This window comes from sulfur-oxidizing endosymbiont of Gigantopelta aegis (genome assembly GCF_016097415.1).
GTDB lineage: Bacteria > Pseudomonadota > Gammaproteobacteria > GRL18 > GRL18 > GRL18.
On sequence record NZ_JAEHGE010000001.1, the window covers coordinates 1,378,612 to 1,422,935 of the forward strand.

Annotated in this window: 38 protein-coding genes and 2 pseudogenes (1 of these 40 running past the window's edge); 30 read left to right on the forward strand and 10 right to left on the reverse strand. The window is 40.1% G+C overall.

The window, feature by feature from the left end; all coding sequences use genetic code 11:
• The 5 genes from napA to JEU79_RS07135 form a co-directional block, all read left to right on the forward strand.
• Nucleotides 1-1,792, forward strand: partial view of a nitrate reductase catalytic subunit NapA gene (napA, locus tag JEU79_RS07115; RefSeq protein ID WP_198263539.1) — the 3' portion only. The gene continues 743 nt to the left of window position 1, outside the view; 1,792 of the gene's 2,535 nt are visible here — the last part of the coding sequence; its start codon lies off the left edge, out of view; it ends in the stop codon at nt 1,790-1,792.
• Between the two features lie 52 nt (nt 1,793-1,844).
• A complete protein-coding gene (napG, locus tag JEU79_RS07120) occupies nt 1,845-2,735 on the forward strand; it encodes a ferredoxin-type protein NapG (protein ID WP_198263540.1) in 891 nt (296 codons plus the stop codon).
• A complete protein-coding gene (napH, locus tag JEU79_RS07125; RefSeq protein ID WP_198263541.1) occupies nt 2,735-3,574 on the forward strand; it encodes a quinol dehydrogenase ferredoxin subunit NapH in 840 nt (279 codons plus the stop codon). The genes napG and napH overlap by 1 nt, the downstream gene beginning before the upstream one ends.
• Before the next feature lie 66 nt (nt 3,575-3,640).
• On the forward strand, nt 3,641-4,114 hold the full coding sequence (locus JEU79_RS07130) for a nitrate reductase cytochrome c-type subunit (protein WP_198263542.1): 474 nt from the start codon (nt 3,641-3,643) through the stop codon (nt 4,112-4,114).
• Between the two features lie 351 nt (nt 4,115-4,465).
• On the forward strand, nt 4,466-5,032 hold the full coding sequence (locus JEU79_RS07135; RefSeq protein WP_198263543.1) for a NapC/NirT family cytochrome c: 567 nt from the start codon (nt 4,466-4,468) through the stop codon (nt 5,030-5,032).
• A 202-nt stretch (nt 5,033-5,234) separates the two neighbouring features.
• Here the strand turns inward: JEU79_RS07135 and JEU79_RS07140 are convergent, their stop codons facing one another.
• The 3 genes from JEU79_RS07140 to JEU79_RS07150 are packed head-to-tail and all read right to left on the reverse strand — an operon-like array spanning nt 5,235 to nt 8,254.
• Complete coding sequence (locus tag JEU79_RS07140) at nt 5,235-5,474, reverse strand: hypothetical protein (RefSeq protein WP_198263544.1); 240 nt, start codon at nt 5,472-5,474, stop codon at nt 5,235-5,237.
• Nucleotides 5,474-7,324: a Na/Pi cotransporter family protein gene (locus JEU79_RS07145; RefSeq protein ID WP_198263545.1), complete on the reverse strand. Its 1,851-nt coding sequence runs from the start codon at nt 7,322-7,324 to the stop codon at nt 5,474-5,476. Before JEU79_RS07145 ends, JEU79_RS07140 begins: the two co-directional genes overlap by 1 nt.
• Before the next feature lie 45 nt (nt 7,325-7,369).
• Entirely contained in the window at nt 7,370-8,254 is an 885-nt protein-coding gene (locus JEU79_RS07150; protein WP_198263546.1) for an ABC transporter substrate-binding protein, read from the reverse strand.
• 325 nt (nt 8,255-8,579) lie between these two features.
• Between JEU79_RS07150 and JEU79_RS07155 the strand changes: the two genes are divergently transcribed.
• Nucleotides 8,580-9,452, forward strand: a complete 873-nt coding sequence (locus JEU79_RS07155; RefSeq protein WP_198263547.1) for a DMT family transporter — start codon at nt 8,580-8,582, stop codon at nt 9,450-9,452.
• Between the two features lie 60 nt (nt 9,453-9,512).
• Here JEU79_RS07155 and JEU79_RS07160 read toward each other — a convergent pair whose 3' ends face one another.
• Nucleotides 9,513-9,713 carry a hypothetical protein gene (locus JEU79_RS07160; RefSeq protein ID WP_198263548.1) on the reverse strand — a complete coding sequence of 67 codons (201 nt, stop codon included), beginning with the start codon at nt 9,711-9,713 and terminating at the stop codon, nt 9,513-9,515.
• A gap of 427 nt (nt 9,714-10,140) precedes the next feature.
• Here JEU79_RS07160 and JEU79_RS07165 point away from each other — a divergent pair, with 427 nt between their 5' ends.
• The 4 genes from JEU79_RS07165 (at nt 10,141) to JEU79_RS07180 (ending at nt 17,714) form a co-directional block, all read left to right on the forward strand.
• Nucleotides 10,141-11,571: an efflux RND transporter periplasmic adaptor subunit gene (locus JEU79_RS07165; protein WP_198263549.1), complete on the forward strand. Its 1,431-nt coding sequence runs from the start codon at nt 10,141-10,143 to the stop codon at nt 11,569-11,571.
• The gene (locus JEU79_RS07170; RefSeq protein ID WP_198263550.1) at nt 11,568-14,711 is read left to right on the forward strand and encodes an efflux RND transporter permease subunit; all 3,144 of its coding nucleotides are present in this window, start codon (nt 11,568-11,570) and stop codon (nt 14,709-14,711) included. The genes JEU79_RS07165 and JEU79_RS07170 overlap by 4 nt, the downstream gene beginning before the upstream one ends.
• A gap of 90 nt (nt 14,712-14,801) precedes the next feature.
• A complete protein-coding gene (locus JEU79_RS07175) occupies nt 14,802-15,233 on the forward strand; it encodes a cytochrome c (RefSeq protein ID WP_246540081.1) in 432 nt (143 codons plus the stop codon).
• A 108-nt stretch (nt 15,234-15,341) separates the two neighbouring features.
• On the forward strand, nt 15,342-17,714 hold the full coding sequence (locus tag JEU79_RS07180) for a c-type heme family protein (protein ID WP_198263551.1): 2,373 nt from the start codon (nt 15,342-15,344) through the stop codon (nt 17,712-17,714).
• Nucleotides 17,715-17,903: 189 nt separating this feature from the next.
• Here JEU79_RS07180 and JEU79_RS07185 read toward each other — a convergent pair whose 3' ends face one another.
• Nucleotides 17,904-19,082 (reverse strand): pyridoxal-phosphate-dependent aminotransferase family protein, encoded by a 1,179-nt coding sequence (locus JEU79_RS07185; RefSeq protein WP_246540083.1) that lies wholly within the window; start codon nt 19,080-19,082, stop codon nt 17,904-17,906.
• A 165-nt stretch (nt 19,083-19,247) separates the two neighbouring features.
• Here JEU79_RS07185 and JEU79_RS07190 point away from each other — a divergent pair, with 165 nt between their 5' ends.
• The 11 genes from JEU79_RS07190 (at nt 19,248) to JEU79_RS07235 (ending at nt 29,450) form a co-directional block, all read left to right on the forward strand.
• Nucleotides 19,248-20,741 carry an FAD-linked oxidase C-terminal domain-containing protein gene (locus tag JEU79_RS07190; RefSeq protein WP_198263552.1) on the forward strand — a complete coding sequence of 498 codons (1,494 nt, stop codon included), beginning with the start codon at nt 19,248-19,250 and terminating at the stop codon, nt 20,739-20,741.
• Between the two features lie 34 nt (nt 20,742-20,775).
• Complete coding sequence (gene glcE, locus JEU79_RS07195) at nt 20,776-21,951, forward strand: glycolate oxidase subunit GlcE (RefSeq protein WP_198263553.1); 1,176 nt, start codon at nt 20,776-20,778, stop codon at nt 21,949-21,951.
• A gap of 40 nt (nt 21,952-21,991) precedes the next feature.
• A complete protein-coding gene (gene glcF / locus JEU79_RS07200) occupies nt 21,992-23,245 on the forward strand; it encodes a glycolate oxidase subunit GlcF (RefSeq protein ID WP_198263554.1) in 1,254 nt (417 codons plus the stop codon).
• Nucleotides 23,246-23,266: 21 nt separating this feature from the next.
• Nucleotides 23,267-23,614 carry a hypothetical protein gene (locus tag JEU79_RS07205; RefSeq protein ID WP_214660518.1) on the forward strand — a complete coding sequence of 116 codons (348 nt, stop codon included), beginning with the start codon at nt 23,267-23,269 and terminating at the stop codon, nt 23,612-23,614.
• Nucleotides 23,615-23,756: 142 nt separating this feature from the next.
• Nucleotides 23,757-24,104 (forward strand): hypothetical protein, encoded by a 348-nt coding sequence (locus tag JEU79_RS07210; RefSeq protein WP_214660519.1) that lies wholly within the window; start codon nt 23,757-23,759, stop codon nt 24,102-24,104.
• Between the two features lie 214 nt (nt 24,105-24,318).
• Entirely contained in the window at nt 24,319-24,639 is a 321-nt protein-coding gene (locus tag JEU79_RS26225; RefSeq protein WP_198263033.1) for a transposase, read from the forward strand.
• Nucleotides 24,617-25,477, forward strand: a complete 861-nt coding sequence (locus JEU79_RS07215) for an IS3 family transposase (RefSeq protein ID WP_246540085.1) — start codon at nt 24,617-24,619, stop codon at nt 25,475-25,477. The genes JEU79_RS26225 and JEU79_RS07215 overlap by 23 nt, the downstream gene beginning before the upstream one ends.
• Before the next feature lie 379 nt (nt 25,478-25,856).
• Nucleotides 25,857-26,696: a metal ABC transporter solute-binding protein, Zn/Mn family gene (locus tag JEU79_RS07220; protein ID WP_198263557.1), complete on the forward strand. Its 840-nt coding sequence runs from the start codon at nt 25,857-25,859 to the stop codon at nt 26,694-26,696.
• Between the two features lie 236 nt (nt 26,697-26,932).
• On the forward strand, nt 26,933-27,655 hold the full coding sequence (locus JEU79_RS07225; protein ID WP_198263558.1) for a class I SAM-dependent methyltransferase: 723 nt from the start codon (nt 26,933-26,935) through the stop codon (nt 27,653-27,655).
• Between the two features lie 101 nt (nt 27,656-27,756).
• Complete coding sequence (locus JEU79_RS07230) at nt 27,757-28,134, forward strand: HesB/IscA family protein (protein ID WP_198263559.1); 378 nt, start codon at nt 27,757-27,759, stop codon at nt 28,132-28,134.
• 2 nt (nt 28,135-28,136) lie between these two features.
• Nucleotides 28,137-29,450, forward strand: a complete 1,314-nt coding sequence (locus JEU79_RS07235) for an ATP-grasp domain-containing protein (RefSeq protein ID WP_198263560.1) — start codon at nt 28,137-28,139, stop codon at nt 29,448-29,450.
• A gap of 15 nt (nt 29,451-29,465) precedes the next feature.
• Here the strand turns inward: JEU79_RS07235 and JEU79_RS07240 are convergent, their stop codons facing one another.
• The 3 genes from JEU79_RS07240 to JEU79_RS07250 all read right to left on the reverse strand — a co-directional run bounded on the left by JEU79_RS07240 (nt 29,466) and on the right by JEU79_RS07250 (nt 31,869).
• Nucleotides 29,466-29,765, reverse strand: a complete 300-nt coding sequence (locus JEU79_RS07240; protein WP_198263561.1) for an oxidative damage protection protein — start codon at nt 29,763-29,765, stop codon at nt 29,466-29,468.
• Nucleotides 29,765-30,853 (reverse strand): AmmeMemoRadiSam system radical SAM enzyme, encoded by a 1,089-nt coding sequence (gene amrS, locus JEU79_RS07245; protein WP_198263562.1) that lies wholly within the window; start codon nt 30,851-30,853, stop codon nt 29,765-29,767. Before amrS ends, JEU79_RS07240 begins: the two co-directional genes overlap by 1 nt.
• 173 nt (nt 30,854-31,026) lie before the next feature.
• Entirely contained in the window at nt 31,027-31,869 is an 843-nt protein-coding gene (locus JEU79_RS07250) for a formyltransferase family protein (protein WP_198263563.1), read from the reverse strand.
• A 229-nt stretch (nt 31,870-32,098) separates the two neighbouring features.
• Between JEU79_RS07250 and JEU79_RS07255 the strand changes: the two genes are divergently transcribed.
• Nucleotides 32,099-32,635: an invasion associated locus B family protein gene (locus JEU79_RS07255; protein WP_198263564.1), complete on the forward strand. Its 537-nt coding sequence runs from the start codon at nt 32,099-32,101 to the stop codon at nt 32,633-32,635.
• Nucleotides 32,636-32,820: 185 nt separating this feature from the next.
• Here JEU79_RS07255 and JEU79_RS07260 read toward each other — a convergent pair whose 3' ends face one another.
• Nucleotides 32,821-33,294 (reverse strand): Lrp/AsnC family transcriptional regulator, encoded by a 474-nt coding sequence (locus JEU79_RS07260; protein WP_198263565.1) that lies wholly within the window; start codon nt 33,292-33,294, stop codon nt 32,821-32,823.
• Nucleotides 33,295-33,449: 155 nt separating this feature from the next.
• On the opposite strand from JEU79_RS07260, the gene leuA reads away from it, so the two are divergent.
• The 3 genes and pseudogenes from leuA (at nt 33,450) to JEU79_RS07275 (ending at nt 36,915) form a co-directional block, all read left to right on the forward strand.
• Nucleotides 33,450-35,120, forward strand: a complete 1,671-nt coding sequence (gene leuA, locus JEU79_RS07265) for a 2-isopropylmalate synthase (RefSeq protein ID WP_198263566.1) — start codon at nt 33,450-33,452, stop codon at nt 35,118-35,120.
• Between the two features lie 257 nt (nt 35,121-35,377).
• Nucleotides 35,378-35,687: pseudogene (locus tag JEU79_RS28435) on the forward strand (transposase); the annotation flags it as partial.
• A gap of 69 nt (nt 35,688-35,756) precedes the next feature.
• Nucleotides 35,757-36,915 (forward strand): annotated as a pseudogene (locus tag JEU79_RS07275) (IS3 family transposase).
• A gap of 232 nt (nt 36,916-37,147) precedes the next feature.
• Here JEU79_RS07275 and JEU79_RS07280 read toward each other — a convergent pair.
• Entirely contained in the window at nt 37,148-37,372 is a 225-nt protein-coding gene (locus JEU79_RS07280) for a hypothetical protein (RefSeq protein WP_198263567.1), read from the reverse strand.
• A gap of 1,255 nt (nt 37,373-38,627) precedes the next feature.
• Here JEU79_RS07280 and JEU79_RS07285 point away from each other — a divergent pair.
• The 5 genes from JEU79_RS07285 to tssF all read left to right on the forward strand — a co-directional run.
• The gene (locus JEU79_RS07285; protein ID WP_198263568.1) at nt 38,628-39,023 is read left to right on the forward strand and encodes an SCP-2 sterol transfer family protein; all 396 of its coding nucleotides are present in this window, start codon (nt 38,628-38,630) and stop codon (nt 39,021-39,023) included.
• A 204-nt stretch (nt 39,024-39,227) separates the two neighbouring features.
• Entirely contained in the window at nt 39,228-41,054 is a 1,827-nt protein-coding gene (locus tag JEU79_RS07290; protein WP_198263569.1) for a DEAD/DEAH box helicase, read from the forward strand.
• A 169-nt stretch (nt 41,055-41,223) separates the two neighbouring features.
• On the forward strand, nt 41,224-42,780 hold the full coding sequence (gene tssC, locus JEU79_RS07295) for a type VI secretion system contractile sheath large subunit (RefSeq protein WP_198265902.1): 1,557 nt from the start codon (nt 41,224-41,226) through the stop codon (nt 42,778-42,780).
• A gap of 213 nt (nt 42,781-42,993) precedes the next feature.
• Nucleotides 42,994-43,404, forward strand: a complete 411-nt coding sequence (gene tssE / locus JEU79_RS07300) for a type VI secretion system baseplate subunit TssE (protein WP_198263570.1) — start codon at nt 42,994-42,996, stop codon at nt 43,402-43,404.
• Nucleotides 43,405-43,410: 6 nt separating this feature from the next.
• The coding region (gene tssF / locus JEU79_RS07305; protein WP_198263571.1) for a type VI secretion system baseplate subunit TssF at nt 43,411-44,324 on the forward strand (914 nt) is incomplete at its 3' end.

The following is a 44,324-nucleotide window of genomic DNA, read 5'->3' on the forward strand; positions in this document are numbered from 1 at the left end:
CCGCTCCTTTGAACTTGCTGACAATGGCATTATCTTTAAGCCGCAGACTGACTTGGCGATTTTGAACTATATTGCTAACTACATCATTGAAAATGGTGCGGTGAATAAAGAGTTTATGGATAAGCACGTTGCGTTGCATCAGGCAACTACCGATATTGGTTATGGCTTACGTCCAGAGCATCCTTTGGAAAAGAAAGCAAAGAACAATGGTAAAACCAAGGGCAAGCATCCTGCGATTGATATGGCGCAATATACGGCTTCAGTTAAGCCTTATACCTTGAAAAAAACCAGTGAAATATCTGGTGTACCAGAAGAAAAACTACTTAAACTGGCCAAGCTCTATGCTGACCCAGACAAAAAGATTGTTTCTTTATGGACTATGGGCTTCAACCAGCACACTCGTGGCGTTTGGGCAAATGGTTTGATGTATAATGTTCACTTACTTACGGGTAAAATTTCTATCCCAGGTAGCGGACCATTTTCATTAACCGGTCAGCCTTCTGCTTGTGGTACAGCACGTGAAGTAGGTACTTTCTCACATCGTCTACCCGCAGATTTAGTGGTGAAGAAAGAAGCACATCGTGATATCGCAGAGAAAATCTGGAAATTACCCAAGGGGACGATTAATCCCAAGCCGGGTTACCATGCTGTCTTGCAAAACCGCATGCTTAAAGATGGCAAATTGAATGCTTATTGGGTGCAGTGTACTAATAATGCTCAAGCGGCAGCGAACTTCAATGAAGAAACTTTTCCGGGGTATCGTAATCCTGCCAACTTTATTACTGTGTCGGATCCCTATCCCACGGTGACAGCTATGGCTGCTGATTTGATTTTACCGACTGCAATGTGGGTGGAAAAAGAAGGTGCTTATGGTAACGCAGAACGTCGTACTCAATTCTGGCGTCAACAGGTACAAGCACCAGGTGAATCTAAGTCTGATTTATGGCAGTTAATGGAATTTACCAAGCGTTTCAAAATGACTGATGTTTGGCCTGAAGATTTGTTGGCTAAAATGCCTGAATACAAAGATAAAACTATGTATCAGGTCTTGTATGAGAATGGTCAGGTTAATCAATTTGATGCACAGGAAATTAAAGATTCTGATGGTAATACCTATCAAAATGATGAAATGGATCACTTTGGTTTTTATGTACAAAAAGGTCTGTTTGAAGAATATGCTGAATTTGGCCGTGGTCATGGACATGATTTAGCTCCCTTTGATATGTATCATAAAGCACGTGGCTTACGCTGGCCTGTAGTGGACGGCAAAGAAACCCTATGGCGTTTCCGTGAAGGTTATGATCCTTATGTTGCCAAGCTTAATCCAGATGGTGCAAAGGGTGATGCTTACTTCTACGGCAATCATAAGAAGAATGGTGGTAAGGCGAAGATTATTTCTGCCCCTTATGAGCCGCCTGCTGAAAGCCCTAACGAAGAGCATGATCTGTGGTTATGTACCGGTCGTGTCTTGGAGCATTGGCATTCAGGTTCAATGACACGTCGTGTGCCTGAACTGTATCGTGCAGTACCCGATGCAGTCATCTATATGAATAAGAAAGATGCCAAGAAACGTAAATTACGTAATGGCTCTAAGGCTAAGTTGATGACGATTCGTGGTGAAATTGAAGCACGTATTGAAACCAAAGGACGTAACAAGCCACCAGAAGGTTTGGTATTTGTACCTTGGTTTGATGCCAGTCGTTTAATTAACAAGGCGACATTGGATGCAACTGATCCGCTTTCTAAAGAAACTGATTATAAGAAATGCGCATGTAAAGTTGTGAAAGCTTAGTCTTTTAATCAAGTTACAATTGTAAAAAGTATGAAAAAAAGTATTAACGATAATGGAGAAAAATAAAACCGATACAGTGACTGCAAAGGCAAGCATCAACCGCCGCCGGTTTTTGGGTAATACCCTAAAAACCGCTTGCGGTACGGCCTTGCTCGGTGTTGGCATGGGGACTTATTCCCGCCAAGCCGAGTCTATGCCGGCTTGGGCAATTCGACCACCGGGTGCGTTACCGGCAGACGAGTTTTCCGGCGCTTGTATACGCTGTGGTTTATGTGTCAGAGATTGTCCTTATGATATGTTAAGACTGGCTGAGTTAGGTGAGCATGTCGCATTGGGAACGCCTTATTTCATTGCTCGGGAAAAACCCTGTGAAATGTGTGAAGACATCCCCTGTGCAGCCGCTTGTCCGACTAATGCATTGAGTCATGAACTCAAGGTCATTGAAGAGGCTCGAATGGGTCTTGCTGTTTTGATCGATCAGGAAGAATGTATTGCTTTTCAGGGACTACGTTGTGAAGTTTGTTTTAATGTCTGCCCTGTTCAGGGTGATGCGATAAGCATTGAAATGAGACACAACCGACGTTCAGGAAAACACGCAATGTTTATTCCTGTGGTGCATTCAGATGCCTGTACTGGCTGTGGTAAATGTGAGAAGGCTTGTATTCTGGAAGAAGCGGCGATTAAAGTGTTACCTATCGATCTGGCTAAAGGTCTGCTAGGCAAGCATTATCGCTTTGGTTGGAAACAAAAGGAAGCGACAGGTGAAAGCTTAGTCGCGCCGGATGTTGAACATCGTTATAACTTACCTCAAGGGGTGCGTTATGACTACAATCAGGGTGGATTGTCGTTGCCATCGGAAGCACGGGCTGATGAATCGTCTTCGCCATTTTCTTCCAACCCTCTTGATAGTTTGAAAAAACTTCAGGAGCAACAGGAGAAATAATGCAGGACTTTTATCAACGCTCACTGGCAAAGAAAGGCTGGCTTAGAGCAAACAAATGGCTGCTGCTTCGTCGCATGAGTCAATTGGGGCTGTTAGCACTTTTTCTAGTCGGACCTTTATTTGGAGTTTGGTTAGTACAAGGCAACTTGGCATCGAGTTTGACTCTGGATACCTTACCGCTTTCTGATCCCTACGTGATGTTACAGGGGTTGATGGCAGGTCATATGCCAGTTACTGAAGGCCTAATTGGTGTTGCCATTGTGGTCAGTTTTTATTGGCTGGTCGGAGGGCGGGTTTATTGCTCTTGGATTTGTCCTGTCAATATTGTCACTGACATGGCCGCTTGGCTGAGGAGAAAACTGGGCTTGAAAGTATCCAGCCCTTTTTCCAAAAACACGCGTTATTGGTTGTTGGCATTGACCTTAATTTTGCCAATCATCACCGGTGCGATCGTTTGGGAATTGTTTAATCCGGTGTCTCTGATGTTTCGCGGCATAGTATTTGGCATGGGCTGGGCCTGGATGGTCATTATCGGTATCTTCGTTTTTGACGTGTTTATCAGTCAACGAGGATGGTGCGGGCATATCTGTCCTGTGGGTGCTTTTTATAGCCTTATCGGCACAAAAAGCATGCTCAGAATAAGTGCGGATAAACGTGAACAATGTGATGACTGTAATGATTGTTATGTTGTTTGCCCTGAACCCAAGGTGATACAGCCAGCACTTAAAGGTGCTGATAAAGGTGTTAGCGCTTTGATTGATGATAGTCTTTGTACTAATTGCGGTCGCTGTATTGATATCTGTCATGAGGATGTATTCAATTTTTCGAATCGTTTTTAATTATTGTGTTTGAATTCTTAATGGTTTGGGTTGTTATGATCCAAACGTTATATGGAGATGTAAAAAATGTGTAAAAATATAAAATCAATAAACCTGCTGTTAGATAATTGCTCTTACAAAAAAAATATCATGATTTTTCTCGTTGCAATGGCAGCGGTGATGTTTTCAACCGCAGCATTGTCAGTGCAATCACTGCGTGGCGGTTATCCTTTGGAGTCTGATACTGAAAGTGTACCCAAACATAAGGTGAACACAGAAGAAGGTGGTTATGATCGTAATTTTAAATTGCAACCCCCTATGATTCCACATAAAACAGCTAAATATCGTATTAATTTAAAAAATAATGGTTGTTTAAAATGTCATAGTGAAAAAAGTTATAAAAAAGAGAATGCACCAAAGGTGGGTGATAGTCATTATATTGACCGTGACGGTAAAACTCTGAAAACTATTTCTAAACGTCGTTATTTCTGTACTCAGTGTCATGCACCACAGGTTAAGAGTAAGCCTCTCGTTAAAAATACCTATGAAGGTATTGATTAGTCTTGCTAAAAAACACGCAGCACACTTAAACCTAAAAAAAATCAGTTGAACCTACTGCGACCGCCTTATGCACTGAATCTTAAGGGTTTTCCAGAACATTTTGACTTCACCCGTAGGGTGACTACGAATAAAGCCAAAATAACCTGTAAACCCCTTAATCTTCATCACCTAAGTCGCTCTCGCTACGATTCAACTGAGGTTTCTAGGTTAAAATATCCATATAATTACTATGTGTATATTCTAATGATCTAATGGGTGGTGTATACTGCACCCATTCGATGACTAGCCAGCGTGAATTGGCTAAAATTGATTGACTAGATTTTATTAAAAAAGAAAGTGGGATTAAGAATAATGGGATTATTTTCAAAAGAAGGTACGTTTAAAGTACTGTTTTTTGGCTTCGTCATGGGTATTATTTTCTGGGGCGGCTTTAATACCGCCATGGAAGCAACCAATCAGGAATCATTTTGTATTTCCTGTCACGAAATGGAAAACAATGTGTATCAGGAATACACAGAAACCATTCACTATTCAAACCGTACGGGTGTGAGAGCAACTTGTCCTGATTGTCACGTACCTAAAGAATGGATACATAAAATTATTCGTAAAATTCAGGCTTCTAATGAAATTTATCACAAGTTATTAGGCACGATTGATACCCGCGAAAAATTTGAAGCAGAACGTCTTAATTTAGCTACCCATGAATGGGCACGTATGTTAAGTACCGATTCGCGTGAGTGTCGTAACTGCCATGACTTTGACTCCATGGACTTTGATAAGCAAGAGTCTCGTAGTGCCAATCGCCATGAAGAAGCAATCGATAATGGCTGGACTTGTATCGAGTGTCACAAAGGTATTGCTCATGAGCTACCTGCTGGCTATGATCCTGCTGATGATACGCCAGGAGGCGATCAATAAGCTCTTAAAGAGACAGATTAAATTAAGCCAATTTATCTTTACATTGGTAGGATGTGGTGAGGAACGAACCGCATCAAAGACGTATATTTAAACAAGGTTTGATCTGTGCCCTTTTAAACTTATCGCTTAATGCGCCATAAAAAAAGCCTGACAGATTTTCTGCCAGGCTTTTTTTATGGGCGATAATGAATTCTAGTTCAGGTTAATTATTTTTTAGAGCCGCCAGACCTTTCTTGCGTTTTGCATGAATAATGGCAATTTTTCTATTGAACATTTTACGTTTATCTTTTGAGGAGGTTATAGCGCATTTTTCGATTAGGCTCTTTTCTTTGGCTTTTAATTCTTTGAGTAATTGTTTTAATTCCTCAGCATATTTATTGCGTTTATTCTTGCCCATGTCAAGAAAGTTTCTTAATTGTTGTAAAAGTTTTTTACTACTCATTATGATAGACTCCGCTTAGTATTTTCATTGTTTTCTGCCTGCTCTTTTATATCATCATTGATGGCATCAAGTTCTTCATCATCGAGTATCAGAGTACGTTCAGCATTGCTTAAATCGTGATTGCGTTTGATAAATAAGGTTTCGCCCATTTGTATTAGATTCCTATAAATATTTGCGGCGTAGGTGACATCATTCATAAGGGAAGTTGCCATTTCAGCGGTAATTAAGTTCTTTCGGATGGACTGGGATAGCCAAGTATTCATATTGGAGATATGCTCGTCCAATAACAGTCTTAAATGATCCAAGGAGAACAGTGTTTTTTCACCTTCACCCTCATTTTCTAAATTAATGGATTCAAGTTCACGAATTAACAAACACAATTCTACTCGTATTAGGGTATAGGCCTCCTTCATTTTTGGATTGCTTGACATACCATAAACGGATAGGTTTTTTTGCAGGTGTTTCGTATCTTTAACGGCATCAGTAATGTTTTGGTTGGCTTTACGAAGCCAGTGGATTTCTCCCGATTGCTCCATTTCCCATGAAAAACCGGCCTTACTGATAAAGCTGACAATTTCGCTATAGAGTGACTTAATATTCAGTGTGTAAGCCGTGTCGATATCATAGGGACTTATTTTCTTTTGTGTATTGGCGATATGATCAAGGTCACTATTTGAGAGTACGTCTGAACGTTTAAAACCAAATGTCCCGGAAAAAATATTAATGGCATTATCCCAAACCCTGAGTGTTTCATTGCGTACGGCTTCCGTGGCGGTATCAGGAAAGCTGATGGCTGAATCGGTGAGATATTTGGGCTTGGTTCGTGATACTTGTTTTTCTTTAAACAAACCTTCGAGAAAAGTCACCAAGTAGCGAATAAATGGTAGCATGATTAACACGCCTAAGAGATTAAATAGAGTATGAAAAACAGCCAGCTTCAGGGTGTGATCATCGGCTGCAATGCCCACTTCTTCACTGATCCAGTCAACCGTTGACATCATTTGGTAGATGAAAACAATAGCGATAAAACCGGTGACCAAATTAAAAATTAAATGGGCGCCAGCGAGTCGTTTGCCTTGTTCATTGGCACTCATGGAACCAATAATTGCTGTTATTGTGGTGCCGACATTGGCTCCGATGGACAGAGCCAATGCGTTTTCGTAGCTTATCTGTCCTGAAGCCAGGGCGGTAATGGTCAGTACCAGTGTCGCATGACTTGATTGCATGACGACTGTGGCAAGGACTCCAAGCGCAGAAAATAAGAAGATGCCAGAATATCCGCTGACGGCAAACTGAGCCAGATCAAAGTTACCTTTAAACGCTTCAAAGCCTTCTTTCATGTAATGAATGCCGAGGAACAGAAAGCCTAATCCGGTAAGAATATAACCAAAGCCTTTAAGGGTATTAGAGCGTTGAAAGACTAAGAGTACACCAAATACTAGCATGGGCATGGCATAGGCTGAAATGTCCACTTTTAAGCCAAAACCAGCGACTAACCATGCGCCTGTTGTGGTGCCAAGATTCGCACCAAAAATAATCCCCACACCTTCATATAAGCCCAATAAGCCTGCGCTTAAAAATGAAATTGTAATGACTGAAACAAGTGAACTGGATTGCATTATGGTGGTGCTAAGAATACCAAAAGACAGGCTTTTCCAGAGTTTATTGGTACTTTTCTTGAGGATTTTTTCTAAGGTGCCACCGGTAAAAGCCTTAAAACCATCTTCCAGTGATAACATACCAAATAAAAAAATTGATACGCCAGCGGCAACGACTTTTAAGTCCGGGCTAATCCAAAAGCCCCATGCGAGAATGACAAAAATAACAGGTAGAAGTATTTTGCGTAACATCTGTGGTTCCTATTTTCAAAACTCTGTAAAGATATGTGTTCTAACTTAGCTCTCTAACCCGGCAATACAATCCTTCATGGGATGAGCTTTGCTAATATAACCACTGTGTAGAAAAACTTTAAGTAAATTATCATAGCTGTTTTTATTGATCTGGATATCTGCCTGCCAAGTGTTTAATTTTTTATAGTCGTCTATTGTGGTGACTAAGACGTCGCTATCAATGTTGCTCAGTAGTGGTTGAATGATATTGGCTATTTTATTAGCAGGCATTTCCAAGGTATCATGCATGGCTTGTTGATAGGCTTCCATAAAACTATCTGCCATGTCAGATTTCAACCATTCACGAGTGGCACATAGGCTACTAAAGGCAATAGGGTCAAAGGCTTCACCAATAGAAGCGACTATTTTACCATAGCCATCTTTTTCTAATTGCTGCGGTGCAGGGCCTTGCTGATGCACATAAGCCCCTTGGCCTGAGCGAAAAGCCTGATCCATTTCTGCCACATTGCCTGCATCAATGATTTTTATTTTATCAAAATCAGCGCCATTGAGATACATAGCATAACGCAAAGTCGCATGGGGTTGAAAGAGGTGATCGACCAATACTTCCTGACCTTCTAAATCTGACCATTGAAATGAATCATTTGGCTCTCGTGCGGTCAGATAAAAACCATCGCGCTTATTAATGGCTGCAAAGTGAACTATATCGACAGTATTTCCCGCTTCCAGAGCAGCAAAGCTAACAGCCGGGGCTGATTGTGCTAAATGGATAGCGCCTGAAAGTAAGTTCTTTTCAATGGGATTATCGGCTGTCGCAATACTATAATTAGGACTTAGGCCGCGTTTTTCTAAATATCCACCTTTAATGGTCATGAGTAGTGGGGTATAAAAGGCACTATGACGCAGAGCCATGATATTGATTGTCGCCATAAGGAATATTCTCAAGTGAAAAATGTTAAACTAGCTAGTGCCCACCCTACGGTCAAAATTATCAAATAATTCTAGAATAACGGATGGACACTAGCTAGGCTTTTATTCAGAGCCATCACAGATACCCATGACACTTGAAAATGCAGACTTCGTGCTTTTAACTAAAAGCCTCAATCATGTAATATTTATTACAGTCAATCGACTCTTAGTCAAAATGCCTCGTTGCGCCCTGAAAGAAGTGCCCTTGGGGTGCATTTTCAGGTGTCATGGGTATAGAAGTTTAACAAAATTCCTATCAATAAAGATCACTATTTGAGAATAATTTATGACCCGCCATTTTGAAGGGCTACTTTCAGTGCATTCTGCTGTACTTATTTTTGGTTTGACGGCGCTTTTTTCCAAATTCATCAGTTTAAATGCCATTGAAATTACTTTATTACGCAGTGTTTTTGCTGCCTTGGCCATTGCTCTGTATATTCTTTGGCTTAAAGAAAGTTTATTACTGCATAAAAAAAGAGATTATTTAATCGCCTTCTTATTAGGTTTTTTTCTTTGCACTCACTGGATAACTTATTTTCATGCCATGCAAGTGTCGTCTATTGCTATCGGGATCATTGCGCTTTACACCTATCCTGTCATTACCGTGTTTATTGAGCCTTTTTTTCATGGTGAACGACCACACATTAAAGACATTCTCAGCGCTCTGGTGGTGTTAGTTGGCATTTATTTATTAGTGCCGGAATTTTCCATTGATAATCAAACAACGCAGGGTGTATTTTGGGGTGTTTTATCGGCTTTCTTGTTTGCCATGCGTAATATTATTCATGGACGTTTTTTTAAGAGCTATCCTGCAAGGCATGCCTTGTTGTATCAAACCGTATTTGTGGTGTTGTTTTTATTACCATTCTCAGGCCAAGTGGTCTTTGAGGTGAGTCAAGTTCAGTGGTGGTGGTTTATTGTGCTAGGGGTGTTTTTCACAGCCTTGCCACATACTTTGTTTGCTAATAGTTTGTTGTATCTTAAAGCAAAAACAGTGGGCTTAATTGGTTGTATGCAGGTGGTTTACGGGACTTTGTTTGCAGCGCTATTTTTATTAGAGCTACCGGACTGGAAAACGGTCGTGGGAGGATTGATTGTGATCAGCGCTGCCGTGTTTGAAACAATCGGCAGTGTTAAACAGGGGAAGCAAGCAAAATAAAATAATGTACGCAGTCAATATGGGAAATAGATTTATTCCCCATATAAAACTAATAATGCATTAGTTCTGACGTGGTACGTAGGAAACCCAACGAGCGCCTTCAACGATTTTTTCATTGTTACTGGAATCAGTGACAGTCACAGTACGATCACCATTGACAATGACACTGACGATGCCTTCGTCATTATTAGTTATTTTAGTACCGTCTTCAAGGTCACAACCCCAAACTTGTATCGAACGTTTTACGCCTTTTCTAGCCATGATAATTTCTCGCTGTTAATACCCTAGTAAAATACTCAGGTATTATGGTAATGATTTTATTGATCTAAGTCAATAAAAGATTGTTTTATTTGTTTTTCTGTCATAATCCTAAACAAATTACTATCTGAAACAATTTGTAACAATTTATTGAGTGTAGAGAAATGATTGTGCAATTGGGATGGTTTATTATAGGTTTGGACTGCGCTAATATTAGTGATGACTATGATATATAACCCTAAAAAAATCAGTTGAACCTACTGCGACCGCCTTATGCACTGAATCTTAAGGATTTTACAGAACATTTTGACTTCACCCGTAGGGTGACTACGAATAAAGCCAAAATAACCTGTAAAACCCTTAATCTTCAGCACCTAAGTCGCTCTCGCTACGATTCAACTGATTATTTTAGGATAACAGAACTGAGAAAATGACAAAAATACTACAAAAAGCCTTTATTTTACCGTTGATTGTTTTTCTTGCCCTTGCTGTGGTGGTTTATAAGGTAAAAACCCAAGCACCTATTGCGCATGAACGATTAAGTTTTCCCATAAAATCGGTTGATGTGATTACGCTTAAAAAACTACCTTTTCGTAATAGAGCCATTGCCTATGGCCATGTTGAACCGGCTATTGTGTTAAATGCTAAAACAGAAGTGAGCGGTAAGATCAGTTATATCCATCCTTTTCTAAAAAAAGGGGCGAGTTTACCTAAAAATACGATTGTATTGAAAATAGAGCCAACGGCTTTTGAGTTTTCATTGGATCAGAGCAAAGCGGGGCTGAGTAGTAGTCAGCATTCTTTGACACAATTGGAAGTTGAAGAAAAAAGCACCCGCCGTTTGCTGGAAATTGCTCAGGAAAACCTACGTATTGGCAAACAGGAATTGGCCCGCTTACAAAGTATTTTAAAGCGTGGCCTAGTGGCACGCTCCAGTATTGATGAAGAGCAGCAGAAAGTGTTGCAATTGAGTCAGCAGGTAGCAGATTTACAGGGAAGATTAGACAGTTATGCCAGTCGAAAGTCATCGACAGAGGCACAAATCAAGCAATCAAAGACACAATTGGCACAAAGCGAGGACACCTTAGGGCGTACCGAGATACGGCTGCCCTTTGATGCGCGTATCGGTACGGTAGCGGTGGAAAAAGGGGAATATATTAGTACGGGCAATGTGTTATTTGAGGCCTTGGGAACGGAGTCCGTGGAAATTAATGCCCAATTGCCGGTGAGTCAATTCTATCCACTGATAAAAGGTTTTGAAGACCACCCCCTTAATTTAAAGCAAGTGAGTAATTTACAAGCTGAATTTTTAAAAATAAAATTACAGACCATTGTGCGTCTGGTGGGCTATGAAGACTTTGATGCGGTATGGAAAGGACAATTGTTGCGCATAGGTGAGGCAATTGATCCGCAACGGGATACTATCAGTTTAGTCGTTGCAGTCAACAAACCTTATGACAATGTAATTCCCGGCGTTCGTCCACCATTATTAAAAGGCATGTATGCGGAAGTGGAATTTTTTACTCCGGTGAGAGACTTATTAGTGATCCCCCGTAAAGCCCTTCATCAAGGGCGCATTTATGTGGCGAATGAGGATAACAAATTAGAAATTAGAGCAGTGAATGTGTTACAAAAACGGGGGGATTTATTAATTATTGAATCGCTGCCTGAGCAAGCTGTGCAAGTAGGTGAGCGCATTATTATTAGTGATGTCGTGCCGGTGATTGAAGGCTTGCCACTCAAGCCTATTCATGTCACGGAATTTGAGCAACAATTGGCAAAGAATGCCCTGAGTGAAGAATTGCTCCAGGTGAAATTTTCAGATAAGCCAGTAGAGATGGGTGAAGGTGTTCAGCCATGATCCGTTATTTTGCCGCTCATCCTACGCTGAGCAATATCTTAATGATGGCTATTATTGTGCTGGGACTGTATTCACTCAAAGATTTGAACAAAGAATCCTTTCCCTTATTAAAGCCCAGTATGGTCCAGGTGAGTATTCTTTATCCCGGTGCTAGTCCCAGTGATGTGGAAGAAGGCATTTGTAATACTCTGGAAGATGCCACGGATGGCATTAGTTTCTTAAAAGAGCAGGAATGTGACGCCAGAGACAATAAAGGTGTCTTTACCCTGGAAATGTTCGAGACGGGAAACATTCGTGAGTTTACCGATGATATTAAAACGGCCATTGACGGCATTCAAAATTTTCCTGATGATATTGAAGAGCCAATCATTAAACAATTGGGTAGGACGAATCCGGTCGCCAATGTGGCTATTACCTCAAAAAAATTGACTCTGTCAGAGTTAAAAGCATTGGCTGAATATTATCGTAATCGATTGATTGCGATACCGGAGATTCCTATCGTCAGCCTGGATGGCTTCTCTATGCATCAATTACAGGTATTGGTGCGTCCAGAAACAGAAAAGAAATATAATTTAAGTGTGCAGGATATTGCTCATTTTATCTCGCAACAGTCAGTTGAGTTACCCTTGGGGCTGTTGGAAGCGAGAGATACTGCCTATCAAATTCAATTTGATAATGCGCGTAAGTCGGTGGATGAATTAGCTGATTTGGTGATTCTCAATACCAGTGAAGGGGGTGAAATCAAGCTAGGTGATGTTGCCCGTATCGTGGACACCTTTGAAAAACCCGAGGATGCCATAGCGCTAAATGGTAAGACCGCAGCCTTATTAAAAATCAGTAAAAATACCATTGATGATACATTGAGCGTCGCGGATGCCCTAAGCGATTTTGTTGCTCAGGAAAATAAATTATTACCACCTGGCACTCGACTGACCATCGTCAATGATAGCTCTACAGCCGTTCGTGATCGTTTGCAATTACTAGTGCGTAATGGTTGGCAGGGCTTGCTTTTGGCCACCCTCATTTTGTTATTATTCTTTTCCTGGCGCTATACTTTCTGGATTGCCTTGGGTCTGCCGGTGTCTTTTTTGGGTGGACTGGCTATTATGGCCGTATTTGGCATGAGCATTAATATGATCTCCATGATTGCCTTATTAATGGCTATTGGTATTTTAATGGATGATGCCATTGTGTTGTCAGAAAATATTGATAGGGAATTTCGTCAGGGAAAATCACCCTTAGATGCTGCTGTTGATGGTACTAAAAAAGTGTTTCGAGGCGTTGTCTCGTCATTTTTAACCTCCGCTTTTTTGTTTGGCAGCTTATTAATGATGACGGGTGATCTAGGACAAATTCTTGGCGTGTTACCGGTGGTTTTATTGTCGGTACTGACCATCAGTCTAATCGAAGCCTTTTTAGTATTGCCACACCATTTAAAGCACTCATTAGAACATTCATTAGAGCACTCATTAAAAAAAGGTAAAAAAACCGGTTTAGCACGATGGCGCAACAATTTTGAAGCGAGGTTTGAGACGTTACGTAAAAAAGTGGGCGATCTTGCTCAGTTGTCGATGCAGTATCGCTATCTAACTGTGGCCATTGCGTTCTTGATGATGATTTCTGCGGTGGGATTAGTTGCCACCGGCACGGTTAAATTTAAGGCATTTCCCGATATGGAAGGTAATAATCTGGAAGCAAGAGTGCTTCTGCCTCAGGGTACACCATTAGTAGAAACACAACGAGTGGTTGATCAATTGCTTCGTGCCTTGGATAAAAGTGCTGATGTTCTGAATCAGCATGAATCTGAGAACTTAATAAAAAATATTCAGGTGTCCTATGGTCAGCATAGTGATGCCTCTGAAAATGGTACTCACTTGGCGAGTCTGAGTATTGATATTTTAACGACTGAAAAGCGTCATACCAAGATGGCTGAATTAATTCACTTATGGGAAAAAAATACCGGTGATTTACCCAGTGTGATCAATATTCAATATAAGGAACCCAAGGTGGGACCGGCAGGGCGTGCTATTCATGTTCGTCTGAGTGGTCAGGGCTTGAATGATTTATCTAAGGCTTCCTGGGAAGTGCAAAACTGGCTACGAGGCTATCAAGGGGTTAATAATCTACTGGATGATCTCAGACCGGGCAAGCCTCAATACAATATTCGTCTTAGACCGGGGGCATTGAATGCTGATATCGATTCCTTCGGCCTGGCCTCACAATTACGTGCCGCGTATTTAGAGGTTAAAATTAATGAAATTTATTCTGGTCGTGAAGCCTATGAAATCATTGCTAAACTGGATAGTCAGCCTGATCAGGCTTTGCGTGACTTTGATAATACGATAATTTTTTCTAAGACCGGTGAGGAGTTACCCCTAAGCAGTGTCGCTACCATCACCGAAGTACGCGAGTTTTCACGCATAGGTCATATTAACCATCAACGCACGGTCAATATTTATGGTGATGTGGATGCCGATATTGCCAATACTTCAGAAGTTATTGCTGGTTTACAGAAAAACTTTCTAAATACGTTGCAACAACGCTATCCGGATATCTCGTTTAGCTTTAAAGGTGAAGTAGAGAAGGGCACTGAAACGAAACTATCCATTGTTTCCGGCTTTGGTATTGGGGCATTTGCTGTGTTTTTGTTATTGAGCTTATTGTTTCGTAATTACCGTGAACCTTTAATTGTGATGATTAATATTCCCTTGGCTTTAATCGGAGCAATATGGGGACACTTATTAATGGGTTTGGATTTTACACTACCGAGTATGATCGGCTTTGTCTCTCTGGCCGGTATCGTGGTCAATGATTCTATTTTGTTGGTTGAGTTTGTCAAAATGCGTATCAATGAGGGTAATGAATTCCATGCTGCTGTCAAGCAAGCAGTAACGGATCGTTTCAGAGCTATCTTTATTACTTCGGTGACAACCATTGCCGGGATGACCCCCTTATTGTTTGAAAGCAGTTCTCAAGCATTAATACTCATACCCTTAGTGACCAGTATTGTCTTTGGTATGATAACTTCGACGGTATTGATTATGTTGGTCTTGCCTGCCTTATATGGCATTATGGATGACATTGGTTTTATAACGTTTTCAACATCCGAAAAAGAGGATCAGTTTGCAGTATCAAGTTAAAGCGCTTTAATTTGATACGCTTGTGGTTTTTTATAATATGTTGAGCAATTACATTTAAATAAATAATTTTATTGTGAGGAATAATAAATAATGAATAATCTTAAAGTGACGGTTTTTGCTGGTCTGAGTGTGTTACTCGTGAGTAGTCATTCTGTGGCGAGTGAACCCTTAGCCTTACAAAAAATCATGGCTGATATTGGCAGTAATATGGAGCGTATAGTCCATGGCATTGCGCGTGAAGATTGGATGCTTGTTGAACAGGCGGCTGATAAAGTTGCTAACCATCCCACACCGCCTATGACGGATAAAGTGCGTATTTTAAGTTATGTGGGCACTGATATGGCTACGTTTAAAAGTCTGGATTCAAAAACACATGATTCTGCTATTGTTTTAGGTCAGGAAGCGGCAAAAAAGGACGGTGCTAAAGTGATTGCACAGTTTGCAGACTTGCAAAATACCTGTCTGGCTTGCCATCAACGTTTTCGTCAAGCATTTAAAGCGCATTTTTATGGTGAAAAATAGTCACGATTTAGTATAAATTATGCATTCGTTTGATTGAAAAAATAGTATAAGCTTCCTATTCTTTAAATTGCCAACTCAAAAGTTGCTATTAAGAATACAAGGAACAAAATGACCTCAATCTCTGCTAGTGGAATAAGCCGTGTCTTGTTTGGACAGCCCCTGCTTATCAGTATCTTCGTCTGGACTTTATTGGTGGGGCTTTCACTGGTCTGGAATAGAATTCAACTTGAAAATCAAGCGGAATACTTGGCGACCGAAGAAGCGCGTGCCAACTGGAATAAAGACCAGGCTTTTCGTCGTTGGGCTACTCGTCATGGCGGCCTCTATGTTAAGCCCGATGAACGCACACCACCCAACCCCTACCTAGCACATTTACCCAAGCGTGATGTAGTGACAACTGATGGTACTAAACTGACGCTGATGAATCCTGCCTATATGATGCGTCAAATGACGGAAGAGTTTGAAGAAATGTATGGTGTCAAAGGCAGTATTACCGGTCAGATTCTTTTAAACCCAATTAACAAAGCCGATCCCTGGGAATTACAGGCGCTAAAACGCTTCGATTTGGGTGAACAAGAGATTGTTGATGTCAGTCATATGGAGGGGAAACCTTATTTACGTCTGATGCGGCCAATGTTAATGAAACAGGGCTGTGTTAAGTGTCATGGTCACTTGGGATTCAAAGCGGGTGATATCCGTGGCGGGGTGAGCGTATCGATTCCTCTTACGCCTTATTTATTAGCCGCTGCCAAAACCAGTCGTGCAGTCAATATCACTCATGCCGGCATTTGGTTGCTTGGATTAATGGTCATCCTCTTCGTTATCCAACGTAGTAAACGTTTTGAACAACAACGTGCTCAACATGAGCAAGATATAAAGGATATAGCGCAAGGTGTTTCCAGTGCCTCGGATGAATTATTTTTTGCACATCTGGTTGAGCATGTCGCTCGTATGCTTAAGGCTGATTATGTTTTTATTGGTTTGCTGAATAAGAATAAGCCGGATATTGTGAATACCAAAGCCTTGTGTGCTTATGGGAAAACTGTTGAAAACATTGAGTACACCTTAAAAAATAGTCCCTGCGCAGAAGTCATCGGTAAAAAAGCATGTGTTTATTCTGAGAAAGTACAACAATTGTTTCCTAAAGATAAACTATTAGGGGATATGAATGTTGAAGCTTATATTGGCAGAACCCTTGTTAATAGTCAGGGTGAATCTTTAGGTTTGCTGGTTGTTCTTAATCGAGAACCACTAAAGCACACAGATAAAACAATGGAGTTGCTGGAAATCTTTGCAACACGTGCCGCCGGTGAAATTGAAAGATTAAACTCGGAACAAGCCTTGCGCCGCTCACAAAAAATGGATGCTATTGGGCAGTTGTCCGGAGGTATTGCTCACGACTTTAATAATCAGCTAGGTATAATTATTGGTTATTTGGACTTTCTCAAGGAGCATGTAGAAGGAGAGGAAAAACCCAGTAAATGGGTCAAAACTGCCAACAATGCTGCGCTGCGTTGTACTGATTTGACTCGTCAGTTATTGTCTTTTGCTCGCACTCAAAGTGAAGATAAAACGGTTGTCAATCTCAATGCTTTATTGACTGAGTTACAAACGATGTTTACCCGTTCAATCATGCCTTCAATTGAAGTTGAGTATTCTTTAACGGATAAGCCCTGGTTAACAGAAATTGATGCTGGAGAATTTCAGGATGTTGTCCTTAATCTGATCATTAATGCACGTGATGCGATGCCAAATGGGGGGAAATTAGTTATAGCGACGAGTAATGAATGCCTTGATAATGATTTTGTTGCTATGAATGAAGGTGCTCAGGCTGGCGATTATGTACAGTTTGTGCTCAGTGATACGGGCTGTGGAATGAGCAAAGCAGTGCAAGAGCGAATATTTGAGCCTTTTTATACGACTAAAGCAAAAGGAAAAGGTACTGGCTTAGGAATGGCGATGGTCTATGGTTTTGCCAAGCGTTTTGGTGGCTTTATTTTAGTGTATTCTGAGGTGGATGTCGGTACTACTTTTCGCTTGTATTTACCCCGCTCTATGGCTGATACAGTAGATGAGACAGTGACAATGACAGATGAGTCACCACCCTCTGGCAATGAAACTATCTTAATTGTTGATGATGAAATTGCTTTATTACACCTGGCAGAAGAGTTTCTATCTGACTTGGGTTATAAAACTTATGTCGCGGAAGGTGCCAGTCAGGCTGTTGAGATGTTAGAGCAGAAAACGGATATTGATTGCCTGTTCAGTGATGTTATTATGCCGGGTGGCATTAACGGCTATGAGCTAGCTCAAAAGGCAATTAAATTGAACCCAAAGCTGAAAATATTATTGACTTCTGGGTTTGCAGCGAAAGCAATTGACTCCAATGAAGAATTTAGTTTTTCTACGCAATTATTAAGCAAACCCTATCGGAAAATTGAGTTGGCAAAACGTATACGTCAGGTGTTGGATGAAGAGTGATGGAGAAAAGGGGATAGAATAAATTATAAAAACCGTAGGGTGGGCATGGCTTTATCTGCCCACGCTGCCTCAAGCGATTATTATGCTCACTTTCAGGGTGGGCACAAAAAGCGTGCCCACCCCGGTTTCTTGTAAAGACAAGTTATTGAATCGGGTAAGGGAATTATACCCTCACACAGTTACTATTTATTAAGCGTTAAATGCCTTTTGAGCAGCAGGAATTGTTACACCGACATTAATATTAGCACCCATATCCGATAGCACCGCTTCCAGAGCACTTAGGCAAAGTAAGATGTTTTCTGCACGGCTACTATGACCCATTAGGCCAACACGCCAAACCTTACCCGCTAATGCACCTAAGCCAGCACCAATTTCAAGATTATATTCATTCAATAAGCGGCTGCGTACAGCAGCCTCATCAACACCTTCAGGAATGGTAACGGCATTCAGTTGTGGTAGACGGTCAGCTTCAGCAACAACAAATTCCAGCCCCATGGCTTCAAAACCAGCACGTAGTGCTAGATGATTATGGGCATGACGTGCCCAGGAATTTTCCAATCCTTCACGCTCTAACATGACCAGTGATTCGTGTAAACCATAAAGTGCATTTACTGGAGCCGTATGGTGATAAGCACGTTTAGCATTAGCACCCCAATAACCCATAACCAAAGTCAGGTCTAAAAACCAGCTAGTGACTTTGGTTTTTCTATTTTTTATCATTTCTATGGCTTTGTCATTGAAGCTGACAGGGGATAAACCGGGTACACAGGATAAACATTTTTGAGTACCGGAATAAATCGCATCAATACCCCATTCGTCAACTTTAAGCTCAGAGCCACCTAAAGAAGTCACTGCATCAACAATGGTTAAGCAATCATGTTTGTGCGCTAGCGCACAAAGGGCTTTCGCATCAGAGCAAACACCGGTTGAGGTCTCTGCGTGGACAAAAGCAACAATTTTTGCATCTGGATTATCTTTCAGTGCTTGTTCGACTTTAGCAATATCAACCGCCTTGCCCCATTCGTCTTCAACCATGATGGCTGTTGCGCCCAGACGTTCAACATTTTCTTTCATGCGACCGCCAAAAACACCATTTTGACAAACGATGACCTTATCTCCGGCTTCAACCATATTAACGAAACAACATTCCATACCGGCAGAGCCAGGCGCAGAAACAGGAATGGTTAATTCATTTTTGGTTTGAAAAGCATATTGCAGCATACTTTTCACTTCGTCCATCATACGCACAAATTCAGGATCAAGATGACCGATCGTTGGTCTGGCAAGAGCAGACAAAATTCTGGGGTGAACGTCTGAAGGGCCTGGCCCCATAAGTGTTCTAATGGCAGGATTAAAGCTGTCAGTCATAGTAAATTCCTTGAAAAAAGTGCTGTTATTATAGTACTTGATTAAATTGGTGGGTTATTATGAGTATTTCTTGATCAAAAAACAATAGCCAGTTATATTAAATCAAATTTAAAGCCATTTGAAGTAATTTATCAGTTGGTGCCGCTCAATGCTAAAGGTAATTTGATGACATTAAAAATTGATGACTGGGGTATAAAAAACCAAATCAGCAAGCCCGAGCTAGTGCGTCTATTCTCTACCATCGTGTCAGCCAATGCATTATTGGTTGATGAGGAAGATTTAAAACCCTATGAGTGTGATGGACTTTCTGCCTATCGTCAATTGCCTATTCTCGTTATTTTAGCCGAGACGATAGAGCAGATACAACAAATCATTGCTATTTGTGCTCAATATCAAGTTGCCGTGGTGACGCGAGGGGCTGGCACTAGTCTATCTGGCGGTGCTTTACCGCTGGAAAATGGTATTATTCTCAGTTTGGCAAAATTGAATAAAATTATCTCAATTGACAAAGGTAACCTTACTGCGCGAGTACAGCCAGGGGTTAGAAATTTGGCGATTTCAGATGCAGTGACGGCGGATGGACTTTATTATGCCCCCGACCCATCCTCTCAAATAGCCTGTTCTATCGGTGGCAATGTCGCAGAAAATGCCGGTGGGGTGCATTGCCTCAAATATGGTTTAACCGTACACAATGTCTTGCAAGTCAAAGTGGTGATGATGGACGGTGAATTGCTGGAAATTGGTAGTGAAGCCTTAGATAGCCCCGGTTATGACTTGTTAGCCCTCATGCATGGCTCAGAAGGCATGCTGGGTGTCGTTGTTGAGGTACTGGTGAAATTATTGGTGAAACCCAAAGTGGTTAAAGTATTAATGGCGTCCTTTGATCAAGTGACAACTGCCGGCGATACAGTGAGTGAAATTATTTCCAATGGTATCATCCCAGCAGGCTTAGAATTGATGGACAAGTCTGCAATCAGCGCTGCGGAAGATTTTATTCATGCCGGTTATCCTGTGGATGCTGCGGCTATTCTACTTTGTGAAGTAGATGGCTCGCTGGCAGAAGTGGATGCACAAATTGAACAATTACAGAAAGTTTTACAGGACGGGGGCGCGAGTGATGTACAAATCGCCGTTGATGAAGCGCAACGAAAAATTTTCTGGGCTGGTCGCAAAGCTGCTTTTCCTGCTGTAGGGCGTTTATCGCCTGATTATTATTGTATGGATGGTACTATTCCACGCTACCAATTAGGCAAGATATTACAACGTATTCATGACTTGTCAGAAGAGTATGGCTTGGCCGTGGTGAATGTATTTCATGCGGGTGATGGCAATTTACACCCATTGATCTTATATGATGCGAACATTCCCGGTGAATTGGATAAAACCGAAGAAATGGGCGGTGAAATTCTTTCTGCCTGTGTGTCTTTAGGTGGTACTATCACAGGTGAGCATGGTGTGGGTGTGGAGAAATTGGATCAAATGTGTATCCAGTTTAATCCGGCAGAATTAACCCAATTTTTAGCCATTAAAACAGCCTTTGATCCGCAAAATTTACTTAATCCGGGTAAGGGTATCCCTTTATTGCATCGCTGTGCTGAATTTGGTGCCTTACATGTGCATCATGGTCAATTACCTCATCCGGAACTAGAACGGTTTTAATTTTATGGCATCTCAAACATATTCTTCCCCAATAATGAAGTTATCAAAAGCACAAATCAATGAGCATGATGATAGTGAGGCCTTGTTGGCTCAGGTTCTAGCGGCTTATGAAAAGCAACAAGTATTATCCATTCAGGGCAATGGCTCAAAAGCATTTTTAACGCATCCTGTGAAGGGTGAGAGTCTATCGACTTCAGCCCATCAGGGCATTATTAACTATTTTCCCAGTGAACTGACGATTACGGTGCGTAGTGGTACTTTATTATCTGATTTACAGACCGTATTAGCCGAAAATGGACAGATGTTACCGTTTGAACCGCCAGCTTATGCCGACAATGCCACCATTGGTGGCACGATTGCAACGGGTTTGTCGGGGCCAGCCAGAGCCTTTGCCGGTTCGGCACGTGATTATGTGCTGGGTTGTAAAATAATTAATGGTCGGGGCGAATTACTGAAATTTGGTGGTGAGGTAATGAAAAATGTGGCCGGTTATGATTTGTCGCGCCTCATTAGCGGCTCTTTTGGTGGTTTGGGTGTCATTCTTGAGGTGTCCTTAAAACTGTTGCCTAAAGTAGAAGTGCAAACCCTGAGTTTTTCGATGTCACAAAGCCAATTTCCGGCACAAGTTCAAGCCTTATTATTGGCTGGCTTTCCTATTACAGCGGCTTGTTATGTTGCAGAAGAGCAAACTGAAAATCAAGAAGAACAAGGCCAGGCCTATATTCGTTTAAGTGGTTCTAGTAAAGGTGTTGCTTATTCCAGTCAGGAGATGCAGCAGGTTTTAGAAGCAGAATATGTAGTAGAAATGGCAGATGCATCGTTTTGGCTATCCTTAAATGAACAGCAATTACCCTTTTTTAAACAAGATAAGCCTTTGTGGCGTATTTCTTTGCCTCGTATTACTCTGCCAAATATTAGGGATGATTTTTCCAGTCAATTATTGGCCGGTGATCGACAGTTAATTGATTGGGCTGGGGCATTACGTTGGCTTTATAGTGATCAGGACGCTGATACTATTAGGCGTTTTGCCAGCCAGCAGGGTGGTCATGCACAACTTTATCGTGTCAATAATATGTCGGATGAGTTAAGTCACACGCTTGCTCGACAACAGCCATTAACTGCAGCGATGCTTAAAGTGCATCAGCAAATCAAGCGAGCAATGGATCCGGCTGGCATTTTAAATCCGGGCTGTATTTATCCCGACTTATAAGTCTTTTTGGTGAGTTTCACCCTATGAATAAAATTTTAGTATGCAAACAAATATAAGCGAAACATACCAACAAACCCCTTTGGGGCAGCAAGCAAATGATATTTTGCGTAGCTGTGTACATTGCGGTTTCTGTAATGCCACTTGCCCGACTTATCAATTGCTGGGTGATGAATTAGATGGTCCACGAGGACGAATTTATCTGATTAAGCAGATCCTTGAGGGCAATCCGGCCACTGAAAAAACCAAGCAGCATCTGGATCGTTGCCTCAATTGTTTAAACTGTGAAACAACTTGTCCTTCAGGTGTTCAGTATCATCATTTATTAGAAATAGGTCAGTCTCTTGCGACCAAGACGGTGACATTAGCCTGGCACAAAAGGTTGTTACGGCAAGCTATTTTAACGATCATGCCTTATCCAAAACGCTTTCAATTGTTTGTGAATATTGGCTTGTTTTTTAAATTTTTATTACCTGCAAGTCTGGCCAAGTTATTACCTAAAGATCACCAGCAAACGATTTTTTTTAGTGCTGAATTGAAGCAAAAATCGAAGCAACAGTCGAAACAAAGAGCGCAACGAAAAATTTTACTTTTACAAGGCTGTGTTCACAATGCTATCAGCCCGGATATACACCAAAAAACTGCACAGGTGTTGGATAAATTAGGCATTGAAGTACTGAATGAAGTTGATCCCGGTTGTTGTGGTGCATTGAGTCACCATATTCAGGCTGAATCTAAAACCGTTCAGTCTATCAAACATAACATTGATGCCTGGTCACAGGCCATCGAACAAGGCGTTGAGGCAATCATCAGTAATGCCAGTGGCTGTGGTGTTATGGTTAAAGATTATCCGCGTCTGGTGGAAAAATTGTTAGGCAAAGACTCTTCATATTATCTGCGGGCAGTAAAAATAGCGGCAATGACTCAAGATGTGAGTGAGGTGCTGGCGAATGAAGATTTGAGTGTTTTACAATTAGGCACAGAGTATAAAAATATCGCCTATCATCCTCCTTGCAGTCTGCAACATGGCCAGCATTTGCCGGAAATTGTGGAACAAATTTTAGCTTCAATGGGCGCGACACTATTACCCGTGCAGGATAAGCATTTATGCTGTGGTTCAGCCGGTAGTTATTCTTTGTTTAATCCTGAAATATCAGAGCAATTGAAAGAAAATAAGTTGGAGAATTTACAAAAACAGGGTGCAGATGTGATTGCAACCGCAAATATTGGTTGTCTGCACCACCTGCAAACTGATGCCAAAATTCCTGTGAAACATTGGCTGCAATTGATTCAATAGCGAATACAAGGGAACAGTAATATGGTGAAATATGTAGGTTTTACAATGCTGTTTTTTGCCTTGCTGGGTACTAAGCCGATATTTGCTGAAGCGGGTTGGACCAGTGAAACACAGGTATTAGAAATCATTGCGACGACTGCCGGTAAATTTATTATTCATGCACAACCTAAAAAAAATCCGACGGATTGCAGAGATAAAAATCATTTCTTTTTAGACTATGGCTTATCAGGCTCTCAGCAAGTCTACAAACTGCTTTTAGATGCTGCATTGTCAAAATCAACAGTAAAACTATATGTAACCGGTCGTTGTGAATTATTTGATATGTCGGAATTATCAAAAGCATCGCTTATTATTGACCATGAAAAGTGACAATAATATAGTCATTCAAACGCTTTGTTTGTAGGATTTATCCTTCATTGTATCTGCGCTCTAAGTGATACAATCACCCACTAATAAAAAAAAGGAATAAATTATTGTGAAAATGAAATATATTATTGCTGTACTTCTCATTATGGGTCTAAATAGTAATTCTTTTGCTAGCCCCACCTATATGGCGGGTGTGAGTTTTACCTTTGGTGGTGATTTTGGCTTGACGCTTAAGGCTTTAACGGATGATAAAAAGAGCCGTGCTGTGGGTAGCATCGGTGCAACTTATTATCCTTTTGCTGCTAAAACGTTTGGTTTTGACCTAGGTGCAGGCTACACTTATAGTGATGCCGCTGCTATTGTCAGTTGGGATTTTATCCAAAATTCAGTACAGTTTAGTGCCGGTTATGCTGATATTGATGATAAGAAAAAACGCTATTATGCACCACCACCTGTAACAGCACCACCAGCAAATAATAACAACCTGAATTAATTTATTTGTTTGTAATTTGGTATTGTTTGAAAAATGATGCAATAAAACTGTAGGGTGGGCACGCTTTTTGTGCCCACGCTGAAAGTGTGAATACAAGGTGTTGAGTCAGCGTGAGCAGATAAAGCCATGCCCACCTACTATATTTTATTAATGTGGCTATACTTAACCGGACACACAACTTAAAATAACTAAAAGATAAAAAGTGTGACCTAAAATGAATGATCAAACAAAAAAACCGAATAAAAGCTATACATCAGAATTTAAAGAATCAGCTGTCAAATTAGCTAATGAGACGGATCAACCCGTTTCTCAGACTGCCAGGGAGCTAGGTGTTAATGTAAATACTCTACATACCTGGATCAGTAAATATTCCAAACCGGTGAAGACGGTAGCCAATAGAAGTGATGAACACATTTATGATGAAGTAAAACGTCTGAAAAAAGAATTGGCAAAAGTGATTCAGGAGCGTGATTTATTAAAAAGGCCACAGCGTACTTTGCAAGGGAAACTTTGTGAAGTACGCATGGATAACTGATCAGGCTAAAGATTACCCGGTAATTCTGTGCCGTTTTATGGATGTTTCCCGTAGTTGCTATTATGATTGGGTTAGCTCTCCTAAAACGGATAGAGAGAAAGAAAATGAAGCGCTTACTGAGCAGCTAAAAAACTGTTTGAAGACAGTCGCAAGACTTATGGAACCCGTCGTCTTAAAAAGAAAACTGGCTGAAAAAGGCGTTCATATAAGCCGCCGGAGAATTGGTCGATTAATGAAAAAAGCCGGTTTGTTTTGTAAAACGAAGAGACGCTTTAAAGCGACGACTAATTCCAAGCATAATAAGCGTATATCTCCAAATTTACTGGAAAGAGAGTTTACTGTCTCTCAACCTGATCGCTACTATGTGGGTGATATTACCTATATTGCCACCAAGGAAGGCTGGTTATATTTAGCGGTTGTCATTGACTTATTCTCTAGGCAAATTGTTGGCTGGTCGATGGATGAGCGAATGAAAGCCAAGCTAGTCAATGATGCTTTACTGATGGCCATATGGAAGCGTAAACCAATGGATGGATTGCTTTGGCATACTGACCGAGGTAGCCAATATGCCTCTGATAGTCATAGAAAAATATTGTCGGATCATAACATAATTCAGTCTATGAGCCGCAAAGGAAATTGCTGGGACAATGCTGTATCAGAGAGCTTCTTTCATAGTTTGAAAACTGAATTGACGCACCATTGTCGATTCAAAACCAGAGTAGAAGCAAAGCAGGCAATATTTGAATATATTGAGGTATTTTATAATCGGGAGCGACTTCATTCGGCTAATGATTATTTGTCACCAGTCGATTATGAAATACAGCAGGAAATAGCTTAAATCGATTGATTGAAGAGGGGTAAAGGCGACATAAATGCCGCCCATTACCGTTGACGGCCATCGGCTCCTCAGCCTGTGCCGTGAAGATATTGTAACAGGATCATTACCGTTGTGAAAATACCTTGGGTGAATGGAACGGCTCTATCGTTCCAGAGGGCAAAAGCCCTTTCTCTTCATCTGTTTAAAGTTAACATGAGAAACTAAAATGATAGGAAATACAAAATGACAAAAATCACTTGAAACAGCCAAAAAAATATTTAGAAAACTGTCCGGAAAAGTGTTGACACATCATTATTGATAAAAGGGATGATAAATGACAAGGTGTTCAATATAATAATTTGCTAGCATGATTTCTATTAAATTATATAGGAGTTTTGCTGTGTTTATACAAAAAAGAGAAACATCTTTGTTTTTATTTGCATTGCTTGTTTTTTTTATCAGTTTCCCCCCGGTAGTTTTCTCTCAATCCCCTCCACCTGCTAAAATCATTGTCAGTGTTGAGCCGCTTTATGAAATTGTCGCAACGCTCTCCCATGGCATTAATAAGCCTGAAGTAATCTATAGCAATTTTAATGAACGGCAAACCCCGCTTTCTAATCGGCAAAAATCATTACTTGCTCATGCCGATATTATTATCCGTGTGGGAAAGGGCCTTGAACCCTATTTAGATGAGTATATAAAGCAACAGGGTAGAGTGCTGGAAAATAAAACCATTACCTTATCACAGTATATTCCACTGCTAGATAAAGAGGCTGTTTCGTCAGATGTACTTGCTGTTAATCGTCAGGAAAAAAGTGATCTACGTTTCTGGATGGATCCGCGCCTAGTCAAAATGCTGGCTATTTACATTGCACCCAAATTGGCTGTTATGGATCCCGATCACCAAGAACAATATCTGGACAATGAAATTGTTTTAAAAGCACAATTGAAAAAAATTGAAAAAAAGATGCTACAGCTTTTTAATCAATTATCGATGGAACAAAAATCATTATTTGCTCAATTTAATCCGTATTTAAAAAATCGTTATATGCATTTTTCTGAAATACAGCGATTACCTTCTCATAAGAAAAACAGTATTGAATCGTGTATTAATAATCACTCCTTTAAAGTCATTCCACTCAATTTGGACTATACTGAGAAATCATTATATGCCTTGTTACAGACTTTAGAATTATGCAGTCAGTCTAAGGTGGCAGTTAAACCTAAAAAAATCAGTTGAACCTATAGCGACCGCCTTATGCACTGAATCTTAAGGATTTTCCAGAACATTTTGACTTCACCCGTAGGGTGACTACGAATAAAGCCAAAATAACCTGTAAAACCCTTAATCTTCAGCACCTAAGTCGCTCTCGCTACGATTCAACTGATTATTTTAGGTTAAAGATTTGTAAGTAACTAAAACCTTGTAAGTGACTAAAACCTTGTAAGTAATAAGTGAGCGAGTAAAGAAGAAAGATGATTTTAAAACCTGAAACAATTGAAAAAACGTGTCTTGAACAGGCTATTTTTGAACAATATTTATCCCTAGATAATCAATCTATTTTGGAATTAGGCTGTGGTGATGCCCGTTTAACTCGTTTAATTGCATTGACAGGTGAAAATCGTTCTGTCACGGCAGCAGAAGTTGATACGATTCAGCATGAGAAAAATTTCCAGATTAATGATTTGCCGAATGTGAAATTCATTATGTCCGGCAGTGAAAAAATACCTGTGGACGATAATAGTTTCGATGTTGTCTTTATGTTTAAGTCATTGCATCATGTGCCATTGGATAAAATGGATCAAGCTTTTGCAGAAGTGTCCAGAGTGCTCAAACCGAGTGGCTTGGTCTATATTTCTGAGCCTATTTTTGAGGGTGAATTTAATGAAGTACTTAGGCTGTTTCACGATGAGGAAAGGGTTCGACAAGTGGCTTTTAATCATATTGTAAAAGCCGTTGATGAAAAACAGTTTTCCCTAGTTGAAGAATTATTTTTTAATACCCCGATTGTTTTTGAATCTTTTGAGTTTTATGCAGAAAAGGTGATTGCTGTTACTCATAGCCAGCATCGTTTGTCGGCAGAACTGTATGAGCAGGTAGAACGCAAATTTGGTCAGTTCTTTGCTGTAAATGGTGGTGAATTTAAAATTCCTATTCGAGTTGATATTTTGCAAAATAATAAGGGCAAAGTGGTATAACTTAAGTTTTCATAATTATTTTGACTCATATATGTAAGCAAGTGGTTTTATGCTAGAATTAAATGATATACCATTGATGCCTAGTAAAGCGGAGAAAACTCATGTCACAAGTGGAATTTAAAACTCAATTAAGCAATGAAATTAGTCTTTCAGATGAAGCTGTGCGTCAGATGTTGAATATCGTGGAGAGTGAGCCGGAGATTTCAGGTGTGCGTATTTTTCTCTCTGGTGGTGGCTGTGGAGGCATGACTTATGGCATGACCATGGTTGAGAAACCCACTAAATTTGATTGTACCTGGGCAAAAAATGGCCTCAATGTTTATATTGATGCTGTGGCTTTGAGTTTCCTTGAAGGTGTAGAAGTTGATTTTCGTTCTGAAGGTTTGAATCAAAGTTTTGTTTTTACCAATGTCTTTGCCAATGCCGGTGGTGAGGGCACTTGTGGCTCTTGTGGTGCTGCCGGAGGTGGTTGCGGTTAGTTATGGCTATTGATGTTTATGCCAATAATTGCTTATTGATCATTGCACAGGCACATAGTTATCGAATTGCACCTTATTTAAAAGCAGCCTATCAAAGAGGCTTAAAGCCAATTTTGGCCAGCAATGGTGAATATTCGCTTATTCAGGAAGTCTCTGATGGGCTGTGTATTGATTTTAATCAGCCCGAGGAAGCCCTCGAACAAATCCTACAGTTAACTCAAAATGATGTGATTGTTGGCGTTGTCGGATGTGATGATAGTACCGTTGAACTCGCTGCTGAAGTCGCTCAGTCTTTGGGCTTGCCTCATAACCCACCGTTAGCCGCCAAACTGTCCAGAAGAAAAGATCTGGCTCGGGCTCATTTACTGCAAGCAGGTTGTTCTGTTCCGAAACATTTACTCATCAATATCGCTGAATTTCTTCAGCAGCCTCTCTCTAGTAAATATAATATTTCATTCCCCTGTGTTATTAAACCGATTAATTTATCTGCCAGTCGTGGTGTGATTCGGGCGAATAATAACGAAGAATTAATTGTTGCCTGCCAGCGTATTCAAGGTATTCTTGCGGACTTGGATGTTAATGCAGAACTGAACTCTACGGACGTTGCTTTTGAGCAAGCACATGCGCTGATAGAGGATTATATTGACGGTGTTGAAGTGGCTTTTGAAGGTTATCTGCAAAATGGACAACTCTATTGCATCGCCTTATTTGACAAGCCTGATCCCCTTGAAGGCCCTTTTTTTGAAGAGACTATTTACGTCACCCCTTCAAACTTAAGCGATACATTGCAGGCTATGATTCTAAAGCGTCTTGCCCAGGCTTGTGATGCCTATGGGTTAAGAGTGGGACCTATTCATGCAGAGCTAAGAGTGGATGGTAAGGATGCCTGGATTTTGGAAATTGCCAGTCGAACTATGGGTGGAGACTGTGCGAGAATGCTCGATAGTAATAGCTTGGATGGTGATAATGAATTTACTCTAGAAGCATTAAGCATTACCTTGCTTGTAGGGCAGAAAGTTCAGGTATCAAAGCCACAAGGAAGCCGAGGAGTAATGATGATTCCTATTCCTAAAGAAGGTATTCTGAGAAAAATAAGTGGACTTGATTCGGCTCGAAAAGTTAATTTTGTGGAAAAAGTTGATATCATCATTGCCAAAGGTCATAAATTGATCCCTCTACCAGAAGGTGATCAGTATCTTGGCTATATCTTTGCCCGTGCTGATACACCTGCTGAGGTCACAAAAGCAATCCGCGATGCCCATGCAAAAATCCAATTTGCGATTTCACCCTTATGGGAAATCGCCCCAGCGTGCTAAATTAAACATTAAGTATTATTTCTTCCCACCGCCACCTTGTTGAAATCCTGCGGGTAATTGTCCAAAATCGCCTTCACCAAAGAAAAAGCCCAGCATGTGTTTTTCGATAATAATAATATTTGATGCATTGGCGGTACTAAGACCATTTTCATTGATAATGGCTTTGGCTCGTTCTAACCATTGCTGCCAGCCTTCTTTAGACACATTGAGATAAATACGCTGTCCCAGCTCTCCAGGATGAGGTGGTTTATCCAAGCCTTCAGCTTCGGTTTTTAAGACCACGCATTGCACCATTCTTATTTCGTTATCAGCCATTATATTGCCTCATTTGGGTTGGTTTTTTGTTCATATTTTTTCACTAAAATGCCTTCATCACCACAGCAACTGGCCTGACATTTTTTGACTTCTCGAATCGCTTCATCGGACGTATTCAGATAATGTTCGATGGATAAATTTTCCTTGGCACAATCACAGCCTTTGTCATTGTGTACATAAATATTGTTTAAGCCTGCACGCTGTGCTTCTGCTTGTGCTTGAAACAAACTTGCCTCAGGAGTGGCCGGTAAGTGGCTTAATTGATAGGCAGGGAAAAATCGGGTAATGTGCCAAGGACTATCAGCGCCTAAGTTATCTCTCACCCAACAGGCAATTTGATAATATTCTTCGGGATTATCATTTTTTCCGGGGATGATATTGGTGCGAGTTTCAACATGAATGCCCAATTCCTGAGCTTTTTTTATGGAGTGTAAGACCTGTTCAACTTTAGCCGGGCGGCAGAGTTCCTGATAAAAGGAGTCTTGCATACTTTTGATGTCAGAGCAGAGTACATCAATATGTGGCGCCACCATTTCTAAGGCTTCATCGGTGATATAGCTATTGGAAACATAGACGGTATATAGGCCTTTTTCATGGGCTAAGGTGCAGACGTCCATAATGTATTCAAGCCACACAGCCGGTTCTGAATAAGTAAATGCGATGCCCTGAACTTGAGAGCGCAAGGCGGTTTCGACTAAGGCTTCGGGAGACACCCAAGCTTCGGTTGATTCACCCTTTGCCAAGGCATCTAAAGCGCTCACACCCCAGGAAATTTCCAGATTATGACAGCCGTTACAGCGAAAACTACAGCCATAGCTACCGACTGACATAACCTGTGTACCTGGGCGGTAATGTCTTACCGGCTTGTCTTCAATGGCATCAATGTCGATGGAGGAAAGTATGCCATAGGAAAGGTTATATAAAGTACCGTTACGATTAACGTGAGCCTGACAAAAACCCCGTTGACCATGGGCTATTTTACAGCGCCAAAGACAGAGGTTGCAACGTGTCGTACCATTATCCATTTTTTCTTGTAGACGGGTTTCGACTAATTGATACTGTTGCATGGCTGTTTGTTTTGCGCTCATATTGTTTCCTGAGAGTTCTTTATAGTTATATTAGCAGTTTACACCATTTATTTCATCGATATGAGCAATAGATACTTTTAATTTATTAATTTCACCACCCGTAGGATGTGGTGAAGAATGAACCGCATCAAGTGGATTGGAGTAGAATATACCTCACTAGCAACCCTAAGTGATTAGACACTTAATTGAGCCAGTACAAAGCCATTACTACAAGGAATTATTATCTCATCGTCAGCCAGTGTTATAGTCTCTTGAGGAAGCTTCATCTGATAGGAAATAGCACGACTTAAAAAAACTATTTCATTGTTGAGTAGAACGCTATAGGCTTGCTGAAAATGTGTGGATGCACGCATATAGTTAAAAATTCTTTGGCAGCTCCAAGCGCAATCAATGGCAAAGTCACTGGCTATAGGATAACTCATATTTGAAGCTAAGCGTTCATCCTGTTGTTGAGCGTTTTGCAGTGCTTGCTGTGGGTCATCTAATAACTGTTCAATGAGTGGTAATCCCGCCTGAATTAATTGACTGAATATCTGCTGCTGAGATAGTCCATCCTCAAGTGAGACGCTTTTTTGACTAATAATTGCCCCGGCATCTATATGAGAGGTCATGGTATGTAAACTGATACCCAGTGTTGCGGCTTCTTTAAATTGCCAGAAAATGGGCACAGGACCACGAAAAGCGGGGAGTAGGGATGGATGCAAATTCACACAGCCCCATAGAGGGAGTGCAAGGATTTCTTGCGGAACTTTTTTCCCATAGCAGGCCACTAGAATGATATCGATTACTTGAGATTTGAGTTTGCTGAGGACTTTGGCTAGTGGCTGTTCAAGATTAATGCAAGTAATACCATATTGCATGGCAAGGGATTCGACAGAATCATTGATAATGGGAAAACGGCTATCATTACTACAACCATCGCAAGCGACAAAGCTAAGACTGTGCTCTGAGTCGAGTAGGTATTGTAATGCGAGTGTAGAAAAAGAGCCGGATGAACCGATGAAGCCAATATTCATAGTTGATGGTGTTATTTATATTAATTATAGTTTATTTGTCGTCTAGTTAAGGTTTTCTTCATTATACAATAGTATAGTAGTTGTAGTTTTGAGATAGCGATTTTTAATCGATGTGATAGAATCGTTGCTAATTGATTTTGTACCCAAGGGAATACATGAAGTTTTTTTGCTGATATGTTAAGAAATAACAGCTATAAAAGCCCATATTCTACTAAATGAGGAAATTTTAATGTCATTTGTTATAAACGCTCCTATTGTAAGTTCTCCTTCTATAAGCTTACGTGCCGTTTTTATTGTTATTACGCTATTCGCTGTTGGTTTTGCTAGCAATGTGCAAGCGAAACCGGAACACGGAAAAAAGTTTAAGGACTGGACGGTAGTGTGTGAAGATTTACCTACCACCAAAGAGAAGATATGTAATATCTTCCAGAATGTGACCAATGACAAGAAAAAAGTAGTGATGCAGATTGCGGTTGGTTATCCACCAAAGTCATCTGAAGCCCAGGCGATTATTACTTTGCCTCTGGGGGTTTTATTGCCACCAGGTATTGAGTTCAAAGGTGGTTCTGCTGAAGCCGTTCGAGTTCCCTTTGGTATTTGTGTGAAAAATGGCTGCATAGCGATTGCTAAAATGACCGATAAAATCATTAAAGGCATGAAGTCAGGTACTAAGGGTAGTATTAAATTTGCGGCTGCTCAGAAAAAAGTCATTGAAATACCTGTTTCACTGAGTGGATTTACTGCGGCGTTTAATTCATTGAAATAAATGTTTCCAAGGACGGGCAAGCCAAACCCGCTTTACACTTCAGATGTAGGATGTGGTGAGGAACGAACCTCATCAACGAGGTCTGTTTAAAGGTATTGATGCGGTTCGTTCCTTACCACATCCTACCAATGTAATGGCATAAGGCAGAACTAAGGGTTCTATCCTACTCTATCTTTAAAGCTCACTCAGCTCAGATGGCTTAAAGGTAGGCTTGTTCTATCGACGACTTTACGCATAATAAAGCTGGATTGCACCCCACTTACACCCTCTATACGGGTTAATCTACCCAGTAGAAATTCCTGATAATATTCCATATCCGGCACGATGACTTTCAGTAAATAGTCAGAACTTTGCCCGGTAATTAAGTAACACTCTAAGACCTCTTCATAAGTTTTGACTGTCAACTCAAAATTTTCAAAGCGCTCAGGCGTATGTTTATCCATGCTGATTTGAATCATTGCAATCAACTTGAGTTGTAATTTTTGCTCATTTAAGCGCGCAACATAGTCATCAATATAACCAGCTTCTTCTAATTGTTTGACCCGCCTCAAACAAGGGGATGGTGATAGGCCAATTTTATTGGCGAGTTCAAGATTGCTTATTCGAGCATTATTCTGAATCTCATTGAGGATTCGAATATCCATTTTATTTAACTTCATTGTTATAATTTAGCATAAAATTGCTATTTGTTATAATTTTATGATTTATTATTGCTGTTTTGTTTGTATGGGTGATTTATTCGCAATCTAATATCAATGTGTATTGTTTATAATAAGAACCAATATAAGCGATATAGATTAAAAGGAATCAGAGCATGAGTTTGCCGACAGCACAGTTTAACCATCATAAATATCAGGCATTCAAACCTGTTGAATTAGCACAAAGACAATGGCCCAATAATACTCTAGTTGAGGCGCCGACTTGGTGTAGTGTTGATCTGCGTGATGGTAATCAGGCTTTGGTTGAGCCCCTGTCGGTTGTTCAGAAAATGCAGATGTTCAAATTACTCGTTGAAATTGGCTTTAAAGAAATTGAGGTGGGTTTTCCTTCGGCATCGCAATCTGACTATGATTTTGTGCGTGAATTAATTGTCGGTGGACATATCCCTGATGATGTGACGATTGCTATTTTGACACCCGCGAGAGAGAGTTTTATTCGACGATCTTTTGAGGCCTTAGAGGGTGTAAAGAAAGCCTTGGTTCATCTTTATAATTCCACCTCTAAAGTACAACGAGAACAAGTGTTCAAGTTGGAAAAAGAGGGTATCACGCGCATCGCTGTTGAGGCTGCCAAAGTGATTAAGCAATGTGCTGATGAGGCAAGTCAAACTCAGTGGCGTTTTCAATATTCACCCGAAAGCTTTACCGGCACAGAATTAGACTATGCGCTTGAGATTTGTAATGCAGTTAATGAGGTTTGGCAACCGACTGCCGAGCAGCCCGTTATTTTGAATTTACCCTCAACTGTAGAAATGTCGATGCCCAATGTTTATGCCGATCAAATTGAGTGGTTTGCTAAGCATATTGCACACCGTGATGGGGTTATTATCAGTGTGCACACCCATAATGATCGGGGCTGTGCCATTGCCGCAGCAGAAATGGCTTGTTTGGCCGGTGCGCAGCGAGTAGAAGGCACTTTGCTTGGCAATGGTGAGCGCACGGGCAATATGGATATTATTATTATGGCCATGAATTTGTATAGTCAGGGAATTGATCCACAATTGGATTTATCCAATATTCAGACGATCAGCCAGCAGATAAGTCAATTGATTCAATTACCGGTACACCCACGTCATCCGTATATTGGTGAATTGGTCTTTACCGCTTTTTCAGGCAGTCATCAGGATGCGATCAATAAATGTATGAAGGTTTATCAGGCTGGGGATAAATGGGAGGTGGCTTATTTGCCTATTGATCCAGCAGATTTGGGACGTTCCTATGAGGAAGTGATCCGTATTAATAGTCAGTCAGGCAAAGGTGGTGTTGCATACATTCTTGAGCAGGCATTGGGGGTACAATTGCCTCGCTGGTTGCAAATTGAGTTTAGTCAGCAGGTGCAGGCCTATGCGGAAAATCAGGGGCATGAAGTGAGTGCTGAAAAAATTGTCACCTTGTTTGAGGAAAGCTATATTGATTCCTCAGATGCAGATTGGTCATTGAATACCTATAATATGACTCAGCAGTTTGATCCTCAGCAAAAAAGCTTGTCTGTACAGATACAAAAACAAGATCAGGCCATACAATTGTCCGGTGAAGGTGTGGGGACATTGGATGCCTTTGTGCAAAGTATTGAGGCACATTTTAAGCAAGTCATTACTATTGTTGAATACAGTGAACATGCGCTACAAATAGGCAATGAAGCACAGGCGATGAGTTTTGTACGCTTAAAAATAGCGGGGCAATTATATTCTGGTGTGGCTAAACATCGGGATGTGATCAATGCTTCATTGAGCGCCTTGTTGGCGGCGATGAATCGGTTTAGGTAGTGCTGAGCGTAGCGATGTTCAGCACCAACCTACGAAATTATCATATTGTTAAGTATGAAAATACGTACTATTGTGAAACATCTTTATATTTGAACATTACGAAAAAACATCTATTATTTCATGCCAGGCATTATAGGTTTTTGCATTGCTGAAAAACCATCAGGAATGGATACTTGTTCATTTTTAATGCTTAATGTGGCTATACTTAACCGGACACACAACTTAAAATAACTAAAAGATAAAAAGTGTGACCTAAAATGAATGATCAAACAAAAAAACCGAATAAAAGCTATACATCAGAATTTAAAGAATCAGCTGTCAAATTAGCTAATGAGACGGATCAACCCGTTTTTCTCAGACTGCCAGGGAGCTAGGTGTTAATGTAAATACTCTACATACCTGGATCAGTAAATATTCCAAACCGGTGAAGACGGTAGCCAATAGAAGTGATGAACACATTTATGATGAAGTAAAACGTCTGAAAAAAGAATTGGCAAAAGTGATTCAGGAGCGTGATTTATTAAAAAAGGCCACAGCGTACTTTGCAAGGGAAACTTTGTGAAGTATAATGTGGCTATACTTAACCGGACACACAACTTAAAATAACTAAAAGATAAAAAGTGTGACCTAAAATGAATGATCAAACAAAAAAAACCGAATAAAAGCTATACATCAGAATTTAAAGAATCAGCTGTCAAATTAGCTAATGAGACGGATCAACCCGTTTCTCAGACTGCCAGGGAGCTAGGTGTTAATGTAAATACTCTACATACCTGGATCAGTAAATATTCCAAACCGGTGAAGACGGTAGCCAATAGAAGTGATGAACACATTTATGATGAAGTAAAACGTCTGAAAAAAGAATTGGCAAAAGTGATTCAGGAGCGTGATTTATTAAAAAGGCCACAGCGTACTTTGCAAGGGAAACTTTGTGAAGTACGCATGGATAACTGATCAGGCTAAAGATTACCCGGTAACGATTCTGTGCCGTTTTATGGATGTTTCCCGTAGTTGCTATTATGATTGGGTTAGCTCTCCTAAAACGGATAGAGAGAAAGAAAATGAAGCGCTTACTGAGCAGCTAAAAAACTGTTTGAAGACAGTCGCAAGACTTATGGAACCCGTCGTCTTAAAAGAAAACTGGCTGAAAAAGGCGTTCATATAAGCCGCCGGAGAATTGGTCGATTAATGAAAAAAGCCGGTTTGTTTTGTAAAACGAAGAGACGCTTTAAAGCGACGACTAATTCCAAGCATAATAAGCGTATATCTCCAAATTTACTGGAAAGAGAGTTTACTGTCTCTCAACCTGATCGCTACTATGTGGGTGATATTACCTATATTGCCACCAAGGAAGGCTGGTTATATTTAGCGGTTGTCATTGACTTATTCTCTAGGCAAATTGTTGGCTGGTCGATGGATGAGCGAATGAAAGCCAAGCTAGTCAATGATGCTTTACTGATGGCCATATGGAAGCGTAAACCAATGGATGGATTGCTTTGGCATACTGACCGAGGTAGCCAATATGCCTCTGATAGTCATAGAAAAAATATTGTCGGATCATAACATAATTCAGTCTATGAGCCGCAAAGGAAATTGCTGGGACAATGCTGTATCAGAGAGCTTCTTTCATAGTTTGAAAACTGAATTGACGCACCATTGTCGATTCAAAACCAGAGTAGAAGCAAAGCAGGCAATATTTGAATATATTGAGGTATTTTATAATCGGGAGCGACTTCATTCGGCTAATGATTATTTGTCACCAGTCGATTATGAAATACAGCAGGAAATAGCTTAAATCGATTGATTGAAGAGGGGTAAAAGGCGACATAAATGCCGCCCATTACCGTTGACGGCCATCGGCTCCTCAGCCTGTGCCGTGAAGATATTGTAACAGGATCATTACCGTTGTGAAAATACCTTGGGTGAATGGAACGGCTCTATCGTTCCAGAGGGCAAAGCCCTTTCTCTTCATCTGTTTAAAGTTAACATGAGAAACTAAAATGATAGGAAATACAAAATGACAAAAATCACTTGAAACAGCCAAAAAAATATTTAGAAAACTGTCCGGAAAAGTGTTGACACATCACAACATCACCGGGACGGATTTCATAACAGAGCTGTTTGAAGTCACAAGGGGGAAGGTCGTTACCGATCTTTTCCTTGTTTAGCCAGTTGACTATTGCATTCCAGAGTCGATCCCATAGTTTGACCCGGATAAATAGTTTTAAGGTAAGGAAAAAATGCTGTTTCATTTCAAAACCCCTTTCTATGGGCTTATTTTTGGCAGAAATAAGCCCATAGCTGTATTTTACGAAAGTGAATAAATTCGTTACACAAGAAAGGTTGGTCTGCATCATTTGAGATGCGGATATAATTTGAAAAGAATTAAAAATTGCTCACATGAACTTTAATGTTAGGGCAAGTATATTGAGTTACTTGGAAACGTCTATGAGTCCCTGCCTCTTCTTTTGCTTAAGACTGCGTCAATGCACAAAATAAGAGGCAGGGACTCATAGACTCAGCAAGTGTATTCTTGCTGATCAATTTTAGTTCTTGTGATTAAATCATTTTATGAGACTTTATCATCTCTATTGGTCAAATTAATGAAGCCGATGATATTATTTTTTTAATCTCAATAGCACCATCTATGACTTCTTTGGCGCTGTGTCCTTAGAAGTGCAGTAGTGGGGCGAAATCTTACATTTCCGGCGCTTGAAAAAAATTATTAGAAATAATCATATTATGTCTAAATGGAAACTATTCCTCTTATGCTGGTGTACTTATTGTGTTTCCCTTAAATTATTATACCTAAAGCTTACACGATACGGATTTATTGAATTTTAGGAATAGTTTATGGTTTTTTTACAGTGCCTCTATTATATCTGACCTATGTTTGTTCAATAAATTCACTTTATGTGACAAATAATGCTTAATTTGTTCGCTTAAAGTATAAATGACAGTCTTTAATTCCCATTAAACTTCCATTGTAGCAACAATATATATTAGCAAGATTTATCACACATTCACTTGTATTAATAGTCAGAAAAAATCCTAGAAAAAGAAGAAATCGTAGGGTGGGCATGGCTTATCTGCCCACGCTGACTCAAGACTGAGTCAAAATCTTATTATTCACACTGTCAGCGTGGGCACAAAAAACATGCCCACCCTACATTTTCTACTTATAAAAAAATCATAAGAAAATTTGATATTTGTCATAATTAGGGCTTAAAAAACAACTTATAGAATAGTTTACTTTTTTTTAGCCTATTTTTAAGTCATAGTGGTGCAGTGTTAATTCATTATAAATAAAATTACTTTTTGTGAGTGGACAGATATTAGTATAGAATAAAAACCCATAGTGGTTATGCTTATATCACTACAAGTACGGATAAATTCAAAGTTTCTATTGTGTTCATTTGATGACTAATTGTGTTCATTTAGTGTCCTAAATAGAAGCTAAATAAGTGTTAAAGAAGCAATAAATAAAAATTGAAATGGAGTATATAAATGGCTGATTTATTTGATGATGAGTGGATGAAATCTTTTCAGGCAATCTGGAATGCTGAACCGGATTTGAAAGATGCATTGGCAGAATTAGGTTTTAATTCTGTGATCGGATATGGTTTCCCAGGTGATGATAGCGCTAAGGGTTATATTGATATTCAAAATGGTGAAGTGGTTACAGCGGCTGCCTATGATGGACAGGAACTTAGCTGGGATATCAGAGCAGAGCAAAAGAATTGGGAAAAATGGTTAAACAAGGGTATTGGTATGGCTGGTATGGGCATGGCGGTTACCACCGGTAAGATGAAATTTAAGACTGGTGATTTCAAAGCGATGATTAAGGATCCTAGAATGGCAGGGCCTTTCATTAAAAGTTTTGAGGCAATGGGCAAGGTTTAAGCCTACTAAGCCCAAGTATCACGGGTATACTTAAGTATTTTTGTTGTTATAGAATAAAAAAGGCTCAAATTTGAGCCTTTTTTTTTGCAGTTACTTTTTATCAGCATAATTAATATATTATTATTTAATGAAATAGGTGTTATTATAAAGAATATAGAGTATAATGGTTGGTTTTCCTACTCCTGTCCATTGAGGCTCTACTAGATGTCATCAGCACCCAATTCTAATGAATTAACATTTGATTCACTTGATCTTATTCCACCGATATTAAAAGCGGTGAACGAATCAGGTTACACTAAACCATCCGATATTCAAGCTCAAAGCATTCCGTTTTTACTGGCTGGTAGAGACATCATTGGTCAGGCTCAAACAGGTACGGGTAAAACGGCTGCATTTGCTTTGCCTATTTTATGTAATATCGAAGTCAGTTTGAAGAAAACCCAGGTATTGGTCTTAGCGCCGACACGTGAACTAGCGATTCAGGTAGCAGAAGCTTTTCAAACTTATGCGAAACACCTACCAAAAATCAATATTGTCCCTGTTTATGGTGGCGCACCTTATAGCGAGCAATTGCGTGGCTTAAAAAAGGGTGCTCATATTGTTGTGGGAACACCAGGCCGGGTGATGGATCATATCCGTAAAGGCTCATTAAACTTATCCGGGCTGCAAACTTTAGTCTTAGATGAAGCGGATGAAATGTTACGCATGGGCTTTATTGATGATGTGGAGTGGGTTTTAGAACAATCACCTGAGTCACGTCAAATAGCCTTGTTTTCAGCAACAATGCCAACAGTGATACGCCGTATTGCACAAAAATATTTAGTTGATCCAGAAATAGTTAAAGTGGTCACTAAAACAGTCACAGCATCGACTATTCGCCAACGTTACTGGCGTGTTTATGGTGCCAGTAAGCTGGATGCGCTAACGCGAATTCTGGAACTGGAAGATCATGATGCCATGCTAGTGTTTGTGAACACTAAGAATATGACTCTGGAACTTGCTGAGCAATTACAAACCCGAGGTTTTGCTTGTGAAGCTTTAAATGGTGATATTCCTCAAAGTGGTCGTGAACGTATTGTCGAACGTTTAAAACGTGGCCGTTTAGATGTTTTAATTGCCACAGATGTTGTCGCACGTGGTCTAGATGTGCAGCGTATCAGCCATGTCGTCAATTATGACGCACCGCGTGATAATGAGTCCTACGTACATCGTATTGGTCGTACCGGTCGTGCTGGTCGTGAGGGTGATGCTATCTTATTTGTGTCCCGTCGTGAAACACGCTTATTAAAATCCATTGAAAAGACAACCAAGCAAGTCATTACTGAGATGGAAATCCCATCGGTTAAAAATATCAATGAGTTACGTGTTACACGTTATAAGAAAACCATTTTATCCACTATCGAAAAACTGCAAAATTCTAAAGACTTTGAAGTGTTCACGAAATTAATCGGTGAATTACATGAAACTGAAGAAGTTGATACAGTCAGCATCGCTGCCGCTTTGGCACACATGGGTAACAACAATAAGTCCTTTTTATTGAATGAATCAGAATTTAAGCACCTGAAAGATAAACGTCCCTTTAAAGATGACTATGAGGATCGTGGTAGTAGAAAACAACGTGGTCAGCGTGGCGAACGCAAGAAAAAAGAGCCAATAGGTAATAAGGCAACGCCTCTTAAGGGCATGCCTGATGTGGAAATGAAGCGTTTTCGCGTTGAAGTCGGCTACGATCATGGCGTTAAACCTGGCAATATTGTAGGTGCAATCGCCAATGAAGCGGGGCTGGACAGTAAATTGATTGGCCAGATTGAAATATTTGATGGTTATTCTGTAGTGGATTTACCAGATGGTATGCCTAAGGATGTGTTTCAGGATTTACAAAAAGCCTGGGTCTGTCAGCAACAACTAAAAATCACTGCTTTTGCTGGTGGTGCTGCGAGTTCACCTAAGTCAGATAATTTTAAGAAGCGTTCAGGAAAGGGACGAAAGACTAATAATCGCGCTCATCAACAGCGTAAGAGTAAAGACTAATCGCTAAAAAATAAGTAGGCTATTTGGAAATGCTTCTCGGGCTATCCAATCGCTTACATTGAGAGTAGAATATAGCCAAATTATAAAAGGAATTATGATGATGGCTCAACAGGACGAGCAACAAATCACTGCATCTGTTTTTCATGAATTGGTGCAAAGCTGTGCTTTAATGACCATTGATTTAAATAGCGGTGATTTAAATAGCGGTGATTTAAATACAGATAGTTTAAATACAGATAGTTTAAATATTGCTAATTTACCCCCCAATATTGATCAATTTGGATTAAAAATTACTGTCGAAAATAAGCAGAATACTTTACTTCAAGCCTTCAATCTTTTCTTAGCACTATTATTAACAACTCAATCTAATGGTGATGAAAGCCCGGTCATTGATGACTTCATGTTGACCGTTCTCATTGCTGATATTGATAAAAAAATCAAACTTCAAATCGATGAAATTCTTCATCACCCACATTTTCAGTCCTTAGAATCTTCTTGGCGTGGACTCGATCTGCTCGTTAAGCAAACAAAATTTAAAGAAAACATTAAAATTGAGCTGCTCAATCTGTCTCAAGACGATTTATTAGATGACTTGGAAGATGCCTCTGAAGTGGTTAAAACGGGTCTTTATAAACTCGTTTATAGTCAGGAGTACGGCCAGTTTGGTGGTGAACCTTATGGTGTAATGATTGCTAATTATCATTTGACTCCTAAAAGCCCTGATATCAGGTTGATGCAAAAAATGGCCAGTATAGGGGCTATGGCACATACACCTTTTATTGCCGCTGCACATAATGAGTTTTTTGATATTGATTCCATGCAAGACCTAGCATCAATTGTTGATTTAAATGATGTCTATGAAAGCCCTAAGTTCAGTAAATGGAAGCGTTTTAGGACGGCAGAGGATGCACGTTATATAGGGCTGGTCTTGCCGCGATTTTTATTGCGTCGTCCCTACCATTCGGATACTGAGAAGCTGATGTCCTTGGGTATCGACTATAGTGAAAATGTCAGTAATAACCATGAACATAGTTTATGGGGTAATCCGGTGTTTTTATTTGTTATTCGATTGGCTGAAAGCTTTGCCAAATATCGTTGGTGTCCTCACATTATAGGTCCGGCATCAGGCGGTCTGGTAGAGGAACTCACTCATGATTTTTATGATGCGATGGGGCAAATTGAGACAAAATTAGCCACCGAAGTGATGGTGACTGATCGTCGAGAATATGAGTTAACGGAAGAGGGCTTTATCGCTTTGACACTCAGACGAGGCAAGGAAAATGCCTCATTTTATTCGGCTAACTCAGTTCAAAGCAGTCAATATTTTGGCAATAATCGTGAAGACAAAGAGGCATACACTAATTTTAAATTAGGAATTCAACTTCCTTATTTGTTTATAATCAATAGAATAGCACATTATCTTAAAGTGATTCAGAGAGAAAATATTGGCTCATGGAAAGAGCAGGCAGATGTTGAACGTGGTCTTAATCAATGGATTAAACAATATGTGTCTGATCAGGAAAATCCTTCAATAGAAATCCGTAGTCGCCGGCCATTACGCAAAGCTAAAATCGAAGTAAGACCTGTTGAGGGTGAACCCGGCTGGTATAGAGCCTCGGTACTCGTTCGGCCACATTTTAAATATATGGGCGCTGACTTTACTTTGTCTTTGGTAGGCAAATTGGAAGTGAGTAAAGATGCACAGCAACATCGACAGCAAGTATGAATCGATAAGATACCTATGACAAATGTTCTAAGTGTGAACTACTGAGCAAAAAATTGCTCAATATTAGGGGAAACCCGTATAACTTATCGCCTGTCAATATAATACTATAAACACTTAATGGATTAAATTTATACCCTGATTTTTTTACAAAGGTTCTTTTACAAAGATTCTTTTACAAATATTGTGGGTATACAACGCAGATGATTGCAAATAATGATTTCAGAAAAGTCACTCTTTGATCGGATCAATAGTGATAGCGCTAGCTATTCGTTGCATTTCGATTACGCCAATTTACACTATTCAATCCTGAATAGTCTTCAGAATATGCTCAATGTTCGTAAGGGCAGTCTCGTGTCACGCGATGACAATGGTATTCCTGATTTCTCCGAATTTGTATCTCAATTCCCTGATGCCATTAATAAATTAAAACTCGCTATTCGAGATTTTTTACATACCTTTGAGCCTCGAATTCAGTCTGTGCAAATAACCCATGAACCCGATACAGACAAGCCTCTAGAACTAAAATTTAGCATTGTTACCAAAGTCTTTGTTGACGATGATATACAAAATTTGTCTTTTGAAACGGTACTGACCAGTTCAGGACAAGCGATTGTGAGAGGCTAAGCAAGGATGTCAGTCAATAAATACTTTCAGGATGAATTGACCGCACTCAGAAGCTTAGGCGCTGAATTCGCTGATACAAACCCACGCCTAGCACCTTTTTTGGCTACAGAAGCACAAGATCCTGATGTGGAACGATTATTAGAAGGTTTTGCTTTTCTAACGGGGCGTTTAAGGCAAAAACTAGAAGATGAATTGCCGGAACTCACTCATTCGGTTATGAATTTATTATGGCCAAATTTCCTTAAGCCCATTCCATCGCTCAGTATTTTGCAGATGACCCCTCTGGATGGTTTGTCAGAAAAAAAACAGGTAACTCGTAAAAGCATGGTGTCATCGACACCGGTTGATGGCACACAATGTCAATTTCAAACCTGTTTTGATGTCGATTTATACCCTCTCATTGTTGAAAATGTCCAACACTCAATTCAATCAACAGGCTCTAATATCAGTATTCAATTGTCCTTATTAGATGATAAGGCTAATTTTAGTGAGATGTTACTGGATAATTTGCGCTTCCATCTATTTGGTGATTTACAGACATCACATTTGCTCTATCTGTATTTTTGTCGCTATCTACAAGATATACGCATTAGTGCAGTTGATTCCGAAGGTAATCGAGTTTATGTTCAATCTCTGCCGACTCGTCAATTATCGCCTGCAGGATTTGCCGGTGATGAACATTTATTGCCTTATAGTGATAACTTATTTGATGGCTATCGTATCCTTCAGGAATATTTTGCCTTATCAGAAAAATATCTGTTTGTTGACTTTAAAGGTTTAAATGATTTAGCAAGCAATATTGAAAAACTTGAAATTGAAAATCTGACGGGTTTTGAATTGGAATGCTCATTTAATCGCACCTTTGATCCGGGAATGGTGATTAATAAAGATTCATTTCGTTTGTATTGCACCCCCATTGT

What these genes read in the sequence shown, in the direction of transcription:
- napG (WP_198263540.1), top strand. Translation starts at nt 1,845, where the DNA reads ATGGAGAAAAATAAAACCGATACAGTGACTGCAAAGGCAAGCATCAAC.
- napH (WP_198263541.1), top strand. Translation starts at nt 2,735, where the DNA reads ATGCAGGACTTTTATCAACGCTCACTGGCAAAGAAAGGCTGGCTTAGA.
- JEU79_RS07130 (WP_198263542.1), top strand. Translation starts at nt 3,641, where the DNA reads ATGTGTAAAAATATAAAATCAATAAACCTGCTGTTAGATAATTGCTCT.
- JEU79_RS07135 (WP_198263543.1), top strand. Translation starts at nt 4,466, where the DNA reads ATGGGATTATTTTCAAAAGAAGGTACGTTTAAAGTACTGTTTTTTGGC.
- JEU79_RS07140 (WP_198263544.1), bottom strand. Translation starts at nt 5,474, where the DNA reads ATGAGTAGTAAAAAACTTTTACAACAATTAAGAAACTTTCTTGACATG.
- JEU79_RS07145 (WP_198263545.1), bottom strand. Translation starts at nt 7,324, where the DNA reads ATGTTACGCAAAATACTTCTACCTGTTATTTTTGTCATTCTCGCATGG.
- JEU79_RS07150 (WP_198263546.1), bottom strand. Translation starts at nt 8,254, where the DNA reads ATGGCGACAATCAATATCATGGCTCTGCGTCATAGTGCCTTTTATACC.
- JEU79_RS07155 (WP_198263547.1), top strand. Translation starts at nt 8,580, where the DNA reads ATGACCCGCCATTTTGAAGGGCTACTTTCAGTGCATTCTGCTGTACTT.
- JEU79_RS07160 (WP_198263548.1), bottom strand. Translation starts at nt 9,713, where the DNA reads ATGGCTAGAAAAGGCGTAAAACGTTCGATACAAGTTTGGGGTTGTGAC.
- JEU79_RS07165 (WP_198263549.1), top strand. Translation starts at nt 10,141, where the DNA reads ATGACAAAAATACTACAAAAAGCCTTTATTTTACCGTTGATTGTTTTT.
- JEU79_RS07170 (WP_198263550.1), top strand. Translation starts at nt 11,568, where the DNA reads ATGATCCGTTATTTTGCCGCTCATCCTACGCTGAGCAATATCTTAATG.
- JEU79_RS07175 (WP_246540081.1), top strand. Translation starts at nt 14,802, where the DNA reads ATGAATAATCTTAAAGTGACGGTTTTTGCTGGTCTGAGTGTGTTACTC.
- JEU79_RS07180 (WP_198263551.1), top strand. Translation starts at nt 15,342, where the DNA reads ATGACCTCAATCTCTGCTAGTGGAATAAGCCGTGTCTTGTTTGGACAG.
- JEU79_RS07185 (WP_246540083.1), bottom strand. Translation starts at nt 19,082, where the DNA reads ATGACTGACAGCTTTAATCCTGCCATTAGAACACTTATGGGGCCAGGC.
- JEU79_RS07190 (WP_198263552.1), top strand. Translation starts at nt 19,248, where the DNA reads ATGACATTAAAAATTGATGACTGGGGTATAAAAAACCAAATCAGCAAG.
- glcE (WP_198263553.1), top strand. Translation starts at nt 20,776, where the DNA reads ATGAAGTTATCAAAAGCACAAATCAATGAGCATGATGATAGTGAGGCC.
- glcF (WP_198263554.1), top strand. Translation starts at nt 21,992, where the DNA reads ATGCAAACAAATATAAGCGAAACATACCAACAAACCCCTTTGGGGCAG.
- JEU79_RS07205 (WP_214660518.1), top strand. Translation starts at nt 23,267, where the DNA reads ATGGTGAAATATGTAGGTTTTACAATGCTGTTTTTTGCCTTGCTGGGT.
- JEU79_RS07210 (WP_214660519.1), top strand. Translation starts at nt 23,757, where the DNA reads ATGGGTCTAAATAGTAATTCTTTTGCTAGCCCCACCTATATGGCGGGT.
- JEU79_RS26225 (WP_198263033.1), top strand. Translation starts at nt 24,319, where the DNA reads ATGAATGATCAAACAAAAAAACCGAATAAAAGCTATACATCAGAATTT.
- JEU79_RS07225 (WP_198263558.1), top strand. Translation starts at nt 26,933, where the DNA reads ATGATTTTAAAACCTGAAACAATTGAAAAAACGTGTCTTGAACAGGCT.
- JEU79_RS07230 (WP_198263559.1), top strand. Translation starts at nt 27,757, where the DNA reads ATGTCACAAGTGGAATTTAAAACTCAATTAAGCAATGAAATTAGTCTT.
- JEU79_RS07235 (WP_198263560.1), top strand. Translation starts at nt 28,137, where the DNA reads ATGGCTATTGATGTTTATGCCAATAATTGCTTATTGATCATTGCACAG.
- JEU79_RS07240 (WP_198263561.1), bottom strand. Translation starts at nt 29,765, where the DNA reads ATGGCTGATAACGAAATAAGAATGGTGCAATGCGTGGTCTTAAAAACC.
- amrS (WP_198263562.1), bottom strand. Translation starts at nt 30,853, where the DNA reads ATGAGCGCAAAACAAACAGCCATGCAACAGTATCAATTAGTCGAAACC.
- JEU79_RS07250 (WP_198263563.1), bottom strand. Translation starts at nt 31,869, where the DNA reads ATGAATATTGGCTTCATCGGTTCATCCGGCTCTTTTTCTACACTCGCA.
- JEU79_RS07255 (WP_198263564.1), top strand. Translation starts at nt 32,099, where the DNA reads ATGTCATTTGTTATAAACGCTCCTATTGTAAGTTCTCCTTCTATAAGC.
- JEU79_RS07260 (WP_198263565.1), bottom strand. Translation starts at nt 33,294, where the DNA reads ATGAAGTTAAATAAAATGGATATTCGAATCCTCAATGAGATTCAGAAT.
- leuA (WP_198263566.1), top strand. Translation starts at nt 33,450, where the DNA reads ATGAGTTTGCCGACAGCACAGTTTAACCATCATAAATATCAGGCATTC.
- JEU79_RS07280 (WP_198263567.1), bottom strand. Translation starts at nt 37,372, where the DNA reads ATGAAACAGCATTTTTTCCTTACCTTAAAACTATTTATCCGGGTCAAA.
- JEU79_RS07285 (WP_198263568.1), top strand. Translation starts at nt 38,628, where the DNA reads ATGGCTGATTTATTTGATGATGAGTGGATGAAATCTTTTCAGGCAATC.
- JEU79_RS07290 (WP_198263569.1), top strand. Translation starts at nt 39,228, where the DNA reads ATGTCATCAGCACCCAATTCTAATGAATTAACATTTGATTCACTTGAT.
- tssC (WP_198265902.1), top strand. Translation starts at nt 41,224, where the DNA reads ATGACCATTGATTTAAATAGCGGTGATTTAAATAGCGGTGATTTAAAT.
- tssE (WP_198263570.1), top strand. Translation starts at nt 42,994, where the DNA reads ATGATTTCAGAAAAGTCACTCTTTGATCGGATCAATAGTGATAGCGCT.